The 57,671-nt window shown below is 44.1% G+C and carries 55 protein-coding genes and 2 riboswitches (1 of these 57 only partly in view); of the genes, 47 read left to right on the top strand and 8 right to left on the bottom strand.

What is annotated here, in order from left to right; all coding sequences use genetic code 11:
* Nucleotides 1–55 precede the first annotated feature (55 nt).
* From A9176_RS08230 to A9176_RS08220, 3 genes are all read right to left on the bottom strand, one after another.
* The gene (locus tag A9176_RS08230; RefSeq protein WP_077283147.1) at nucleotides 56–691 is read right to left on the bottom strand and encodes a copper homeostasis protein CutC; all 636 of its coding nucleotides are present in this window, start codon (nucleotides 689–691) and stop codon (nucleotides 56–58) included.
* 108 nt (nucleotides 692–799) lie between these two features.
* Nucleotides 800–973 carry a 50S ribosomal protein L32 gene (rpmF, locus tag A9176_RS08225; protein ID WP_010000541.1) on the bottom strand — a complete coding sequence of 58 codons (174 nt, stop codon included), beginning with the start codon at nucleotides 971–973 and terminating at the stop codon, nucleotides 800–802.
* A 115-nt stretch (nucleotides 974–1,088) separates the two neighbouring features.
* On the bottom strand, nucleotides 1,089–1,625 hold the full coding sequence (locus A9176_RS08220) for a nucleoside 2-deoxyribosyltransferase (protein WP_010004677.1): 537 nt from the start codon (nucleotides 1,623–1,625) through the stop codon (nucleotides 1,089–1,091).
* 259 nt (nucleotides 1,626–1,884) lie between these two features.
* Here A9176_RS08220 and A9176_RS08215 point away from each other — a divergent pair, with 259 nt between their 5' ends.
* Complete coding sequence (locus A9176_RS08215; protein WP_077283145.1) at nucleotides 1,885–2,568, top strand: VTT domain-containing protein; 684 nt, start codon at nucleotides 1,885–1,887, stop codon at nucleotides 2,566–2,568.
* Nucleotides 2,569–2,650: 82 nt separating this feature from the next.
* Here A9176_RS08215 and A9176_RS08210 read toward each other — a convergent pair whose 3' ends face one another.
* Nucleotides 2,651–3,214, bottom strand: a complete 564-nt coding sequence (locus A9176_RS08210; protein WP_157093708.1) for a hypothetical protein — start codon at nucleotides 3,212–3,214, stop codon at nucleotides 2,651–2,653.
* A gap of 714 nt (nucleotides 3,215–3,928) precedes the next feature.
* Between A9176_RS08210 and A9176_RS08205 the strand changes: the two genes are divergently transcribed.
* The 34 genes from A9176_RS08205 (at nucleotide 3,929) to A9176_RS08040 (ending at nucleotide 39,856) form a co-directional block, all read left to right on the top strand.
* A complete protein-coding gene (locus tag A9176_RS08205; protein ID WP_077283141.1) occupies nucleotides 3,929–4,477 on the top strand; it encodes a transcriptional regulator in 549 nt (182 codons plus the stop codon).
* Entirely contained in the window at nucleotides 4,474–5,850 is a 1,377-nt protein-coding gene (locus A9176_RS08200; protein ID WP_077283139.1) for a nicotinate phosphoribosyltransferase, read from the top strand. The genes A9176_RS08205 and A9176_RS08200 overlap by 4 nt, the downstream gene beginning before the upstream one ends.
* Nucleotides 5,851–5,853: 3 nt before the next feature.
* On the top strand, nucleotides 5,854–6,195 hold the full coding sequence (locus tag A9176_RS08195) for a hypothetical protein (protein ID WP_242943222.1): 342 nt from the start codon (nucleotides 5,854–5,856) through the stop codon (nucleotides 6,193–6,195).
* Nucleotides 6,196–6,252: 57 nt separating this feature from the next.
* Nucleotides 6,253–6,428, top strand: a riboswitch (Lysine riboswitch).
* Between the two features lie 101 nt (nucleotides 6,429–6,529).
* Nucleotides 6,530–7,828 carry a diaminopimelate decarboxylase gene (gene lysA / locus A9176_RS08190; RefSeq protein WP_077283137.1) on the top strand — a complete coding sequence of 433 codons (1,299 nt, stop codon included), beginning with the start codon at nucleotides 6,530–6,532 and terminating at the stop codon, nucleotides 7,826–7,828.
* A gap of 18 nt (nucleotides 7,829–7,846) precedes the next feature.
* Nucleotides 7,847–8,554, top strand: coding sequence for a 2,3,4,5-tetrahydropyridine-2,6-dicarboxylate N-acetyltransferase (gene dapD, locus A9176_RS08185; RefSeq protein WP_029509722.1), 708 nt, complete (start codon nucleotides 7,847–7,849; stop codon nucleotides 8,552–8,554).
* On the top strand, nucleotides 8,554–9,717 hold the full coding sequence (locus tag A9176_RS08180; RefSeq protein WP_077283135.1) for an N-acetyldiaminopimelate deacetylase: 1,164 nt from the start codon (nucleotides 8,554–8,556) through the stop codon (nucleotides 9,715–9,717). Before dapD ends, A9176_RS08180 begins: the two co-directional genes overlap by 1 nt.
* Before the next feature lie 40 nt (nucleotides 9,718–9,757).
* The gene (dapA, locus tag A9176_RS08175; protein WP_077283133.1) at nucleotides 9,758–10,636 is read left to right on the top strand and encodes a 4-hydroxy-tetrahydrodipicolinate synthase; all 879 of its coding nucleotides are present in this window, start codon (nucleotides 9,758–9,760) and stop codon (nucleotides 10,634–10,636) included.
* The gene (gene dapB / locus A9176_RS08170; RefSeq protein WP_077283131.1) at nucleotides 10,633–11,364 is read left to right on the top strand and encodes a 4-hydroxy-tetrahydrodipicolinate reductase; all 732 of its coding nucleotides are present in this window, start codon (nucleotides 10,633–10,635) and stop codon (nucleotides 11,362–11,364) included. Before dapA ends, dapB begins: the two co-directional genes overlap by 4 nt.
* Before the next feature lie 67 nt (nucleotides 11,365–11,431).
* Nucleotides 11,432–12,250: a recombination regulator RecX gene (recX, locus tag A9176_RS08165; protein ID WP_077283129.1), complete on the top strand. Its 819-nt coding sequence runs from the start codon at nucleotides 11,432–11,434 to the stop codon at nucleotides 12,248–12,250.
* A gap of 111 nt (nucleotides 12,251–12,361) precedes the next feature.
* The gene (gene ntdP / locus A9176_RS08160) at nucleotides 12,362–12,931 is read left to right on the top strand and encodes a nucleoside tri-diphosphate phosphatase (protein WP_010002498.1); all 570 of its coding nucleotides are present in this window, start codon (nucleotides 12,362–12,364) and stop codon (nucleotides 12,929–12,931) included.
* Nucleotides 12,932–13,042: 111 nt separating this feature from the next.
* Nucleotides 13,043–16,579 (top strand): PD-(D/E)XK nuclease family protein, encoded by a 3,537-nt coding sequence (locus A9176_RS08155; protein WP_077283127.1) that lies wholly within the window; start codon nucleotides 13,043–13,045, stop codon nucleotides 16,577–16,579.
* Complete coding sequence (gene addA / locus A9176_RS08150; protein ID WP_077283125.1) at nucleotides 16,557–20,276, top strand: helicase-exonuclease AddAB subunit AddA; 3,720 nt, start codon at nucleotides 16,557–16,559, stop codon at nucleotides 20,274–20,276. The genes A9176_RS08155 and addA overlap by 23 nt, the downstream gene beginning before the upstream one ends.
* A 4-nt stretch (nucleotides 20,277–20,280) precedes the next feature.
* Complete coding sequence (locus A9176_RS08145; RefSeq protein ID WP_077283285.1) at nucleotides 20,281–20,970, top strand: rhomboid family intramembrane serine protease; 690 nt, start codon at nucleotides 20,281–20,283, stop codon at nucleotides 20,968–20,970.
* On the top strand, nucleotides 20,967–21,173 hold the full coding sequence (locus A9176_RS08140; RefSeq protein WP_010004506.1) for a YqgQ family protein: 207 nt from the start codon (nucleotides 20,967–20,969) through the stop codon (nucleotides 21,171–21,173). Before A9176_RS08145 ends, A9176_RS08140 begins: the two co-directional genes overlap by 4 nt.
* 157 nt (nucleotides 21,174–21,330) lie before the next feature.
* Nucleotides 21,331–22,290 (top strand): ROK family glucokinase, encoded by a 960-nt coding sequence (locus A9176_RS08135; protein ID WP_029509730.1) that lies wholly within the window; start codon nucleotides 21,331–21,333, stop codon nucleotides 22,288–22,290.
* Between the two features lie 168 nt (nucleotides 22,291–22,458).
* Nucleotides 22,459–23,247 carry a type I methionyl aminopeptidase gene (map, locus tag A9176_RS08130; protein WP_077283123.1) on the top strand — a complete coding sequence of 263 codons (789 nt, stop codon included), beginning with the start codon at nucleotides 22,459–22,461 and terminating at the stop codon, nucleotides 23,245–23,247.
* A gap of 15 nt (nucleotides 23,248–23,262) precedes the next feature.
* Nucleotides 23,263–23,898, top strand: a complete 636-nt coding sequence (locus tag A9176_RS08125; protein ID WP_029509732.1) for a sugar transferase — start codon at nucleotides 23,263–23,265, stop codon at nucleotides 23,896–23,898.
* Between the two features lie 25 nt (nucleotides 23,899–23,923).
* Nucleotides 23,924–24,700, top strand: coding sequence for a DUF4422 domain-containing protein (locus A9176_RS08120; protein WP_029509733.1), 777 nt, complete (start codon nucleotides 23,924–23,926; stop codon nucleotides 24,698–24,700).
* 133 nt (nucleotides 24,701–24,833) lie between these two features.
* Nucleotides 24,834–26,024, top strand: coding sequence for a UDP-galactopyranose mutase (gene glf, locus A9176_RS08115; protein WP_077283121.1), 1,191 nt, complete (start codon nucleotides 24,834–24,836; stop codon nucleotides 26,022–26,024).
* Nucleotides 26,025–26,396: 372 nt separating this feature from the next.
* Complete coding sequence (locus A9176_RS08110) at nucleotides 26,397–27,326, top strand: glycosyltransferase family 2 protein (RefSeq protein WP_010004716.1); 930 nt, start codon at nucleotides 26,397–26,399, stop codon at nucleotides 27,324–27,326.
* Nucleotides 27,327–27,387: 61 nt separating this feature from the next.
* Nucleotides 27,388–27,482: riboswitch (purine riboswitch) on the top strand.
* 43 nt (nucleotides 27,483–27,525) lie between these two features.
* Nucleotides 27,526–28,974, top strand: a complete 1,449-nt coding sequence (locus tag A9176_RS08105) for an NCS2 family permease (RefSeq protein ID WP_077283120.1) — start codon at nucleotides 27,526–27,528, stop codon at nucleotides 28,972–28,974.
* A 59-nt stretch (nucleotides 28,975–29,033) separates the two neighbouring features.
* A complete protein-coding gene (locus A9176_RS08100) occupies nucleotides 29,034–29,258 on the top strand; it encodes a cold-shock protein (RefSeq protein ID WP_010000511.1) in 225 nt (74 codons plus the stop codon).
* Nucleotides 29,258–29,809, top strand: coding sequence for an NUDIX hydrolase (locus A9176_RS08095; RefSeq protein ID WP_029509736.1), 552 nt, complete (start codon nucleotides 29,258–29,260; stop codon nucleotides 29,807–29,809). The genes A9176_RS08100 and A9176_RS08095 overlap by 1 nt, the downstream gene beginning before the upstream one ends.
* A gap of 1 nt (nucleotide 29,810) precedes the next feature.
* Nucleotides 29,811–30,107: a hypothetical protein gene (locus A9176_RS08090; RefSeq protein WP_068852282.1), complete on the top strand. Its 297-nt coding sequence runs from the start codon at nucleotides 29,811–29,813 to the stop codon at nucleotides 30,105–30,107.
* A gap of 90 nt (nucleotides 30,108–30,197) precedes the next feature.
* Nucleotides 30,198–30,872, top strand: coding sequence for a 5'-methylthioadenosine/adenosylhomocysteine nucleosidase (locus tag A9176_RS08085; protein WP_077283119.1), 675 nt, complete (start codon nucleotides 30,198–30,200; stop codon nucleotides 30,870–30,872).
* A 70-nt stretch (nucleotides 30,873–30,942) separates the two neighbouring features.
* The gene (gene ytpR, locus A9176_RS08080; RefSeq protein ID WP_077283118.1) at nucleotides 30,943–31,599 is read left to right on the top strand and encodes a YtpR family tRNA-binding protein; all 657 of its coding nucleotides are present in this window, start codon (nucleotides 30,943–30,945) and stop codon (nucleotides 31,597–31,599) included.
* Nucleotide 31,600: 1 nt separating this feature from the next.
* The gene (locus tag A9176_RS08075; protein ID WP_010000506.1) at nucleotides 31,601–31,744 is read left to right on the top strand and encodes a hypothetical protein; all 144 of its coding nucleotides are present in this window, start codon (nucleotides 31,601–31,603) and stop codon (nucleotides 31,742–31,744) included.
* Nucleotides 31,744–33,078 carry a UDP-N-acetylmuramate--L-alanine ligase gene (gene murC, locus A9176_RS08070; RefSeq protein ID WP_029509740.1) on the top strand — a complete coding sequence of 445 codons (1,335 nt, stop codon included), beginning with the start codon at nucleotides 31,744–31,746 and terminating at the stop codon, nucleotides 33,076–33,078. The genes A9176_RS08075 and murC overlap by 1 nt, the downstream gene beginning before the upstream one ends.
* Nucleotides 33,079–33,221: 143 nt before the next feature.
* Complete coding sequence (locus tag A9176_RS08065) at nucleotides 33,222–33,938, top strand: Bax inhibitor-1/YccA family protein (RefSeq protein WP_029509741.1); 717 nt, start codon at nucleotides 33,222–33,224, stop codon at nucleotides 33,936–33,938.
* A gap of 80 nt (nucleotides 33,939–34,018) precedes the next feature.
* Complete coding sequence (gene polA, locus A9176_RS08060) at nucleotides 34,019–36,700, top strand: DNA polymerase I (protein WP_077283117.1); 2,682 nt, start codon at nucleotides 34,019–34,021, stop codon at nucleotides 36,698–36,700.
* Nucleotides 36,701–36,830: 130 nt separating this feature from the next.
* A complete protein-coding gene (locus tag A9176_RS08055; protein ID WP_010000499.1) occupies nucleotides 36,831–37,166 on the top strand; it encodes a MerR family transcriptional regulator in 336 nt (111 codons plus the stop codon).
* A gap of 49 nt (nucleotides 37,167–37,215) precedes the next feature.
* Complete coding sequence (glnA, locus tag A9176_RS08050) at nucleotides 37,216–38,562, top strand: type I glutamate--ammonia ligase (protein ID WP_048701302.1); 1,347 nt, start codon at nucleotides 37,216–37,218, stop codon at nucleotides 38,560–38,562.
* Nucleotides 38,563–38,678: 116 nt separating this feature from the next.
* On the top strand, nucleotides 38,679–39,668 hold the full coding sequence (locus tag A9176_RS08045) for a YitT family protein (protein ID WP_010006071.1): 990 nt from the start codon (nucleotides 38,679–38,681) through the stop codon (nucleotides 39,666–39,668).
* Nucleotides 39,669–39,670: 2 nt separating this feature from the next.
* Nucleotides 39,671–39,856 carry a 2-hydroxymuconate tautomerase gene (locus A9176_RS08040; protein WP_010000495.1) on the top strand — a complete coding sequence of 62 codons (186 nt, stop codon included), beginning with the start codon at nucleotides 39,671–39,673 and terminating at the stop codon, nucleotides 39,854–39,856.
* A gap of 40 nt (nucleotides 39,857–39,896) precedes the next feature.
* Here A9176_RS08040 and A9176_RS08035 read toward each other — a convergent pair whose 3' ends face one another.
* Entirely contained in the window at nucleotides 39,897–40,868 is a 972-nt protein-coding gene (locus A9176_RS08035; protein ID WP_077283283.1) for a LacI family DNA-binding transcriptional regulator, read from the bottom strand.
* A 185-nt stretch (nucleotides 40,869–41,053) separates the two neighbouring features.
* Here A9176_RS08035 and A9176_RS08030 point away from each other — a divergent pair, with 185 nt between their 5' ends.
* The 3 genes from A9176_RS08030 (at nucleotide 41,054) to A9176_RS08020 (ending at nucleotide 45,247) form a co-directional block, all read left to right on the top strand.
* Entirely contained in the window at nucleotides 41,054–43,018 is a 1,965-nt protein-coding gene (locus A9176_RS08030) for a sucrose-specific PTS transporter subunit IIBC (RefSeq protein WP_077283116.1), read from the top strand.
* Between the two features lie 9 nt (nucleotides 43,019–43,027).
* The gene (locus tag A9176_RS08025) at nucleotides 43,028–44,299 is read left to right on the top strand and encodes a glycoside hydrolase family 32 protein (RefSeq protein WP_029510405.1); all 1,272 of its coding nucleotides are present in this window, start codon (nucleotides 43,028–43,030) and stop codon (nucleotides 44,297–44,299) included.
* Nucleotides 44,300–44,380: 81 nt separating this feature from the next.
* The gene (locus tag A9176_RS08020; RefSeq protein WP_077283115.1) at nucleotides 44,381–45,247 is read left to right on the top strand and encodes an ROK family protein; all 867 of its coding nucleotides are present in this window, start codon (nucleotides 44,381–44,383) and stop codon (nucleotides 45,245–45,247) included.
* 20 nt (nucleotides 45,248–45,267) lie between these two features.
* Here the strand turns inward: A9176_RS08020 and A9176_RS08015 are convergent, their stop codons facing one another.
* Entirely contained in the window at nucleotides 45,268–45,657 is a 390-nt protein-coding gene (locus A9176_RS08015) for a ribonuclease HI family protein (RefSeq protein WP_077283114.1), read from the bottom strand.
* Nucleotides 45,658–45,780: 123 nt separating this feature from the next.
* Nucleotides 45,781–46,662 carry a class II fructose-1,6-bisphosphate aldolase gene (gene fba, locus A9176_RS08010; RefSeq protein WP_077283113.1) on the bottom strand — a complete coding sequence of 294 codons (882 nt, stop codon included), beginning with the start codon at nucleotides 46,660–46,662 and terminating at the stop codon, nucleotides 45,781–45,783.
* Between the two features lie 531 nt (nucleotides 46,663–47,193).
* Between fba and A9176_RS08005 the strand changes: the two genes are divergently transcribed.
* Genes A9176_RS08005 through A9176_RS07980 form a run of 6 tightly spaced genes read left to right on the top strand, consistent with a single transcriptional unit; the run spans nucleotide 47,194 to nucleotide 52,999 of the window.
* Nucleotides 47,194–47,595 (top strand): EbsA family protein, encoded by a 402-nt coding sequence (locus A9176_RS08005; protein ID WP_077283111.1) that lies wholly within the window; start codon nucleotides 47,194–47,196, stop codon nucleotides 47,593–47,595.
* Complete coding sequence (locus tag A9176_RS08000) at nucleotides 47,573–48,499, top strand: RluA family pseudouridine synthase (RefSeq protein ID WP_077283109.1); 927 nt, start codon at nucleotides 47,573–47,575, stop codon at nucleotides 48,497–48,499. The genes A9176_RS08005 and A9176_RS08000 overlap by 23 nt, the downstream gene beginning before the upstream one ends.
* 50 nt (nucleotides 48,500–48,549) lie before the next feature.
* Nucleotides 48,550–49,077, top strand: coding sequence for a bifunctional pyr operon transcriptional regulator/uracil phosphoribosyltransferase PyrR (gene pyrR, locus A9176_RS07995; RefSeq protein WP_010000485.1), 528 nt, complete (start codon nucleotides 48,550–48,552; stop codon nucleotides 49,075–49,077).
* A 56-nt stretch (nucleotides 49,078–49,133) separates the two neighbouring features.
* Nucleotides 49,134–50,219, top strand: coding sequence for a carbamoyl phosphate synthase small subunit (locus tag A9176_RS07990; protein ID WP_010000484.1), 1,086 nt, complete (start codon nucleotides 49,134–49,136; stop codon nucleotides 50,217–50,219).
* Nucleotides 50,194–52,728, top strand: coding sequence for an ATP-grasp domain-containing protein (locus A9176_RS07985; RefSeq protein WP_077283107.1), 2,535 nt, complete (start codon nucleotides 50,194–50,196; stop codon nucleotides 52,726–52,728). The genes A9176_RS07990 and A9176_RS07985 overlap by 26 nt, the downstream gene beginning before the upstream one ends.
* Nucleotides 52,706–52,999, top strand: a complete 294-nt coding sequence (locus tag A9176_RS07980; RefSeq protein WP_077283105.1) for a DUF7671 family protein — start codon at nucleotides 52,706–52,708, stop codon at nucleotides 52,997–52,999. Before A9176_RS07985 ends, A9176_RS07980 begins: the two co-directional genes overlap by 23 nt.
* A gap of 31 nt (nucleotides 53,000–53,030) precedes the next feature.
* Here A9176_RS07980 and A9176_RS07975 read toward each other — a convergent pair whose 3' ends face one another.
* Nucleotides 53,031–54,266 (bottom strand): multidrug efflux MFS transporter, encoded by a 1,236-nt coding sequence (locus tag A9176_RS07975; RefSeq protein ID WP_077283103.1) that lies wholly within the window; start codon nucleotides 54,264–54,266, stop codon nucleotides 53,031–53,033.
* A gap of 277 nt (nucleotides 54,267–54,543) precedes the next feature.
* On the opposite strand from A9176_RS07975, the gene A9176_RS07970 reads away from it, so the two are divergent.
* From A9176_RS07970 to dtd, 3 genes are all read left to right on the top strand, one after another.
* Nucleotides 54,544–56,781 (top strand): RelA/SpoT family protein, encoded by a 2,238-nt coding sequence (locus A9176_RS07970; protein WP_077283281.1) that lies wholly within the window; start codon nucleotides 54,544–54,546, stop codon nucleotides 56,779–56,781.
* Between the two features lie 90 nt (nucleotides 56,782–56,871).
* Entirely contained in the window at nucleotides 56,872–57,456 is a 585-nt protein-coding gene (locus tag A9176_RS07965; RefSeq protein WP_077283101.1) for a hypothetical protein, read from the top strand.
* Nucleotides 57,453–57,671: the beginning of a D-aminoacyl-tRNA deacylase gene (dtd, locus tag A9176_RS07960; protein ID WP_029510392.1), read on the top strand. It continues 228 nt past the right edge of the window; only the first 219 of its 447 coding nucleotides appear in the window; its start codon is at nucleotides 57,453–57,455; its stop codon lies beyond the right edge, outside the window. The genes A9176_RS07965 and dtd overlap by 4 nt, the downstream gene beginning before the upstream one ends.

The following is a 57,671-nucleotide window of genomic DNA, read 5'->3' as shown; positions in this document are numbered from 1 at the left end:
GATATAAAAAAGTCACTTCACACAAATGTTAAAGTGACCAGTCAAGCTTGTAAGTTTAAACAATTTGAGACCCATGAATTTCCGTGACACCTAACGAATCCGCTAAGCGTTGGGCATTGTCAGGGGTGATGCCACCGCCTGGCAAAATGGTGAGGCCGGCAGGGGCCGTATTAACGAGTGTTTGCAGGTGTGGCACACAATCAAAAATCGGTGTTGCAAGTGGACCACCGTGCATTAAAATACGCTTGACGCCCTGGTCAGCTAGCCAAAACATTGCGGCCGGTTGCGCATCAACGGCGATAGCATCAAAAGCCATATGCATGACGACTTCTAAATCTAAGTCAGTTGCCACTTGAATGAGTTGGGCCATGGCTGTTTGATCCAATTGTTGGTCGTGGACGACCCCAAAGGTGACATATTGACCACCAACATCAGCAATTTGTTGGAGACTATCCTGCATTTGTTGTAATTCCAGGTCATTGTAGGCAAAATCGCCTGGCCGTGGCCGAACCATAATAATGACTGGCACATCATCGATTGCCATTAGGGTATCAATAATTGTCCGGGTATCTGGGGTTAACCCACCAACTTCAAGATCGGCACTTAATTCAATACGGTTTGCGCCTTTACGGCGCATCAGTTTGGCGGCTTCGACAGAGTCAACCGCTGCTTCTCTAATTGTAATTGTCATGACACTATTTTACCACATAATCGCAATGTGTTTGTTGTTTGTGTGAAGTTGGACCAATAGCAGGGAAAACAAAAACCCATACCGTAAGGCATGGGTTAATTTGCAATATTACTTCTTTTCAGCAACTTGCTTGCCGTTGTAAACACCAGAAGGTGAAACACGGTGGGCAACACGGTATTCACCAGTTGCTTGATCCAACAAAATGTTAGGAACATTCAAACCGATGTGTCCGCGGCGGTTACGCTTGTGAGACTTAGAGTTCTTGTTTGATGGGGTAGCCATAATGGCACCTCCTTTCGTTTCAATTTATCAACTAGTCAAGTTTATCGAAATTTAACGCTTTTGTCAATAGGTTTTTCAAAAGTCGTGTCAAGTGTTTATACTTGACATCTTAAATTTAGATCAACTTACCCATGTAACGGTTTGGTGTGATGTCAAAGAAATCATAGTCAGCTAGTTCGGCAGTTGATGTAACATGCGCATCAGTACCGAAAGAAAGCATCAAGTTAATTGGGTGTTCGTCAAGGTTACCGTCAAAAACAGACACAACAGGTGTGTTAGAGGCAACAGAATAACCTAATTCCATCGCTGTACCACTGTCTGGATTTTCGGCTTCAAACACAGCAACCGTAATATCTGAGTTATCAATGGCCTTAATATCAGCCTTATAAGTCATGGCACCCCATTCAAAGCCTGGTTCGTTGTTTGATTCACCTAAAGCGACACCGCCATATTGGTGCAAAAGCGGCACGTGAATGTGAGCGATTGAAGGGTTCGCACTTAATTTAATAAAAGCGTCTTTTAGGAGCTCTTCTTGCTTGTCAGAGAACCAACCAGCAGCGAGGTAGACGTTCTTTGCACCTGGCAACTTTTTGCTGTTGTCGACATTGCGATTGATTTCTTCAAGATCTTGAATGAGCTTTGCTTCGTTCATGGTGTTTTCTCCTTGGGATTTTATCCAAATTAACTCGACATAGGCGTCAGTCAACTGTATCATTTTTAACACAATAACTGACCGTGTCTATCTATATATCTTACCGTATATTTGGTAAAATTGAAAATGTCATCACAAGTTGGCATCGGAGTTTAACACGATGGCATATTTTTTATGGTACACTTAATTTATTCAAAAAAATAACGTATAGGAGAAGTGTACAGCACAGCTTTATTGCTGAGCGGTACACAAAAAATACATGTTTCTGATTGATTTCATCCTTCATATTGACAGCCATATTGCCAGTTTGGTTACGCAATTTGGACCATGGACTTATCTTATTTTGTTTACTATTATTTTTGTTGAAACAGGCGCTATCATTATGCCGTTTTTGCCAGGTGATTCTTTACTATTTGCTGCCGGAGCCGTTGCTGCAACGCCAGCGGGAATTGCAGCTGGTCTTAATCACTGGGTGTTTATGGTATTGTTCTTCGTTGCCGCAGTTGCTGGCGACACCTTGAACTTTTGGATTAGTCGAACGGGTGGGGCTAAGTTACTTCAGCATCCGTTCATGCGCCGCTTTATCAAAGAAGAACATATTCGTGAAGCCGAAGGCTTCTTTGAAAAGCATGGGGCGATGGCCATTATTATTGGTCGTTATATGCCAATTGTCCGGACGTTTGTGCCATTGGTGGCCGGTATTAGTCAATTCCCATTCAGCCATTTCTTCAGAAATACATTGATTGCGGCCTTTTCATGGAGTTTCATTGCCACAGGTGCAGGGTACCTATTTGGTAATATTCCATTTGTGAAGGACAACTTCTCAATCATCATTATTGGTATTGCCTTTGTGACAATCTTGCCAACAATTATCAGTATTATCCGTTCAATGGTGATTAACCACCGCGCTAAGCAAATTGCAAAAGAAAATGACAACAAGTAAAGCTGCCGCCAGGTGGCTTTTTTTATTGCAGTGACACTGAGACGTGAGTTAGCTATGTACGCCCAAACGGGCATGCGTGTGTTTAGTTACTTGTTTGGGAATTAATGATTTTAGCGTCCATCGACGGGGCGGTTACTTTATCGCCTTGATCTGTTTGATAGGCTTCGATCCCTTCAATCACACCGGAAAAAGTCACTTGTTGACCTTCTGATAGGTTTGAACCGCTCAGCAAATCTTGATCCACGTCAACAATCAATAGGTTGTTGGGGTTGTCATTGACTGCAAGCCGAACTTTATCATCACCATCAGTTGGCACAATTTTGACCACTTTACCGCTAAATTGCATTTTTTCGCCAGCAAAATTAGCTGGGGCGTGGGCAACTTGCTCATACGTGATGTCTGTGTGATAGGCAATGGGTTCATTATTGCTAATGTTAGGTGACACCTCAGTTATCGTATGAATATTATCATCAGGTTCCACATCGACATCAATTTCAGAGTCTTGATTAGTGCTACTGTCATCATCAGATGTGATAGCTAAGTTGTCAGACTTTGCGACATTTGAGGATAAGCCCCGGGCCATCTCGGCCCCAACATCGGCCCCAACATCGGCCCCACATGAGGTCACTAAAAGTATCAGACTCATCACAAGTGTTGTGATCAATACGCGTCCGCTGACGCTACTGTCACGCTGTTTAACTTTGTCGATCACAAAAATGATCAATAGAACAAAAAATGCCACCAATGCGATCAAGGTTATGATCCAAAGTAAAGATAACATTCCTCTCATATTCTCACTCCCAAAGCCTTTTAATGTGGTTGCTCAGCACATGATGATAGGCTATTGTTAAACGTTAAGCAATTCATCGAAAATTATTCAGGTTATGTTGCGATAACATAACCTGAAGATGCGCTTATAACGCTACAACAAGCCATTATACTACCGTATTTGATCAGCCGTCAACTGGCTTTAGCTCGGGTGAATTAGGGATGATAATGCCTATTATGGTGCTGTTTTTCTAGCATAGGGTGAGGTGTTTTTTAGACAATTTTGTGACAAAAATACAATAAATGTGATAAATTTTAGATACAGCGCATGGTGCGTTGACCCAACATGAATTACGCCTGTTGATCGGTCGCAAGACTGTCTAAAACTACTTTCTTTCACACAAATTTCCACATTTTGTAATTCATGCTGGGTTTTTGGAGAATCATGGGTCACGATGACAATGCCTGTCAATCGTGACTTTTTTTATAGGCACATCGTGATCAGTGCTATAATTTAAGGAGTGACTATAAAGATTGGGGAAAGTTGTGACCCAACGGGCAAACGTTCGTGTCGCAACGCTGTATCATAAAAATGAATAATATTGAAAAATTACAACAATTAACACACATTACCACACAAGAAATTGCGGACGCCTTGGATGTTAACGCTGATTTGGTCAAAGAATGGCAAGATGATGCCAGTTTGCCAACGATTGCGGAACTGGAAGCTTTAGTCGGTATTTTTTCAAGTCAACTCGATGCCCAAGGCATTGAAGCCCAAACCAAATCACATCCGATTCACATTCGTTTGTCGATTGATTACTTGTTGAATCTTGGTTTGACAATGTCAGATTGGATCACGTTAAAGTGGGCTGTGGAAGGTCAGTGGCAAGGCGATCAACTTGTGGTTGGTTTCTTCCATAACGGCAAACTTACCCGTGTGGTGGTTTCTGATGACGAATTTGTCGCTGCCTTTGCAGGATATTTGATTTTGCAAACGGAAGGCGAATTTGAACCTTATATTGATGAATTTGATGATGATAAAGTCTATGATTGGCGCTTGTTACGGCTACATGGGGACGATTACCACGATGTTACCCGTGAGTTAATCGCAACAGACTTACCGGAGATAAAAGCATGACGGAAAATGTCATTTTGGCAACGGATGCCTATAAATTAACCCATCATTTACAGTATCCTGCCCAGTTAACAAAATTATATTCTTATGGCGAAGCGCGCGTTGGCGGCCAATATGAACAGGTGAGTTGGTTTGGCTTGCAAATGATTTTAGACGCCTATTTCCGCCAACCCATCACGGATGAGATGATCGATGAAGCGGCTCGTGTGAGTGAACTCACGTTTGGCACAGCAGCCTTTTTTAATCGCTCAGTTTGGGAAAAAGTCCGTGATCTGGGTTATTTCCCCGTTAAAATTAAAGCATTACCTGAAGGTATGACAGTGCCAGTGGGCAATGCGCTCTTTACGATTGAGTCAACGGCTGATTGGTTTGCCACTAGTTTGAACGCGTTAGAAGACGTTTTGATGCATGTGTGGTATCCAACAACCATTGCCACGAATTCAATGGTCATTCGGCAACGGTTAACGCCATTATTTGAACAATCGGGTACGCCAGCCAATGTGTCGCTGGCAGTTAATGATTTTGGGTTGCGTGGCGCGACGTCATTAGAATCTGCTAAACGAGGTGGTGCTGCCCATTTATTGCACTTCCGTGGCTCTGATAACATGGCAGCTTCGGCGTATTTTGACTTAGTTTATGGCGTGCCTGGACGGGCTTTGTCTGTCTGGGCAACGGAACATTCGGTGGCGACGTCATATGGTGCTGACGCCGGTGAATTCGCCTATGTCCATGCGCAATTGGATCGGGCACCGGATGATGCTATTTTATCCATTGTCATCGATTCATACGATGCGCTCAATTTTGTGAAAAATGTGATTGGGTCACCGGAAATTAAAGCACGGATTATGGCACGTGAAGGCCGAATTGTTCTCAGACCAGATTCTGGAGATCCACTAACCATTGATTTGCAAGTACTCGACCTGCTTGCTGAAATTTTTGGGACGACGACAAATGACAAGGGTTATCGCGTTTTGCAACATAATGTCGGCATTATTCAAGGCGATGGCATGAAAGCAGACACAATTATTGCCCTTTATGAAGCTTTGATGGCCGCTGGTTGGTCAGCGGATAACTTGGTGGTTGGCTCTGGTGGTGGTTTGTTACAAGAAGGCTTTACCCGAGACACCGCACGCTTTGCTATCAAAGCAGCCTATGCGGAGACCGCCACTGGTGAGCACATCAACATTCAAAAGAAGCCTAAAACGGATGCCACAAAAGCGTCAAAAGCTGGACTACTTAAAGTGATTCGCCGAGATGGCCAAATTGTCACAGTATCACAAAGCGAACCAGGAGAAGATCTCTTGACAACCGTTTATGAGAATGGCGTTTTTGCCCCCGTTGATGGGCAAGCGATAATACAACGTGCCCAAGTGTGAGGAATGATCTTGAATTACCAATTTAAAAAAGCCAGTGACATCACAACGGATGTCACAGTCGAACAACTAGACATCAAAGCTGCTGCGCAAGCTTATCGTGAACGCGATCAACGTGACCACAAGCCTAAAAGTGAAATGAGTCAAGCGCTCGTTGGCCGTGGCGTACAAGCGCTTGGCACAGAGGCAGCAATCGGTAAAGATGAACGTAAGGCTAAAGTACTCGCCTTGTTTAACGCCGGGATGACAAGTTATATTGATTTAGCTTTTGAAATGAATTTATCAGAAGCAACAATCCAAAAATATGGCAAAGAATTAGGATTAACTTTCATTGACACGCCATATTAAATTAAAAATTTGACATTTTTAAATGCGTAAGCTATTATAATAACAACATAAAATTTAATTTCACATAGAGGTTGCGATTGACAGGAGTCGCTTATCTGAATTGTTGTAGCAATTGGGAGGGTAAGTCAAAGGGGAAATCGCCGAAATGAACGAACACTACAAAGTTGGTTTGTTGGGCTAATGGTTAAGAACTATTAGACTGTCGTTAGAAATAACGGTGAGCTATGGAAACTGTCAAAAATGCAAGCTTTAGAAGCCTTTTGTCCGTGACCATGTCTCGAACAGAAGGCTTTTTATGTTATCAATTAGGGCATCGTTAAGGTGGAGAAGGTATATGAATTATTCAACAAACGCACAAGCACATTTGACCATTGACGGTGTTGATGCCGTCACATTGGCCGACACTTATGGCACACCGTTATATGTTTACGACGTCTCTAAAATCCGTCAAACGATGCGTGCGTTTAAAGCAATTTTTGAGCGCGAAGCTGTCCCTTATGTTGTGAGTTATGCCTCAAAGGCATTTTCAACGAAGGCCATTTATCAAGTTGCCCAGCAAGAGGGTATCCACGCAGATATTGTCTCGGGTGGTGAATTATACACGGCTCTGGCAGCAGGTTTTCCAGCAGCACATTTGAGCTTTAATGGCAATAATAAGAGTTGGGATGAGCTAAGCATGGCGGTGCGTGCTGGCGTGGGCACGATTATTGTTGACAATTTCTTAGAATTGCAATGGTTATCAGAAATTGCTGCTGCGCACCAAGTACAACAAGCTATTTTACTGCGTATTTCGCCAGGCATTTCAGCACATACCCATGAATTTATTAGTACTGGTCAGCAAGATTCTAAATTTGGCTTTGATTTATTAACTGGTCAAGCAAAACGTGCTTACGAGATTGCACGGTTGGATACAAACCTTGTTTTACGTGGCTTACATGCACACATCGGGTCACAGATTTTTGATGTCACGGGCTTTGAAAAGAACGCAGCTTTACTTGCCGATACAGCTCATAGTTGGGGTTGGACGCCAGCCGTTATTAACGTTGGTGGTGGTTTTGGGATTCGGTATACCGATGATGATACGCCATTGCCTGAAAGTGACTATGCTGCAGCAATCATTGCCACGCTGAAAGCAAAAGCTGAAGCATTTGCCTGGCCAATGCCGGAAATTTGGATTGAGCCAGGGCGTTCGATTGTTGGGCCAGCCGGGCAAACACTTTATACAATTGGGTCACGCAAGAATATTCCGGATTTACGCCAGTATCTTGCCGTTGACGGAGGCATGGGGGATAATATTCGACCAGCCCTTTACCAAGCGAACTACGATGCGGTGTTAGCCAATGATCCCAATGCGCCAACGACTGAAGTTGTGCGGGTTGCTGGTAAATATTGCGAATCAGGGGATGTTTTAGTTTGGGAGCAAGCGCTACCGCAAACCAAACCTGGCGACATCTTAGCCGTTCAAGCAACTGGCGCCTATGGTTATGCCATGGCTTCCAATTACAACCGCAATCCACGACCAGCAGTAGTTTTCGTGGAAAATGGCGCACATCAATTGGTTGTGGCACGGGAAACTTATGCTGATATTGTCGCGTTAGATCGTGACTACGACCTTGCCAACACACCAGAATAATCAAAAGAGGATAAAAACATGACAACGACAGAAAATGCAGCCCAAGAATTGATTGATTTCATCGCCAATGCCAAAAAAGTCACGCCGGTGAAGGTGACTTATAAAGGGGTCTTAGCCGGTGAAATTCCGGTAACGGTGCAACAATTTGGCGGGGTGTCATTTGGACAACTGATCGGCGATTGGGCTGATATTGCGCCACTGATTGCTAATTTACCAGCTGAAAATGTTTATATTGAAAATGATGCACGGCATTCAGCTGTCCCATTGCTCGACAAAAAGGCTGTGAATGCCCGTATTGAGCCAGGGGCAATTATTCGAGATCAGGTCACAATTGGGGATAATGCCGTCATTATGTTAGGCGCAGTCATCAACATTGGTGCAGAAATTGGGGCCGGCACGATGATTGACATGGGTGCCATCTTAGGCGGTCGTGCGATTGTGGGTAAGAACTCACACATTGGCGCTGGCGCCGTCCTAGCTGGGGTGATTGAACCCGCTTCAGCAGAACCTGTCCGTGTTGGCGACAACGTATTGGTCGGGGCAAACGCCGTTGTCATTGAAGGGGTTCAGATTGGTGACGGTGCCGTGGTTGCGGCTGGCGCCATTGTGACCAAAGATGTGCCAGCTAATACTGTAGTGGCTGGTGTACCGGCGAAAGTAATCAAAAAAATTGATGCCCAAACCCAACAGAAAACAGCTTTAATTGATGCTTTGAGAGGACTATAATGCAGGACACAGCAGACATTTCATCGGCCATACGGACCTATCGACGCGACTTACATGCAATTCCCGAATTGGCCTTGGCAGAATACAAAACGCATGATTATTTGTTAAAGCAACTCAAATCTTGGCAAAATGACACAATGACCATTCGAACGGTTGATGCCTTACCAACGGCTATTTTGGTGCGTATACAAGGAACGGCCCCACAGCGAACAATTGGTTATCGGGCAGATATTGATGCGTTGCCAGTGACAGAAGCAACAGAGCTACCATTTGCGTCAATGCATCCGGGTAAAATGCATGCGTGTGGGCACGATGTGCATATGAGTATTGCCTTAGCTATTGTGCAATATTTCAGTCAGCATCAGCCCAAAGATAATTTGATTGTCTTCTTTCAACCGGCTGAAGAAGCGATGAGTGGTGGAAAATTAGCTTATGATCTCGGGTTATTTACAGGCGAGTGGCGACCAGATGAATTTTATGGGATCCATGATCAGCCTGATTTACCAGCAGGGGTGTTGAGCACACGGCCAGGGACTTTGTTTGCCGGAACGGCTGAACTGAAGGTTACGATTCATGGTCAAGGTGGCCATGCGGCTTACCCCCATTTGGTCAAAGACCCGATTGTCGCTGCTGCAGAATTAATTTTGCAACTGCAAACGGTGGTGTCGCGTTCGGTTGATCCCATGCAAGGTGGGGTGGTGAGCATTGGGGTGATTAATGGTGGGATTGCTAATAATGTGATTCCCGATGCTGTGCATTTTGAAGGAACTGTCCGGAGTATGACGCAAGCGGGCCTTGACATCATGATTCGTCGTATTCGTCAAATTATTGATGGTGTTGCCTTGGCCAATGATTTAGAGATTGCGGTTGAACTAGAAAGTGGCAGTTATTTACCAGTTGAAAACGATCCAGTCTTGGCACAACAAATGATGACGTTTCTGCAGCAGGCAGATAATATTGACTTCCAAGTGGCGCAACCAGCCATGACTGGTGAAGATTTTGGTTATTTGTTGCAGCACATCCCCGGCGTGATGTTGTGGCTTGGTGTCAATGATACCCATCCCTTACATAGTCCAGAACTATCAATTGATGAAGCAGCGCTGGTCCCCGGATTTGAAGCCTTAAAAGACTTTTTAATTTGGCGGATGACAGTTGCAGCGTAAGCCTTAGTAACCAGTGCTTGGAATTTTTAGAGGAAAAGTTATGTACGAAAATATTCAGCTGATCACGGCAGTGGTCACACCATTTGATCATGCCGGCCAAATTGATTATGCCGCACTGACGAAAGTGATTGACCACTTGTTGGCGCATGGCACACAAGGTCTTGTTATTGCTGGGACAACTGGTGAGTCCCCAACTTTGACCCATGATGAAAAGTTGGCCGTTACAGAATTTATTGCCAGTTATGTTGGTGATCGTGTCTTATTGATTGCGAATGCGGGAACCAATAATACGGCAGAATCTGTTGAAATGGCGCGTGAATTAAGTGCCATTTCAGGTATCGATGCTATTTTGGCTGTGACCCCCTATTACAATAAGCCAAGCCAATCAGGGATGATTGCCCATTTTAGTGCCATTGCTGATGCCGCGACAAAACCCGTCATGCTGTATAATATTCCCGGTCGTTCTGCCGTTGGTTTGACGGTTGATAGTGTCGTGCAGTTGGCACAACACCCCAATATTAATGCTATTAAGGAAACCACGTCGGCGGAATTTATCGGGGCAGAAGTTGAATTGACTCAGCACGAGGATTTTGCCGTTTACACCGGTGAAGACGCGCAAACTTTAGCCGCATTTAGTCTGGGGGGTGCCGGGACAATTTCTGTTGCAGTACACCTATATGGGGATGAGATGACGGCCTTATTTACAGCTATGTTGGCCGGTGATTGGCGGCAAGCTGGTCAAATCCAGCGTCAATTAACGCCTAAAATGACGGCTTTATTTCATTGGCCATCCCCCGCACCGGTGAAGGCTAAGTTGGCTGAACAAGGCTTGTTGCACAACATCACTCGGCTGCCGATTCAACCTTTAACAGCTGAGGAAACCAAACAATTAACGACACGATTGGAGGCAAGGGCATGACGCGGGTTATTTTGGCCGGGGGCTTTGGTAAATTAGGCCAAGCCATTCAAACTGGTTTAATGGATTCAGCGTTTGAAATTGTGGGGATTTTAAGTGGGCACGCACATGACAGTGCCTACCCGGTTTGGACAACCTTATCAGAAATTGATCAACCAGCAGATATTTTTTTGGATGTGAGTACGCCAGCAACGGTGTATGACAATGCTGTGTGGGCGATTGCACATGATATGGCCGTTGTCATTGGTGCGACGGGACTAACGGATGACCAAGTAGCTGATTTACGCGAACGTGCAGCTGGTGGACGTGGGGTATTGATTGTCCCTAATTTTAGTTTGTCAGCGGTGTTACTCATGCAATTTTCCGAGTTAGCAGCGCGGTATTTTCCGGATGTCGAAATTGTTGAAGCGCATAATCCTAAGAAAATCGATGCCCCTTCGGGGACAGCTGTGACAACAGCTAAGCGCATTGCGGCTGCACGGCAACGTGACCCGGAGCCAACAACGACAGGGCCAGCACGTGGTGAAGTGATTGACGCTGTTCCCGTACATGCGCTGCGCTTACCAGGCTATATTGCACAACAAACCGTGTATTTTGGTGGTCTGGATGAACAATTGACCTTGAGCCAAAGTACGACGAGTCGTGCGGCGTTTGTGCCAGGGGTACTGCGTGCTTTACAAGGCGTAACCCAGATGAGCGGCTTGGCAATTGGCCTTGATCATGTGCTTTAATTGTGGTGGCTGGTTATTTTTTAACATATTTTGAGCAATTATCGAATGGATTGCGTACAATAGTAATATGAAAAAAATTACGAAAATCGCAACCCAAAAGCAAGCAGGACGCTACAGTATTGACTTAGACAACGTTTTTGCTTTCGGCGTTGCAGAAAGTGTCTTGATTAAATACGGTTTAGCCAAGGGCCGAGAATTAGATGATGCCTTAATTGCACAAATCAGATATGATGATGCCATTGCCAAGGCACTGAATACAGCGTTAAATTATTTGGGCCATGCGTTACGGACTGAAAAACAAATCCGTCAAAAATTGTCGGATCAACAAGTGACTGAGACGATTCAAGATGCCGTATTGGCACGATTAAAAGAGTTAGGTTATGTTGATGATTTCAACTATGCCAAACATTACGTGGCAACTAAAAAGCGCTTGTCACCCAAAGGGCCGGTGGCGATTAGTTTGGCATTACAGCAAGCGGGGGTACCAGCATCAGCGATTACCCAAGCACTGGCAACTTATACAACAGCTGAACAGCTAGCCGTTGGGGAACAACTCGCGCTAAAATTAGCCCAACGCTATCAACGTGAAGCCACACGTGCTAAACAACAAAGGATTGTCCAAGCGCTCATACAAAAAGGCTTTTCGTTTGATATTGCCCAGACCGTTGTGGCGCAGATTGATTTTGCTAATGATGAAGACACAGAACGTGCCAACGTGATTCGGCAAGCTGAAAGGCTGTGGTATCGCTATCGCAATGTCACTGAGTCGGAACGACAATATAAAGTTAAAAATAAACTTTACACCAAAGGCTTTTCGGCAGAATGGATTGACGTGGCTCTTCAAACCGTTACCCAAAGTGATGCGCTGACAGAATTTTCTGAGTAAAGATAAAGGCTGTCTTTGGCACTCTTTTGGTAAAGTGCTTGTAGTCTATCATTTACGTATAATATTTGATACAATGAAATAGCATTCGGTGTTAGAAGAGTAGGTACGATCATGAGTTTTGATAAGTCAAGTCGCGGGCCACGCGAAGGTGATTTCATCACGATCAAAAGTTATAAGCATGACGGCTCGTTGCATCGAACTTGGCGCGATACCATGGTTTTAAAAACCAGTGAAAATGCAATCATTGGATTAAACGATCATACTTTAGTGACAGAAGACGACGGACGACGGTGGGTGACACGTGAACCGGCAATTGTCTATTTTCATAAAAAGTATTGGTTTAATATTATTGCCATGATTCGTGATAATGGGGTATCGTATTACTGTAATTTAGCGTCACCCTTTGTCTTAGATAAAGAGGCGCTAAAGTATATTGATTACGATTTAGATGTCAAAGTTTTCCCTGATGGGGAAAAACATTTGTTGGACGCTGATGAATATGCAGCGCACAGCAAAAAATGGCATTATCCACCAGAAATCGATAAGATTCTGAAGGCACATGTTAAGATTTTAGTTGACTGGATCAACGAAGGCACGGGCCCTTTTTCACAAGGATATGTCGATGTTTGGTATACAAGATACCAACATTTGATGCAACAGCGACTTAAAGATCGTCGTTGATAAAGCAAGTAGCACGTCAGAAATGACGTGCTTTTTGTATGCTAAAATAGACAGTATGATGAGAAATTAACGTCACACAGATGTGTGTTAAAGTGATGAAAAGAGGCGTAAATGGCGGTAACAATTTATATGGCGCATGCCCAGGCTGATTTACGGGGTGCGTTATTGGCAGATGCTCAGAAAAAATTAGCGCAAGATGCAGCAACCACAGTATATTATATCGTGCCCAACCACGTTAAATTTGATAGTGAAGTGACGGTTTTACAACGGCTGGCGCAACAAAATGGCTATGATCCTCAGTCAGATTTGTATGCACAAAGCCGTTTACAAGTCTATTCCTTAACCCGTTTAGCTTGGGCATTACTCAAAGACATGCCCAATCAGCAGCCAGATATTGTGCAAAATACTGGGTTATTTATTATGGTGTCCGATATTTTACGTGAGTACGCGCCACAATTACCAATTTTTGCTCGAATGCAGGCAAAACCAGGTTTTATCGCCGCTTTAGTGACCCAACTGGTTGAGTTGCGCGCGAGTCGCATTACGCCTCAAGATTTGTTACAAATTTTGAATGACACAACGGATGATGCGACGTTTTTACGACAGACATTGGCTGCCAAACTCAGAGACTTAGCGATTGTAGCCGATGCGTTGGCTGTAAAAATGGGCACTGACCGCATGACACCGTTGGAAGTGTTACCATTTTTAGCGACGCAATTGGCCCAACATCCCCTTGAAAATGTGGCCTTTTATTTTGAAGGGTTCAACGGGTTTACGAGTGCCGAATGGCAAGTGGTGCAACAATTAGTGCAACGCTATCCTGTGACAATGGCCTTGTTAGGTGATGGGGACCAATTAGGTCGGCAACAACCAGGGGATGTTTTCTTCAAACCGATGACAACAGCCCAAGAAATCATGCGCTTGGCAAAGCAAGCCCAGCAGCCGGTGGGACTTGAACAGCCACAGACCAGACGCACCCTCAGTCAAACAAGTGCGCAATTATTGACAGCTTGGACTCATCTTGGCGAATACCGATCATATCAAGCCGATCAACCAGCGCTGGACTTGTCGGTGTTTGCTGCGGAAAATCCCATCGTTGAGATTCAGGAAGTGGGGCGACGTATTCGACGCCTGTTATTAGCCGATCCTGATTTGCACTTGCGCGATATTTTGATTTTGGCGCGTGACCTCACGCCATACACCGATCATATCCCTGAAGTCATGGCGCAATTAGAATTGCCTTACTTTTTGGATACCGACCAAAAAATGGTTAATCATCCTTTAGTGGAATTGTTGTTGAATTTGCTCATGCCAACGCATGAACGTTTGCAATACCAAAATGTCATGGCAATTTTAAAAACGAGTCTTCTGCGACCGTTTCAAGATCAAGTATTAGTGCCGGAAGCTGAATTTTTTGATGTGGTGAGTTATTTTGATAATTATCTATATGCCAATAAGCCATTTGAAGCACGGTGGCGGAATTTAGACCAACCCTTTGAATTGTTTACAATGACAGATGAGGTTGCTGATGATGATGTCACCTTAGAAACGGCAGATCAACAGATTAATCGGCGTATTGAAACCTTACGTCGGTTTATTTTGGCGGCCTTTGATGCGTTACAAGAAAGTTTTGATCACGCTAAAACGATGCGGGAAGCGGCAACCGGCTTGGTCATGTGGTTGCAAAAGTATCATGTAACAGATGCCATTTTGGCACAGCGTGATCAGTATCTTGCGGCCGGTGAGCTTGCCCGCTCTCGGCAAGGCAGTGAAGTTTGGCAACTGTTCACGGCCACGCTAGATGAATTGGTCGCCATTGATGGGGATGCAGCGTTTGACCTCGCGCAATTTAAAGCGATTTTAACGGCTGGGTTTGCGGGCGCCAAATTCTCTGGGATCCCCAATCATTTAGATCAACTGACCATTTCTGAAGCTGGGATTGTGCAAAGTAACCGCTATCGGCATCTATTTTTTATTGGGGGGACACGGACAAACCTACCGGCACAAGCTAAGACGACGGCTTTGATCAATGATGCTGAGCGTTTGATTGTCCAACCAGCCTTACAAGCCGGTGAGCAACCGAAATACCTACAAAACACTGCGCAACAACAAATGGCCGAAGAAAATTTGCTATTTTATGGTGCTTTGTCATCGGCTAATACCAGCGTTACTTTGTCTTATCCAGTCCTTGATAGTGCGGGGAAAATTGCGGATATGTCGCCATTTTATCAACGACTCGTCTCGACGTTCCAAACACCAGTTGACAAAATCACACGAGTACCAGCAGATAGTGCGGCATTGTTGAAAAATTACACAAGTACGCCACGAGCAACCTTGTCTGAATTAGTGAAATTAATTCCTACTTATCAACAGTCGTCGGCGTTTAAGGCCTTACAAAATGCCATTAGTATGACGCAACAAGAGCGATTAGAACGGGTGTTATCCGCACCAAATTATCGCAACCAAACAGAAATTTTACGTCCTGAATTTGTTCAGTCCTTATTTGGTCAGCAGTTAAATGTGTCCATTTCGCAATTGGAAAGTTATTATAATAATCCGTTGGCTTATTTTTTGCAGTATGGGTTACGGCTTAAAGAGCGCACGACCAACGAACTGAATGTGGCCCAAACGGGAACGTTATACCATGCCGTGTTAGAACAAGTGATCCGCGAGTTGATCCAGCGGCAGGTGAGTTTACGCGATGTGACAACAGACGACTTATTAGACCTTGTCTCACAGGCCATGACCGCTGAATTGTCGCTACCAGTGTATCAATTACTGGCGACTAATGGGAAAATGCGGGCAGTGCGTGACCATTTAGCCAAAATTAGTCGACAACTCATGCTAAACTTGCAACAAGCTGCCCGTGCTAATGGGTCTTATCCACAAGCAGTGGAACAGCTCTTTGGCTTTCCGGTTAAGGGTTCATTGCCAGCGCTAGAATTTTCTGGCCGACGGGGGCCAATTAAAGTCCGCGGTAAAATTGATCGGTTAGATCGTCAAGATCCCAATGGCGTGTTTGGGACGATTATTGACTACAAATCTAACGGAAAACAATTTGATTGGGCGCAAGCATTTGACGGGGTACAAATGCAATTGCTGACTTATTGGCAGGCCGCGCAAAAAAATACGGAAGCGCTTGGTGTTGAAGCCATTGGCGGTGCCTTTTTTGCTAAAATCGCGCCGGAACGCCGCCGCATTGCCGACTTTAAGGGCGATGTTGATGCTTTGTTGGCAGGTCAGGTGCCACCGGAAATTTTCAAATATCGTGGGTTATTTGTGGCGGAGCCAGATTATCTCGATAGTTTGGAACTGCTGGATGACGGTGAAGCCGCGCTATTTTATCAGCTGAAAAAGAAGAAAGATGGGCAATTGTATGCGACGAGCGATTTTGTCGAAGCAGACGATTTTGGCTTATTGTTGCAACACAATGCTGAAAATATCACACAAGCTGGCGACCACATTTTAGGTGGTGAATTTCCTTTGTTGCCAACAATGGGGAGCTTGCAGTACACACCGTATACCGATATTTTACGTTTTGATCGCTCATTGGGTGATCGTTATCGGCCTGAATCTCCCAAGGGAAAAACAGCCATTTTAAAGATTTTGCAAGAGGAGACGGCAGATGAGCACGACATTCACAGTTAACCAACAACGTGCAGTTGATGATACAGGGCACAATATTTTAGTTGCCGCATCAGCGGGCTCTGGGAAAACGACGGTTTTAATTGAACGTTTGATTCAGAAAATTTTAAACGGGGCCAGTGTGACCAACTTTTTAATTGTGACCTTTACCAATGCGGCAGCGCAAGAAATGCGGGAACGTTTAGAGGTAGCGATTGAAAAACGGCTGCCAGCAGTTGATGCAGCAACCAAACGCTTTTTACAAGAACAGTTGTTACTTTTACCAGCGGCCAATATTTCAACCATTGACGCTTATGCGTTACGTTTGATTGAAAATTATTATCATGTCATCGGGTTGGATCCACAATTCCGATTGCTTTCGGATACAGCCGAACGTGATATGTTACGCCAAGATGTTCTCGCTCAAGTTTTGGCGGCGTTCTATGAAGAAGACCACGAACATCACGCCGATTTTTTGGCCTTAGTTCATAATTTTGGGCAACCAGGACAAGATGATGCGTTACAAGACATTATCTTAAAACTCACGGATTTTGCAGAAGCACGGCCTGATGGTGCCGCGTGGTTAGCTCAACTCGCTGACAATCAGTTAGATTTGACAACGGCGATTACGCAATCTGACCTGTACCAACAACATATCCTACCAACGCTGACAACCACTATCACACCGCTATTGGCAGCGGTTAAAGATGCCCAAGTTCTGGTGTCCGGGGCGCCAGAACTGAAGAAAACAACGCTTGCGTTGGCCACAATACAAGACTATTTGCAACAAGTGCAGACAATGGCCACTAGTGCGCAATGGGATGATCTCCGCCAGATGCTGTTACAGCCACCTAAGGTGAGTTTGGAAACGAAGGCCAGCAAAGGCGTGGCGGATGAGCCAGAACTTTTGGCTATTTTGGCCCAAGCTGTCGCGGTTAAAAACCAAGTGATTGGCGCCAAATCACAGTTAAAGCAACTCACGGAGACGTTTTTCCGGTTCACTCAAAGCCAGTGGCAAACGATCACTGACGCCTCACAACAACTCGTTGCGACGCTAGTTTTGGTGACCCAGACGTTTCGGACGGCGTTTACTGATGCGAAGCGTGCCGCTCAATTAGTGGACTTTCCTGATTTAGGTGCCTTAGCATTAGAGATATTAGCCGATACGGCAACCCGTGAAACGATTCAGAGTCAGTTTGATGAAATTTTGGTCGATGAGTATCAAGATATTAACCAATTACAAGAAACCTTACTGACACAAGTTGCCAATGGTCATAATATGTACATGGTTGGTGATGTCAAACAAAGTATTTATGGTTTTCGCCAGGCGGAACCGTCGCTATTTACGCATAAATATAAACAGTTTGCGCAAGCCGACAACGATAATCAGCGAATTGAATTAGCCGATAATTTCCGGTCACACAATAATGTCACGGCCATGACCAACTTAATTTTCACACAGCTCATGGATGAAAAATTAGGGGACATTGCGTATTTGGGCGAAGCTAAGTTGGTACCAAAAGCTGACTATCCAGCCAGTGTACCGCCGGTCTTTTCAGTGGACATTATTACTAAGCAGGCACAGGCAGCTGAGCCAACAGAAGCTGACGAGACGGTGGAAAATTTTGAAAAACGACAGGCCCAGTATGCCCGAGTAGCTGAAAAGATACTGGCATTGCGGGAAACGACGATTTATGACCGTAAGGCAACGCCGGCGGGGATGCGGCCAGTACAATACGGGGATATTGCGATTCTGACCCGCTCAAAGGCTGGCTATATTGACTTAGTAGCGAGTCTGCGCGCCGCTGGTATTCCGGTGCAAGTGGATGCGGTAGGGAATTATTTTCAAACCATGGAAGTTTATCTGATGCTGGATGTTTTGCGGGTCATTGATAATCCCCACCAAGATATTCCGTTAGTGGCTGTATTACGGTCGCCAATGTTTGGGTTAACGGAAAATGACCTGGCCGAGATTCGATTAGCGGATCAACAGCATGATTTTTGGACGGCTTTAACAACCTATGCGACAACGCATCCGGCTGCGCAAAAAATTATCGACCAAATTGGAAAATGGCATCAACTCGCGATTCAAAATGATTTAGTGACGTTGATTTGGACGATTTTTGATGATACGGCGTGGCTCGATTACGTGGCGGGGATGCCGGGTGGCGGTCAGCGGCAAGCGAATTTGCATGCGCTCTATGCCTATGCCCGAACTTATCAAAACAATACAAATGCTGGCTTATTTCGGTTTGTCCGGTATATCGAACAATTACAGCAAAATGATGGTCAGTTGGGCGAAGCACCCCAAGAAGCAGACGAGCAAGCAGTGCGTGTTATGACCATTCATGCCTCAAAAGGGCTAGAATTCCCCATTGTATTTATCCCAGAATTCGATAAAGCCTTTAACACCAAGGATTTAAAGGGGAAAGTCTTGCTGCAAAAAAATGCCGGTATCGGGATTAATTATCTACAGCCAGATGCCTTGGTAAGCATGCCAACTTTGCAACAATTGGTCGTCCAACAAGCACTCAAACGCCAGAGTTGGTCAGAAGAAATGCGCCTGCTGTATGTGGCTTTGACCCGTGCTGAACAACAATTACACCTTATCGGGAGTGCGTCTGTTAGTGAAACGGGTCAAAGCGCAGCGTTACAAACGTTATGGCAACGGGCTAAAAATACTACGGGCCAATTTTTGGGAGAAGATTTACGTCTGACGGCGAAATCTTACCTCGATTGGTTAATTTTGGCTCTTGCCCGCACACAAGAACCAACGTTGGAAGCTTGGTTGGGTGAAGGGGACAAACCACGTCTTCTAGGACCAGAAACCACGCAAACGGGTCAATTGACAGTGAATTTAATACCGGAAGCAACCATTCATTTACCAACGGATAACACGACGCCAACTGAGGTGGCAACGCCGAATAGTCAAGATTACGATGCCAAAGATTTCCAGGCGGCGCAAGCCATGTTGGGCTATCAGTATCCGAATATGGCGGCGACCCAGACGGCGGCGTATCAATCTGTCAGTGAGATGAAACGATTATTTGAAGATCCTGACCGTAAGCAAATGGTCTCCTTGACAGTGGCGGAAAATGGACAGCTGTCCCCAGCCAATGATTTAGTGCCAGAAAATTTAACGTTACCAACGTTTATGACGGATGGGTCACAACAACCTTCAAGTGCTGCCATTGGGACGGCAACGCACTTAATGTTGCAATTGTTAGATTTTATCGTACCGCAAACACGTGAGTCATTGGCGGTGCTGCGGGACCAACTGGTGGCTAATGGACGGATGACGCAACCAGTCGCTGACTTAATTAATTTAGATCAAATTTTACAATTCCTAGCGACACCGTTTGCACAACGGGTCATGCAACATGCAGCAACCTTAACGCGTGAAGCGACGTTTGCCATGATCATGCCAGCTAACCAGATTTATCAAGGGTTGGCAGATCCGGCACCGGTGTTGGTTCACGGAATTATTGATGGCTACTTTATTGATCATACGACCCAATCAATCACGCTTTTTGATTATAAAACGGATTATATCCGACCAGATCGTATGACAGAAGATCTGGCCAAGTTAGCCCAACGTTATCGCGGTCAGCTCCGTTTATATCAGCAAGCCTTACAACAAGAATATCCAACTTATACTTTCCATGCCCCACAGCTCGTGGCCTTGAGCGTTGGTCGCGTGGTGAGTTTGGGTGTACAATAAACACATGATAGATGCGATTCAGATACAATTTAAAAAAGCCCCAGTAACAGTTAGTCTCGTGGCGATCAGCCTTGCGATATTTGTGGTGGAGGTCATCATGGGCCATGGGCAAACAACTAACGGGCAATTATTAGTTGCGCTGGGCGCCAAGTGGGGACCAGCGATTGCCATTGATCACCAGTATTGGCGATTACTCACGCCAATTTTTTTACATGCTGGTTGGTTACACATTATCACCAACATGTTAACGCTTTGGTTTATTGGCCCCTTAGCAGAAGCGGCCTTTGGTCACCGCAAATTTTTAGGCTTGTACTTATTTGGTGGCGTGGTGGGTAATATCATGTCCTATCTTTTCGCACCCTTGACGGTGTCTGTCGGTGCTTCCACTGCCTTGTTTGGGTTGTTTGGTGGTTTGCTGATGTTTGCCAGTCAATTTCGGCATGATCCAGAAATTCGTGCACAAGGGACAACCTTGTTACTCTTTGTCGGTTTGAATTTGGTGACGGGTTTTGGCGCCAATGGTGTTGATATGTGGGGCCATATTGGTGGCCTGATTGGTGGGATGATGTTTGCTGTCATGGCCGGATTTTACGGACGTTCAGGGAAGTTTCCGCTGTATATGCGTTGGACACTTGTTGGGGTGAGTGGGTTGTTAGTGCTCCTAACATGGTTATCAAAAGGTGGTATGGGATGAAAAACTTTTATGATATTTTGACGTATCTCAAGCGTTTTGGGGTTTACATTCATGTTGGCAAGCGTTTGTGGGATATTGAAGTGGCCGCATTGGAAGTGGATAATTTGTATAAAGCTGATGTGATTGACCGGCAGGAATATGCACGAATGAAGATTATTTTAGTGCATGAGCATGAACAAGAAGTCGCCAATCCGAGTGACTAAAGTGCATGAAAATTGTTTTGAAAACTATGAAAACGCTTGCATATCGTCGGTGTTTTCTGTTAGAATAAATGGGTAATAAATTTCTTAGGAGGAAATGTATGTGGCTCGGTAGGGCATGTGAGTGACCTACCATATTGGCGACATACACCAAAAAACAATGGCTAAAGATAAGCTCATCGGTGTTGACCTTGGTGGGACAACAATTAAATTTGCAATCTTGACTGATGCAGGTGAAATTCAACAGAAGTGGTCAATTAAGACAAACATTTTTGATGAAGGGTCACACATTGTACCAGACATTATTGCGTCAATTAATCACCATCTTGACTTGTACCAATTGGATCGCGAACGTGTGATTGGTATTGGGATGGGAACACCTGGTACGGTTAACCGTGAAACAGGAACAGTCACTGGTGCCTTCAACTTGAACTGGAAGACAGAACAACCCGTTAAGGCTGATATCGAAGCTGGTACTGGTTTGCCTTTGACGCTTGACAACGATGCCAACGCTGCTGCACTTGGTGAAGCCTGGAAGGGTGCCGGTAACAATGATAAGGATGTGTCATTCGTGACACTTGGTACTGGTGTTGGTGGTGGTTTGGTTGCCAATGGGCAATTGATTCACGGTACAGCCGGTGCTGGTGGTGAAGTTGGTCACGTGGTTGTTGAACCAAATGGTTACTTGTGCACATGCGGTAACCGCGGTTGCTTGGAACAATATGCCTCAGCAACAGGTGTTGTACACTTGGCACAAGATTTTTCAGAAGCTTACGTTGGTTCATCAAAGTTGAAGCAATTGATTTCTGACGGTGACGAAGTGACATCAAAGATTGTCTTTGACTTGGCAAAAGATGGTGACTTCTTGGCAAATGAAGTGGTGGATAAGGTGGCTTACTACCTTGGTTATGCCACAGCGGCAATGTCAAACATTTTGAACCCATCAGCCGTTGTTATCGGTGGTGGTGTGGCTGCAGCTGGTGAATTCTTGCGCGCACGTGTCGAAAAGAACTGGCAAACATTTGCTTTCCCAACTGTTCGGACATCAACGCGTGTTAAGTTGGCCGAATTGGGTAATGATGCCGGTGTTATTGGTGCCGCTTCATTAGCACGTGCCTAAAAAATAACTCAAATGAGATGCCAAAGACAACCGTTAGGTTGTCTTTTTTTGCGACGGATTTTAATAATACATGCTTAAAAGCTTAAAAAAAGGTATAATGAATAGTAATTCTTATTGAAAGAATGATCTTAACTTGACTTTTTTGATTTAGAAAGAAGATATTGAAACATGATTACTTTAAAATCACCAAGAGAAATTGAAGCCATGCGCCAGTCTGGTGCCATTATTGCTGGCATGCATCATATGTTACATGATTTGATTCAACCAGGCATTGATACTTGGGAAATTGAGACAAAGGCGCGTGAGTATATTGAAAGTCACGGTGGCGTGCCTTTGCAAATTGGTTACGAAGGCTTTAAGTATGCCACGACTATCAGTATTAATAATGAAGTGGCCCACGGGTTGCCACGCAAAGGCCTCAAATTAAAAAACGGCGATCTCGTTAAAGTTGATACAGTCGTCGGCCTTAATGGCGCGGTTTCAGATTCTGCTTGGTCCTATGCAGTTGGCGAAGTGTCACCCGAAGTGGCACAATTGATGGACGTGACAAAAAAAGCGATGTATCTTGGTATTGACCAAGCTGTTATCGGTAATCGTATTGGTGATATTGGGCATGCCATTCAACAATATACAGAAGTTGAACATGGCTATGGCGATGTGCGCCAATATATTGGTCATGGTGTTGGCCCAACGATGCATGAAGACCCACAAGTGCCACATTATGGTAAGCCAGGTCATGGCGTTCGTTTGCGCGAAGGCATGGTCATTACTATCGAACCAATGATTAACCTTGGTGGTTGGGAAGTTGAAACGGACGATACGGAAGCAGACGGCTGGACAGTTTCAACCCTTGATGGTTCATGGTCAGCACAATATGAACACACCTTAGCAATCACGAAAGACGGTCCTAAAATCTTGACAAGTCAAGATCCAGAATTTGATGCAAAATATTTGTAAAAGTGAGTTGGAAAATTGAAAATAAAGCCAAAACGTCGATCATACTTGATTGCAAAACGATGCATCGATATTGTTTTTGCGTTATTGGGATTGATCGTACTGTCGCCGATATTTTTGATCGTTTATATCTTATTAAAAGTTGATAGCCCACAGTCGCCGGCATTTTTTAAGCAACAACGGGTTGGTCGCAACGGGAAAACATTTGATATTTATAAATTTCGTTCAATGGTACCCAACGCAGAAGACATCTTGAAGTCGAACCAGGCATTGTATGACAAATACGTCGCCAATGGCTATAAATTACCGACGAAGGAAGATCCACGTATTACCAAGCTTGGGGCTTTTTTACGCCGATCAACAATTGATGAATTACCGCAGTTTTGGAATATGCTCATTGGGGATATGAGCCTGGTCGGTCCTCGGCCGATTGTTGCTGAAGAGTTGAAAGAATATGGCGATCAAGTCGCTTTGTTTTTGTCAGTAAGACCTGGTGCCTTAGGCCTTTGGCAGGCCAGTGGTCGCTCATTGATTGAGTATCCAGAACGAACACAAATCGAATTAGAATACGTTGCGAATGCTGGTTTTTGGTATGACATTAGCATTGTGTTCCGAAATATCATTGCGATATTTAAATCTAAAGGTGCCTATTAAAGGCTGCCTGTATTTGGTAGTATGAATGACAAATAAAACGCAAATTTTAATGGCAGCGCACAAAGTTGTACCGGTGCCAGATGAAACAATTTATACGCCAATTCAAGTTGGTGCCGCGCTATCAGCAGAGCGATTTCCCGGCTTTATTTCAGATGATACTGGTCGCAATATTTCTGAAAAAAATCCGTATTTCAATGAATTGACCGCCATTTACTGGGCACGTCACAATAGCGATGCTGAGGTGATTGGATTGGTCCATTACCGCCGGTTCTTTTCATTTTCTCGGCAAAAAGATTTAGCCAAAATTTTGACGTCAGCGCAGTTAGCAGACTTGTTGGCCAAAAATGATGTGATTTTGCCAAAAAAGCGGCGCTACTGGATTGAATCCAGTGATTCCCATTATCGGCATGCGCATCATGAAGCGCCACTCGATATTTTGCGTGAGGTCATTGCGACAAAGCAGCCAGACTATTTGGCAGCCTTTGATCGTAATATGTCACGGACATGGGCGCATATGTTTAATATGTTTATTATGCGGCGTGATCGATTTGATGCGTATGTTGATTGGTTATTTGATATTTTATTTGCCGTGGAAGCCCGTGTGCAAGCAGATGTTGAAACGTGGGATAGTTATGAACAACGGGTGTACGGTTTCTTGAGTGAACGCTTACTGGACGTCTGGTTGGAAAAAAACCAGATTCAGTATCAAGAAGTCCCGGTTGTTTTTATGGGAAAGCAAAATTGGCTGCTCAAAGGTGGCCGATTTGTCGCACGGAAAATTGGGTTTGGTCGATCACATTAAGGTGATTGGCCTTTTTTTGTGCCATAAATTAGGGTGGTGATGCGGCATGTTATGAACATACTGTGGCAAATCGCTATCATGGTATGATTTTTGATATGCAAAACGGGGTTGTCTCAGGTATAATAGAACTACTATGACAAATAAATTTAATACGAAGAATTATGACTACTTAGTTGTTGGTGCTGGACCGTTCGGCATGATTTTTGCCTACGAAGCTGCCAAGCGTGGCAAGCGGTCTCTGATTGTTGAAAAGCGCCCTTATATTGGCGGTAACATGCATACCCATACTGAACATGGGATTACGGTGCATGATTTTGGCGCACACATTTTCCATACAGATAATAAAGAAGTGTGGGACTATATTCGTCAATTCGCCGAATTTAATGGCTATCAAAACCAAGTGGTGGCGAACTACAAAGGCACATTGTACAATTTGCCCTTCAACATGAATACGTTCTATCAAATGTGGGGAACCAAGACACCTGCCGAAGCACAAGCCAAAATTGCTGAACAAAAGGCTGCGGCTTTGGCTGACTTAGGCGATCGCCAACCACGTAACTTGGAAGAACAAGCGATTTCATTAATCGGAACTGACATTTACGAAAAGCTCATTAAGGGTTACACGGAAAAGCAATGGGGGCGTAAGGCCACTGAATTGCCAGCCTTTATTATTAAGCGCTTGCCAGTACGCTTTATTTACGATAACAACTACTTTAACCACCGCTATCAAGGGATTCCGGTGGGTGGTTATACGCAAATTTTTGAGCGTATGGTGGCCCAATCGAACGGCTTGATTGATGTCTTAACAGACACTGACTTCTTTGATCATAAGGACACGTTATTAGCCGAATTCCCACGGGTACTCTACACGGGCATGATTGATCAATTCTTTGACTATAAGTTTGGGGAATTAGAATATCGTTCACTCCGTTTTGAGCATGAAGTAGTGGATTCAGAAAACTATCAAGGTAATGCTGTCATTAACTATACAGATGCCGAAACACCTTACACGCGTGTCATGGAATGGAAGCACTTTGATGGTTTGGCTGACGAAGGTAAAACAATCATTACGCGCGAGTATCCACAAGAGTGGAACCGTGAAAAAGAAGCGTATTACCCAGTCAACGATGACAAAAACACGCAAATCTACAAGCAATATGCGAAAGAAGCACGGACAAAGCACGCAGAAATTATTTTTGGTGGTCGCTTAGGGAAGTATCGTTACTTTGACATGGATCAAGTGATTAATGATGCTTTGAACACGGTTCGTGAAGAATTTGGGGTCGCTCCAGATTTCAACTTCGCGCATGACAACGTTAAATAAACAGGCCCTTTTGGGCGTACATATAACACTTTAGCGTGATTCGTCTGACTAATTAGCACTGAATCGGTGATTTAGCAACTGGACAGCGACACGATGGCGTAACGCAACATTTAAATTAACATCGAAAGGCATAATCGGTAGATGTCTGATCGTACAATGACTGGCACAGTGAGATTGCTTAGGCAAGAAGTGTACCAACAGTGTGCGACAGCGATGTTATTTTTTTGTGCCATTTTGTGAACAGCGCAACTGTCTAGTCGCAGGTTGCCAGCATCAAGGTGAATTTGGCGATCGGCTAATGTGTGATGTCTGTGGGACACAACACAGTCTCTGTGACCGCAGTAATCAATATCATAATTGAAGAGGGAAAACATGACTGAACCAACTGTAACAGCGATGATTGTCACGTATAATCGGCTACCGTTATTAAAAGAAGCGATTCAAAAAGTGTTAGCACAAGACACGTCTGCTTTAAAACATCTCATTGTGGTTAATAGCGCGAGTACCGATGGGACACATGAGTATTTAGATCAGTTAACTGATCCACGCTTAATTGTGACCCACATGTCGGAAAATCTGGGCGGTGCTGGCGGTTTTAATTGGGGTATGCGAGAATTTATGATGCTTACGCAGGATGATTATGTCTGGGTGATGGATGATGATTCGATGCCAACCGAGGATGCTTTATCCAAATTGTTGGCGCTATTTGCAGCGCAGCCTAAGGCAGGTTGGGCGGCTAGTAAAGTGATTTGGACTGATGGCGATTGGTCTAAGATGAACGTCCCAGCACCACTGGCAGGAAACGCCGCAACGTTATTACAGGATCAGGCGCGCTGGCTGCCAATCAAGCAGGCCACGTTTGTCTCAACCATCTTTTCACGGGCAGTAATTGCACAAATTGGGTTACCGCAAAAAGAATATTTCATCTGGGGGGATGATATTGAATTTACCCAACGTGCCACGCAAGTCAGTGCGGGATTTTTTGTGCGAGACTCGATTGTGGTACATGCGAGTCAAGCCAACCCCAAGCCTGGAGATATTGTGGGTGAAGTAGATATCACACGCTTACCCCGCTATTATTATGAGTATCGCAATCGCATTCTGACATCGCGGCGGCGCCATTCGCTCATTAAATTAGGCAAAACGCTCGCACACACTGGGCTTGATTTTACTAAAACGCTATTGTTACCAAGTGTGCAGTTTCGTGGTCAAAAATTAAAGATTATTGTGGTAGGCACTTATCAAGGGCTTAAATTCCGGCCGGCGATTGAATATGTGCCACAAGTCTGTGAGAGTGCTTAGTGACGATCTTTATGAGAGACATATTTATGGGTTGTCAACGCGAGTCCATCAGTGTTAAACTGTATTATATTAAAAAATACGTGATATAGTGTCGGATAATGGCCGACTGTTTCTACCCAGCACCGATGTTGGACTATCACAAATGCGGGATCTGTCCATCATTTGTGGTGGGCAGATTTTTCGCGTTTAGGAGAGTATTATGTCGAAGTTTTTTAAACTGGCTGAAAACAAAACGACTGTACGTCGTGAAGTTTTAGCAGGGATAACGACCTTTGTGTCGATGGCTTACATTTTCTTTTTGAACCCTCAAATTTTGGGGCAAGCTGGTATTCCTGAACAAGCCGTCTTTTTGGCAGCCATTATTGTTGCCATGTTTGGGACGTTGTTTATGGGAATATTTGCCAACGTACCGTTTGCATTGGCGCCGGGAATTGGGATGCAAGCGTACTTCACTTATACCATCGTGTTTGGCTTTGGCTTTTCATGGCAGCAAGCCTTGGCGATTGTCTTTTTGGTTGGTGTTGTCGATATCGCCATTACGTTAACACACGGCCGTCGCGCAATTGTTAAGGGCATTCCAACCGAATTAAAGGCCGCCATTGGTGGTGGTATCGGGATGTTTGTGACGTATATTGGCTTAAAGAATGCCGGGTTCATTAACTTTTTGGTGGATGGCAACAACGTTAAGACAGTCAATGACGAAGCTTACACAGGTAAGACGAGTGGGGCGATTCATTCACTCTTAGCCAATGGTGGTGTTACACCAGAATTGACAAAGTTTAACGAACCATCAGTTTTGTTGGCTTTAATTGGTTTCGTGTTGCTCCTTGTTTTGGTTATGCGTAAAGTACCAGGTGCCTTTTTGATTACGTTGGTTGCCACAACTTTGATTGGTATTCCAATGGGCGTGACGAACACACAAATTCAACCAGGGACATCAATTGGTTCTGCCTTCCACCAACTTGGTGATGTCTTTGGACAAGCCTTTGGTGCCAAAGGAATGGGCAGTCTGTTTTCAAATTGGGAAAACACCTCAATGGCTATTGTGACAATCTTTGCCATGGGGCTAACTGGTTTGTTTGATGCAATCGGGACGTTGATTGGTATTGGTAATCAAACGGGTATTTTTTCAAAAGCAGACACGAAAGCGTTTGAACAAGAAGATGGTTTCAACTCAAAGATGGACCGCGCTTTGGTGGTTGATACCTTTACCACTGCTTTAGCGGGTGTTGTTGGGACGTCAAATACCACAACATTCATTGAATCAGCGACTGGTATTGCAGCTGGTGCCCGCACCGGCTTAGCCAATGTTGTCACAGCGATTGGCTTTGGTTTGATGGTGATTTTTGCACCGTTTGTTGGGGTTGTGCCATCAGCGGCCACATCACCATTGTTGATTCTAGTTGGGATTATGATGATGGGTGAATTCAAGAAGATTTCTTGGGAAAACTTGGAAGTTGCCATTCCAGCGTTCTTCACTTCTGTCTTTATGGCCTTTTCATACTCAATTTCATATGGGATTGCCGCTGGCTTCATTTTCTTCATTGTGGTGAAGTTAGCCCTTGGTAAATTCAAGGAAGTGTCACCAGTTTTGTTAATCGTGTCAACGTTCTTCTTGATTAACTTTATTATGTTGGCATTCATGTAATTCAATATTGATTTCAATAAAAACCGCCGTTATGGCGGTTTTTTTGATACAATGTTAATATGAAAACAGGAACAGTAAAAATTTGGCAAAAAGAACGTGGCTATGGCTACATTACTCCGGACGAAGGCGGCGCTGACGTCTACGTTCACTTTAACGGCATTGATATGGACGGTTTCAAATCGCTCAATCAAGGGGAACGTGTCAGCTACGTCCTCGTTCAAGGCTATAAAGATTATCAAGCAGCAGAAGTAAGACCCATCATGAAGAAGGCATCAGAAGTATAATGGCGGAACGCGAGCAAGTACAAGATACCCAAATCGTCTATGAAGGGCCTATTTTTAGTGTCGAAAAACAGGCAGTCTCGTTGTTTAATGGTAAGACATCACAACGTGATATTGTCCGACATGTGCCCGCAATTGCCGTGTTAGCGTTTGTTGATGACGACCATATTTTGTTGGAAAAGCAATATCGGGCGACAATTGGGGATTTTATCTTAGAAATTCCTGCGGGTAAGTTAGATGAACGTGATGTTGATCAACCAGAACACGCCGTTGTTCGTGAGTTAAATGAAGAATTACGCGTGTCAGCTGGTGATATCCAACGGGTGACCGGTTTTTATGAAACGGTTGGTTTTTCAGATGCTTATATGTATCTCTACGTGGCCCGCGATTTGCAGCCACTGCCCGTTGCTGAGCAATTACCACGGGATTTAGGTGAATCTTTAGACATTGAGACGATCAGCTATGACGAGATGAAGCGTTTGTTTGAAGCCGGCGCGTTGAATGATCAAAAGACGTTGACGGCCTTCTTATACTGGTCATATATACGAGGTTAAGATGGCAGAAGAACTATCACGGCGTGCCGCAAAGAAAGCACAAAAACAACGCGAGAAGGAACGTATTCGGGTCGAGAAAGCGTATGCTAAAGCGCATCCCACCCCAATCACAGTCGTGACACCAGAAACACGTGAAGAAATGCGCCTGACCCGTAAAGGGCGCTACGAACTGGGGTCAGATGGTAAACTCACCGCTAATGGTAAATCTAAACGATTACGGCATCGCTATAACGTGGCGATTGTTGGCTTAATTGTGCTGATTATCGCGACTTATGCGTATTTCTTTTTAGTCAAATAATTGGGGCTTAAATCACACCGAAACTGGTGGTAAATTAGGAAGGAAGAGATGACCGAATCGCTTGGCTGATTCAGCGTCATAAATGACAACATGAAAATTGGAATTATTACGCCAATGGCGGAAGAAAAAATCACACTGATTGCTGCCTTAGAAGATGTGACAACTAAGCAACACGGTGGGACTGAAATCACAAGTGGTCACTATAAAGGTCATGAGGTGATTTTAACCGAATCAGGTATTGGGAAGGTAGCTGCGGCTTCTGCGACTGCGTTGATGATTGATAATTTTGAACCTGACTTAGTAGTCAATACTGGTTCTGCTGGAGCGCTTGATCCTGATTTGAAAATTGGGGATGAAGTGATTGGCACACAAGTCGCTTATTCAGATGTTGACGTGACGGTGTTTGGTTATGTTTACGGACAAGTTCCAAACAAGCCACTTTACTATGAAGCCGACCCAACAGTGGTTAAAGACTTTGAACAATTAGCCCCAGTAAAAGAAGGCTTGATTGTATCGGGCGATCAATTCGTGCAAGATACGGCAAAAAAGCGTATTTTAACACATTTCCCAGAGGCTTTAGTGGCCGAAATGGAAGCTGCTGCGGTTGCGCAGGTTGCCTACCAATTTGGCACACCTTTCATTGTCTTGCGTGGGGTGTCTGATTTAGCAAATGGTGATTCTGGCGTGGTATTTGATGATTATGTCGTTGAAGCAGGGCGGGCTTCAGCAAAATTGTTGCTATCTTATTTGGATAGCAAAGCATAATTGAGACCGTGAGAGCGGTCTTTTGTGCTTTAATCACGCAATATATAAATTTAAAATAAGGATTTTAAAGATGATAACAAGTTATAACTTACAAGGGATGGGTGATGTTTTAGTCATTATTTTGGCCCCAAATGCTGCTGAACAAACAGTAACAACAAATGGTCAAGTGACGCGTATTCAAGATGCTGCAACACAAGCCACAACTGGTTTTAACATTGCTGGCGTTGGCGCACAATTGGGCTTAACTGACGTTCAAGGACAAGTCGTATTGGATGCGGATCAAGTTGATCAGGTTAATAGTTTGCTAGCAGAAGCTGGCTTTGAAGATCGCTTGACGGTGTCACCCTCAAAGCTAGTCATTGGTCGCGTTGAAAAAATGACGGCGCATCCTGATTCTGATCATTTGCATGTGACCACAACCACTGTTGGCGAGGGTAAAACGCTACAAATTGTATCAGGTTCACCAAATATGCGTGAAGGGATCAAAGTCGTGGTCGCACAACCAGGAACAATGATGCCATCTGGTGCCTTGATTTGGGATGGCGCTTTACGGGGCGTGCAATCAAGTGGCATGATCGTTTCAGGACGTGAATTGCAATTGCCGGCAGCACCAGATAAGCCAGGGGTACTGGTATTACCTGAAGACTTTGGTGAAGTTGGCGCGGTTTTTGACTTTGATAAAGCACAGAACTTGTATACGGATCACTTAGTGGATACGAATTATTAAGATGGCAACACAAGAAAAAATTCAAAATGCGCGGCGGACGTATCGGACGTTAAACGATGAAAACGCGCAATATAAAAAATTAATATTTGAGTTACGAAAAGGTGAATTACAATACTTTACCTTCGTTTCAGTTGAGGAGCAATAATGGCGAAAACATATTATTTTATCGGTATCAAAGGTACAGGTATGGGGCCATTGGCACAAATTTTACATGATCAAGGCCATGTGGTATTAGGCTCAGATATTGAAACTTATACTTATACACAAGCACCGTTGGAAGCAGCGGGGATTGAAATTTTACCATTTGATGCGGCCAATGTGGATGCTCATACGGATGCGATTTTTATTCGAGGCAATGCGTTTACAGACGATCATGTTGAAGTTGCTCGCGCACTGGCGCTCGGGGTGACCATGATGACCTATCCTGATGCAGTGCAAGATCAAATTGCGCAAACAACCTCGATTGCTGTCGCTGGTGCGCATGGGAAAACATCAACCACTGGATTACTTGCACACGTCTTAAAAAACATTGCGCCAACCTCTTATTTGATTGGTGATGGTACGGGGCGTGGGGTACCAAATTCACAATTTTTTGTGGTGGAAGCCGATGAATATCGTCGTCATTTCAAAGATTATGCCCCAGATTACGCCATTTTGACCAACATTGATTTTGATCATCCAGATTATTATCATGATATTAACGATGTGACAGCAGCTTTTTCAGACTTTGCTGGCAACGTTAAAAAGGCCATTTTTGCTTGGGGCGATGACCCACATCTACGTAGTTTGCAACCAGCCGCTGACGTGTACTATTATGGGACAAATGCGGATCGGGATGATTTTGTCGCCACGAATATTCGGAAATCAACCCAAGGGTCACATTTTGAGGTGTTGTTCCGTGGGGAACCTTTAGGCGAGTTTGCAGTGCCGTTGTTTGGTCAGCACAGTATTTTAAATGCTTTGGCTGTCATTGCGGTGGCTTACATGGAAAAGGTTGATCTCAACTTGATTCGTGAGTTCTTAATGACCTACCAAGGGGTTAAGCGGCGTTTTAGTGAAAAGCAAATTGCCGATATTACAGTAATTGATGATTATGCGCATCATCCTACGGAAATTGATGCGACTTTGGATGCGGCAAGGCAGAAGTATCCCAATAAACAAATTATTGCGATTTTCCAACCGCACACTTACTCACGCGTGATTGCCTATAAAGACGAATTTGCGAAAAGTTTAGAAGCCGCAGACAAAGTCTTTTTAGCTGATATCTTTGGTTCAGCGCGTGAAAAGGCTGGCGCCGTGACTTCAGCAGAAATCGGTGCGGAAATTAGTAAGTTTGGTGGCATTATCACAGAAGATAATATGAGCTTACTGATGCCATTTGAAAACGCGGTGATGGTCTTTATGGGTGCCGGTGATATTGAAAAATATGAGTTCGCCTATGAAAAGTTACTGGGACAATTGCGGACAGATTTGCAGTAAATGCTGTAGACATTAGCGTATTGATATTATTTTAAATGCGAGTTTGCTATAATGATAGTAACCAGGCATTTCTATAGCAATATAATATATAGAAACGGTAATATTTTACGCTGGTAAAATTATGAAAATACGGGGAGACTCAAATGGATAATTTTGACATGAATGCCCGTCGCGATGTGACAGGCATGGACGCAGGAATGCGTGCGTTCTTTAAACAAACTTATAGCTTTATGGGCATTGCAGTCTTAGTGACAGCGTTCACTGGCTTCATTGTACAAAAGTTTTTCTTAGCACAAGTTTATGCCTTGATTGCCGGTAATTTGATCGGAACATTGGCCTTGTTTGGGATTCAAATCTTGATCATGACCATGATTGGTCGCGCTACATTTAAAAACCCAGCACGTGCGTTTGGTCTCTTAATGGCCTTTGCCGTGATTGAAGGGTTGACATTGGGCTTGTTGTTGGCGGTTTATACCGGTGCTTCAGTCATGATGGCTTTCGCCTCAGCTGCTTCAGTCTTTGGTGGTATGGCACTTTATGGTGTGTTCACGAAGCGTGATTTAACAGGTATGGGATCAATTTTGTTTGGCATGTTGATTGGTTTGATCATTGCATCATTGATTAACCTATTTTTCTATAATGGTATTGTCTCATTATTGATTTCAGGGGTAACCGTGATTATCTTTGCTTTGTATACAGCCTATGATAACCAAAACTTGAAGGTGATGTACGGTCAATATGCTGGCCAAGTTGATACAACGGGCTTGGCAGTCAATGGGGCCTTGCGTCTCTATCTTGACTTTATTAACTTGTTCTTTGCCTTTATTCAAATCTTTGGTATTGGTAACTCAAGAGATTAAGTTTAATTGTCGAAAGACAAGACAAAAGCAGCCGAAAGGCTGTTTTTTTGTTACACTAGAACTACGTAAAGGAAGATAAAATGACAAAGACACTACTTTTAATTGATGGTAATTCGCTCGCATTTCGTGCGTTTTATGCCATGTATAATCAATTGGATCGGATGATTGCGCATAATGGGCTCCACACCAACGCCTTGGTCGCTTTTAATAACTTTCTAGACCAAATCGTGGATCCCATGCAACCTGACCTAGCTGTGGTAGCCTGGGATGCAGCATCGGGCAAAGAAACATTCCGTGGTGACTTATTTGCAGGTTATAAAGACGGCCGATCAAAAGCACCAGAAGAGTTCAAAGAACAGTTTCCCTATCTGCGTGAAATGGTCGCCTTACATGGCTTACGCAATTATGAACATCCTGGATTGGAAGCCGATGATATCATCGGGACATTTTCACGTTTAGGCGAAGCTGCCGGCTATCAGGTGACGATTGTGACGGGCGACCAAGATTTGATCCAGCTCGCAACGGATAACATCACGGTGAACGTGACGAAAAAAGGTGTGACGGAAATTGAGCGTTTTACACCAGCCTATATTCAAGAAATGTATGGCTTGACACCGCTACAAATTATTGAGAAAAAGGCCCTAACTGGTGATACGTCTGATAATTATCCTGGCGTTACTAAGGTTGGGGAAAAGACAGCGTTGAAATTGTTGGCCCAGTATCACGATTTGGATAATCTTTATGCTCAAATCGATGAGATGAAGCCGTCAAAAATGAAAGAGAATTTGATTAACGATCGCGAAGCTGCTTACACAGCACGGCAATTAGCAACGATTCGGACAGACGCTGATCTTGAATTACCACTGACGGAAATTGAATATCGCGGTATTGATTATGATGGGTTGGTACCGTTCTATGAAGATATCGATTTTACACAACAATTGGCTAAAATTAAAGCCTTAAAAAAATCCGGTCAGTTGACTAGTCAAGCGATAGTGTCGGAACCAGTGGTGAATGTTGTGCCATTGCAGGCAGATAATTTACGAGCGGTGGCGATGATGGGCGACAAAATTGCCTTGCATATCGAAATGGTCGGCCAAAACTATCATGAAGATGACATGATTGGTTTTGTTATTGGTAATCCAACAGTGGGTTACTATGGTAGTCGTGATTTGTCCTTACTGCAAACACCGGAACTGCGCGCGGTAATTGAAAACCCAGCTATCATCAAAAACGTTTTTAACGTCAAAGCACAATTGGTGTTGTTTAAGCGCCTGGGCTTAGCGTTGCAGGGTGTTGATTTTGATTTTTTGTTGGCAGCTTACTTGCTCGATACGACAGCAAATGATAATGAACTCTCAACGTTGGCCCAACGTTTTGATGTATATGTGCAGCCAGATGAAGAAGTTTATGGCAAGGGAGCCAAGTTTGCGGTGCCAGAAGACGTCGATCAGGTCTTGACGCATCTTGGTCAAAAGGCGGATGCGTTAATGCAGTTGGAAACGTCCACTTTGGCGGCTTTAACTGATCATGAGCAAATGCATTTGTACACTGATATTGAGTTGCCTTTAGCCCACGTGTTAGCCGATATGGAATACCGTGGTATTGCCATTAACCAAGCGCGTTTAGTAGAAATTGGGACAGATTTAACTGGTCGTATTCAGGCGATTGAAGATGCCATTTATCTAGAAGCTGGGGAAAAATTCAACATTAATTCACCGAAGCAACTCGGGGTGTTGTTGTTTGAAAAAATGGGCTTGCCAGTCATCAAAAAAACGAAAACTGGTTATTCAACGGCAGTTGATGTCCTGGAAAAGTTAGCACATCAAGCCCCAATTGTCGATTATATTTTACAATACCGGCAATTGGCCAAGCTAAAATCCACCTATGTGGATGGCCTATTAGCGGTTGTCAATCAAAAAGATAGCAAAATTCACACGCGTTTCTTACAGACCTTAACGCAAACGGGCCGCTTGTCATCAGTTGATCCTAATTTGCAAAATATTCCGATGCGTTCCGATGAAGGGCGTCAAATTCGGACGGCTTTTGTGCCGAGTCAACCAGATTGGCAAATTTTTGGCGCGGATTATTCGCAAATTGAATTACGCGTGCTGGCGCATATGACAGGTGACAAAAATATGCAACAGGCGTTCTTAAATGGCGAAGATATTCATGCCGAAACGGCACGTGCCGTCTTTGGTTTAGATAGTCAAGCACCAGTTAATGCGTTACAACGGCGAACGGCAAAAGCGGTTAACTTTGGGATTGTCTACGGGATTTCTGATTTTGGTTTGGCCAATAATCTGGGGATTTCCCGTGCGCAAGCCAAGCAGTTTATTGAAACGTATTTTAAAGAATTCCCTAAAGTACATGAGTGGATGGAAAATATTAAGGCGGTTGCACATGCACAAGGGTATGTGGAAACCATTGCCAAGCGGCGCCGTTACTTACCTGATATTCATGCCAAAAACTTTAACCTGCGGAGTTTTGCGGAACGGACAGCGATGAATTCACCAATTCAAGGATCCGCTGCAGATATTATCAAGATTGCGATGATTAAGGTGGCCGACGCCTTAGCAGAAAATAACATGCAAGCACGGATGTTACTGCAGGTCCACGATGAATTGATTTTTGAAGCACCAACGTCTGAAATACCCGCATTGACAGCGTTAGTGACCCAAGTGATGGATTCAGCTGTGACTTTGGATGTCCCTATGCAGGTTGAAAGCCATTATGGTAAAACATGGTATGATGCCAAGTAAGCGTGCTTTTAGCACGCTTTTTTGCGCGTTAAAATAGGGACCTTATTTTCTCATGTTATAAAAGCTGACATGTATTATCAAAATCGCCAGATTTAGCTTAGAATATAGATATGTTAACGGAGGTTGTTAAATGAGCGAACGTGAATTGAGAAGAAATTTAGCAATTCTGCCGATTGGCACCGTCCGTGAATTGACCCTATTAACTGATCGTCAGATTCGATATTATGAACAAAATCAGTTAATTACGCCAAATCGCGGGAAGGGCGGTCAGCGTCGATTTTCATTGAATGACGTGGATCGCTTACTAGAAATCAAAGATTTTCTAGATGCGGGTGATTCAATCAAAGATATTCAAGAAATCTTCGCAAAAAAGCGCCGCAAAGCAGAAGGGCAACCTGATTCGGAAACAGCATTACGTCGATCATTGCAAAAAGAATTTGCGCAAATTGGTCGGTTTGGTCGTTAGTTTTGAAATGCTGGGCATTTCAATATTGGTGTAGGAAGAAAGGAAAATCATGGCACGCAAGTCATATACAAAAGAAGAAATTAAGCAAATTGTTGCAGATGAAAATGTGGAGTTCATCCGTGTCACATTTACCGATGTTTTTGGTGCAATCAAGAACGTTGAAGTGCCAACATCACAATTGGACAAAGTGTTAAACAACAATTTGATGTTTGACGGGTCATCAATTGAAGGATTCGTGCGTATTAACGAATCAGATATGTATCTTTACCCTGACTTGTCAACCTTTATGATTTTCCCATGGGCAACAGATGAGCATGGTGGTAAGGTTGCACGTTTGATTGCTGATATCTATACGGCTGATCGCGAACCATTTGCTGGTGACCCACGTTATGCTTTGCGCAAGGTTTTGGCAGAAGCTAAAGCTGCTGGTTTCACATCATTTAACGTTGGCACAGAACCAGAATTTTTCTTGTTCAAGTTGGACGCCAACGGTAACCCAACCACTGAATTGAACGATAAGGGTGGCTACTTTGACTTGGCCCCACTTGACATGGGTGAAAATGTCCGCCGTGAAATCGTGTTGACTTTGGAAAAGATGGGCTTTGAAATTGAAGCGGCTCACCACGAAGTTGCGGAAGGGCAACATGAAGTTGACTTCAAGTACGCTTCTGCTTTGGAAGCAGCCGACAACATTCAGACATTTAAGTTGGTTGTGAAGACTATTGCGCGTAAGAATGGTTACTTTGCGACATTTATGCCAAAGCCAGTTGCTGGGATTAACGGGTCAGGCATGCACACCAACATGTCATTGTTCCGCGATTCAGAAAATGCTTTTGAAGACACATCAGATGAAATGGGCTTGTCAAAGACAGCTTATAACTTCTTGGGCGGTTTGTTGGCGCACGCGACAGCTTTCACAGCCTTGGCAAACCCAACAGTCAACTCATACAAGCGTTTGACACCTGGTTTTGAAGCACCGGTTTATGTGGCATGGTCTGCCTCAAACCGTTCACCAATGGTACGTGTACCGGCTTCTCGTGGTAAGTCAACACGTTTGGAATTGCGTTCAGTGGATCCAACGGCTAACCCTTATACAACATTGGCTGCGGTCTTAGCTGCTGGCTTGGATGGGATCAAGAACGAACTTGAACCATTGGCATCTGTTGATAAGAACATCTACTTGATGGATGAAACAGAACGCACAAAGGCTGGTATCACAGACTTGCCAGACACATTGTTGGCTGCTGTGCGTGAATTGGCGAAGGATGATACGGTGATTGCGGCTATTGGTACGCATATTGCGGATAAGTTTATTGAAGCTAAGAAGATTGAATATACATCATATCGTCAGTTCGTCTCACAATGGGAAACTGACGCCTATCTTGAAAACTATTAATGGCTGCTGCTTTGGCCATTAGGGCACATTAATTCATCAGAAAAGCCACGACAAGTCGTAGCTTTTTTGTTATGATAAAGGGAGTGTTTTAATAGACTGAGGAGCGTGTCAACGACATGAAAAACATAACAATTGACTGGCGAAAAGCTTGGCTAATTGCGATTGTATTTATCGCAAGTGCCTGCGTCCAAGTCTTGGCTTTGAATGCCTTCTTAATCCCTAATAATGTGTTCTCAAGTGGGTTTAACGGTATTGCACAGCTTTTAGCGATTTTCTTTGCGCAAGTCTTTCATATGAATGTCCAAACTGGTGTGTTCATTATGATTTTCAACATCCCAATTGGGATTATTGGCTGGAAGTTAATCGGTGGTAAATTTACAATTTTGAGTTTTTTGAATTCAATTTTTGTGTCATTTTTGCAAATTCTTGCCCCAACACAAGCTTTGACAACTGAACCCTTACTTGCCTCACTGTTTGGTGGTTTATTGTTAGGTGTATCAATTGGGCTGGCCATGCGTTATGGCTTTTCGACCGGTGGGATGGACATTGTTGCCATGGTCGTTCAGAAGCGTACGGGAAAGTCAATCGGCGCCTTGATGAACGGGATTAACTTTGTTGTGGTGATTGTTGCTGGTACCTATATTGGTTGGCAAAATGCCTTGTTCACGTTAATCGGGATTTATGCCACTGGTCGTGCTGTTGATGCCATTTATACCGGTTATCAAAAGTTAACGGCCATGATTGTCACCTCAAAAGGCGACGAAGTGGTGACCGCTTTGCATAAGGATCTGATTCGTGGGATTACTATTTTGCCATCAAAAGGGGCTTATACAAAGCGTGATTCTATGACGTTGATGATGGTATTATCACGTTATGAATTGGTTGAAATGCAAGAGATTGTCCATCGGACAGATCCCAAAGCCTTTATCAATCTGATGAGTACGGTCAGTGTGTCAGGGGAATTCTTTGACTCTGACCGCCAGTTGCAAATGAAAAAAGCCGTTGCCGTACCAAAATTTGAAACGGTTGAAGCACAAATTGAAGCTGATCTGCAATTAGAAGCGCAATTAGATCAAATTGAAGTCGAACAAAGAAAGGATATCTAACTATGCCTATTGTACAAGTTGAATTATTAGAAGGTCGCACACAAGCACAACTCGCCAAAATGGTGAAAGACATCACGGATGTGATTGTTGAAGATGCTGGTGCAGCACGCGAAGCGGTACACGTTATTGTACGTGAAATGCCTAAAGACCGTTACGCAGTTGGCGGCGTGTTAAAGAGTGATCAATAAGTGAATAAAAAGCGTGTGTCATACGTGACACACGCTTTTTTTATTGTTTTGGTTGCGTTGAATCCCGAATAACCAATTGGCCATCAATCACGACACGTTGGATAGCTTGTGGCTGTTCATCACGGACTTTAGTAAACAGCTGATAGAGCTGTTTACCTGCTTCAAAAAAATTAAATTCAAAGCTAGTTAGATTTGGGGTCACGGTTTCGCTAAAAAACGATTGACCAAAGCCAATATATTGTGGTGTTTGCTGCAATGCGTAGCCAGCCTGCATGGCACCAACCACAATACGGTCAGTGGCGCCAATCACAAGATCGTACTGATCGGCGGCCATAGCCATTTTGGCATCGCGCTTGGCGGTATCGAGTTTAAAGTCGGTAATCACTTCGGTATAGGGAATATTTGTCAGCGCGGCTTTAATCCCCATGAAACGTTCATAGCCAACAGCATGATCCGCTTTGGCATCGACATTTAACAATAAAACATTTTCAGGATTTAAGGTCTTAATATAGGCACCAACAGCCTCGCCGCCCTGACGATCAGCCATAATGACACGGTGAAAATTCGGTTCGTCTTGGCCTTGAATGACAATTGGCAGTGGGGAAGCCATTAAAGTCTCACGAATGGCGTCAGTTAAATTAGCCGTTAACAAAATGATGCCGCCAACATTTTGGGCGTGTAATTTTTCAATTGCGGCTAATTCGCGCTCAGGATCTTGATAGGCATTGACAATTAAAAAAGTATCATCATGGTTGTTTTCGTCCAAACCACGAAGCATATCGGATTGGGCAATGGAATCCAAGCGGGGCACAATGACGCCAATCGTATGATTTTTTTGTTGCTTAAGACTTTGGGCAAAAGTGTTGGGGGTATAACGATATTCTTTTACAATCCGATCAATTTTTTGTCGGGTGTGGGCACTCACAGAGCCACCATTGAGGTAACGGGAGACCGTACTTTTGGCAACATTTGCCATTTTGGCAATGTCATTAATTGTGACTTTCTTATTCATAACCTTAATCATATCAGAAATACCAACGGTTGTTGCGATATTCAGCAAAAAAAAGTGGGGGTTGCAAAATAATTTGTAAGCGGTTACAATGACAGTGTAATAAAGAACCGGTTCCGTAATACGTATTTGTAAGATTGGCAGTGCTGTTTTAACAGCTCGTTTTAAACTGAGTAGAGGAAAATCCAATGAAGTATGATGAAGTAGCAAAGCGCGTGGCAAACGCGGTCGAACAAGACAACATTATTGCTGCAGCGCACTGTGCCACACGGTTACGACTTGTCGTCAAGGACGTCAAGAAAATTGATCAAGACGCTTTAGACAATGATCCGGATTTGAAAGGGACCTTTAACGCAAATGGTCAGTATCAAATCATTGTTGGACCTGGCGATGTGAATGGTGTTTATGATGAATTTGTGAAGCTAACCGGCGTTAAACAAGCCTCAACAGATGACTTGAAGCAGATTGCCGCACAGTCTGGTAAGAAAAATCCAATTATGGATTTGATTAAAGTTTTGTCTGATATCTTTGTGCCACTGATTCCAGCCTTGGTTGCTGGTGGTCTACTAATGGCCTTGAATAATATCTTGACCGGTGCTGGCATGTTTGGACCAAAGTCATTGGTTCAGATGTTCCCACAAATTACTGGCTTAGCTGAAATGGTTAACCTAATGGCGTCGGCACCATTTGCCTTCTTACCCATTTTGATTGGGATTACAGCGACACGGCGGTTTGGTGGGAGTGAAATCCTGGGTGCTGCGGCTGGTATGATGTTGGTGATGCCAAGCCTGGTCAACGGTTATAACGTGGCTGAAGCGGTGGCAACTGGTAAGATGCCAACTTGGGATTTGTTTGGTTTGCATGTTGCCCAAGCTGGTTATCAAGGTCAAGTGTTACCAATTATCGGGGTTGCCTTTATTCTTGCCACTTTGGAAAAGTTCTTCCATAAGCATTTGAAAGGGGCGATTGACTTTACCTTTACGCCAATGCTTGCGATGTTGATTACAGGATTTGTGACCTTCATTGTGGTCGGACCAATCTTGCGCGTCATCTCAAACGGTATCACCGATGGGTTGACTTGGATGGTGACAACCTTTGGCTTTATTGGTTATGGTATCTTTGGATCATTCTATTCAGCCATTGTGATTACTGGCTTGCATCAAAGTTTCCCAGCGATTGAAACACAATTGTTAGCCAATATCGCCAAAACTGGTGGTGACTTTATCTTCCCAATTGCTGCTTCAGCTAACGTGGCGCAAGGGGCCGCAACCTTTGCGATCTATTTCTTGGCCAAGGGAAATCCAAAGATGCGTGCCTTGGCATCATCAGCCGGCGCCTCAGCGATGCTTGGTATCACTGAACCTGCCTTGTTTGGGGTCAACCTTAAGTACAAATTCCCATTCTTTATCGCCTTAGGGGCTTCTGGTGTTGCTAGCTTGATGATGGGCTTGTTCCATGTGATGTCCTCATCACTTGGCCCAGCTGGTTTGATTGGTTTCATTGCAATCCCAGCAAATAAGTGGGTTGGCTTCTTTATCTCAGTGATTATTGCCTTTGTGCTCGCGTTTGTGGTAACGTTTGTTTACGGCCGCTCACACATGCCTGCTTCAGATACACCAAAGGCACCAGTTGTGCCTGATGAAACAGTCGTTGCTGTTGGCTTGTCTGTAAATGCGCCAGTTGCTGGTGCATTAGTGGATATTGCCACGGTAAATGATCCAGTTTTCTCAAGTGGTATGATGGGACAAGGTGTTGCGATTGAACCAAGTGATAATCAAATCGTAGCGCCAGCCGATGGCCTGATCACCGTTGCTTATGCGACAAAACACGCTTATGGATTAAAAACAGATGACGGTGTTGAAGTATTAATTCACGTCGGAATTGATACGGTTAACTTGGAAGGTAAGGGCTTTACGTCAGAAGTTGTTCAAGGCCAGTATGTCACGAAGGGGACAGTGCTTGGTACATTTGATAAGCAAGTCATTGCTGATGCCGGCTATCCGGTCACAACGATGGTTGTGGTGACCAACAGTCAATCATATGAGAAAGTAGTCCATGACAAGCCGTTTGGGTCAAAGGTTGTCCCAACTGATGTTGTTCTGACTGCTGTACCCGAAGCAGCGGCTGAAAATCTGATTGTTGCACCAGTTTAAGGAGTTTAAATGTTAGTTACAAATGATACGATTGCTTTTGAGAAATATCACTTATATCCAACCAAAGGGTTACTTAATGATCCCAACGGCCTCGTATTTTTTAAAGGCCAGTACCACGTTTTTTACCAGTGGAATCCAAAGGCTTGCGACCATAAGTATAAAGAGTGGGGCCATTTTATTTCAGATGATTTGAAGACATGGCGTCGGGTTGAATCCGCTTTAAAGCCGTCACTGGAAAATTTGGATTCGGCCGGTATCTACTCGGGCGCCGCTTTTGTCAAAGATGATCGACTCTACGTCTTCTATACTGGTAACGTGCGCGATGCGGCTGGTCACAGTGTGAAATCATCGCAAATGTGGGCGGTGAGTGATGATGGGATTCATTTTGAAAAACTCGGTGAATTATTTCCTCATCCGGCAGGGTTTACCAAAGATGTGCGAGATCCAATGGTTTGGCAGGGTGATAATGGACATTATTTCTTGATTTTAGGGGCGCAACACGATAATCAAGTTGGCGATATTATCATTTATGAATCGGTTGATTTTAAGAACTGGACATTTAAAGGCTCATTGCTAGGTGATCAATTACGCGATGTTCGTGGTTATATGCTGGAATGTCCAGGATTGATCACTGTCGATGGCAAGCAAATTTTGATGTTTTCTCCACAAGGGTTAGCACCAGATCATGTGCATCATCGATATGAGAACATTCATAACACGGGGTATGTGATTGGCACTTTTGATGAAACAACGGCACGTTTTCAGGTCGAAACAGACTTTGAAGAAGTTGATCAAGGGTTTGAATTCTATGCCCCACAAACGATGAACGCACCTGACGGGCGACGCATCATGTGGGGATGGGCTGGCATGATGACACCCGAACGGGAAGCAGCTGTGCCAACAATTGCCACAGCCGATTGGGTACATGTGTTAACGGTACCACGGGCATTACACGTCACAGCCGACAATCACTTAGTGCAACAGCCAATCCAAGAAATATTGGCGCCGACAGTACTTGACATTCAGTCGCTTGATCATCTGACGGTTGGTCAATATCGTGTACAGACTGATGCGGATTGGTCGGTGGCCCTGGGTGATCATGCCACATTAAAGCGAGTGGGCCAAACGTTGTATTTTGAACGGCAACAGTGGGAAGATCATCGTTTAGATACGCGTCAAATGACGGGCAACCTTGATGAACTCTTGCTGATTGTAGACAATGATGTGATTGAAGTTTATACTGAAGATGGTTTGCAGGTTATGACGGGACGTTATTTCTAGGCAGCTATTGTGATATTGAAGACGCTAGTACGTAAAGGTGTTGCTCAAAATAGGGTTAACATCGCATAAAGAGGTAAAAGAATGGGACTATTAGGTGCAATTGAAGCAGGTGGTACAAAGTTTGTGGTGGCTGTTGCCGATGAAGACTTTAACATTATCGATCGAACAGCCTTCCCAACATTGGATGGCGAAAAGACGTTAGATCAGGTGATTGCGTTCTTTGACCAATATGATAACATCGACGCCATTGGGATTGCCGCCTTTGGGCCAATTGATATTGTGCCTGAATCAAAGACTTACGGCTATGTGCTGGACACGCCAAAACACGGCTGGTCAGGGTATAATTTTTTAGGCCGGATGAAGGCTTGGCGTGATATTCCTTATTACTGGACCACGGATGTCAATGGGGCTGGTTGGGCGGAGTTTACGACAGGCGCTGCCAAAGACGTTGACAATATGGTGTATTTGACAGTCGGCACGGGTGTTGGGGCCGGTATTGTCTCTGGTGGACAGCTTGTTAGTGGTTATGGTCACCCAGAAGCCGGTCATATCTTCTTGCAAAAGCATCCAGAAGACACGTATGCGGGTCATTGCCCATTCCACGGTGCGAACTGTTTGGAAGGTTTGGCAGCTGGACCAGCCATCGAAGAACGCTGGGGCATGAGTGCTAAGGAAATCCCTGATGATCATTTGGCATGGCGCATGGAAGCCTTCTACTTGGCACAAGCGATTTTGGACTATACGATGATCTTGCGTCCAGAAAAGGTGGTACTTGGTGGCGGCGTGCCACATCGTGAGATTCTTTTCCCCTTAATTCGGGAAAGCTTTGCGGAACAAATGAGCGATTATTTGGCAGTGCCACCATTGGATGACTATATCGTGCCAGTGGCTAATGGCGATAATGCCGGCATCCTCGGTTGCTTCTATTTGGCGAAAACATTACTATAAAAAATAAAACCGACAAGCCATTAATTGGTTTGTCGGTTTTTGAGTGCCTGTAAGGCTAAGTTGTGGGCGCCAAGATTGTCTTTTTCTGGCAACCATTGACTAAGGACGAGGGTACGAGACGCTAGCAATGCCAAAATGTTATCGACTTCGGGTTGATAATGTTTGGCATATTGTTTGTGTAACGCCTCAACTAATAATTTAGAATCACTGTAAATGGTTAAAATATCCGTGTTAGGAGGTAATTGCTTTAACGCCCAAATCAAGGCTTGAAACTCCGCCGCGTGGTTATCCAAAGATTCAAATAGGGGTGACTTAAATTGTTGCTGCTGTTTTTGTTGAATCAGTACGGCACCGGCAGCGCTGAGGCCAGTGTGGGGCTCACGTGCGGCATCGACGTAAAGGGTAAGCAATGGTTTTTCCTCGACAAATAGTTTTTTTAAGACAAATCTGATTGGGATACTGTCATATTGTTTCCTATTATAGCGGGTTTTTAACCAAAAATGTACTATTTTTAAGTCTGTGGTTGAGGCACGTTAGTTTTTAAAAGGGGCGCCGAAAACAGCTAAGCGATCAGCTAAACTTGCTTCAATGGCAGTGACACCTGGTGCCAATAATTTTCTTGGATCATAGTTTTTACCAATTAAATCTTGGTCGGTTAAAATAAATTCGCGTAATGCTTGATGAAAGGCTAATTGTGCTTCAGTATTCACATTAACTTTGGCAACACCTAGGCGAATGGCTGTTTTGATTTGATCATCTGGGATACCCGATCCACCATGTAAAACAAACGGCACTTGATGGTTGGTGATGGCGTCTAGTGTGGTTGTTAATTTTTGGAGATGGGGCAGATTTAGTCCTTGCCAATTAGCGGGGTAACGGCCGTGAATATTGCCAATACCTGCAGCGATAAAGTCAATTTGAGTCTCAATCATGGCAATGGCATCAGCAATTGGGGCAATTTCACCAGTGCCAATGATGCCATCCTCTTCGCCTCCGATACTGCCAACTTCAGCTTCCACTGAAATATCTTGCGCATGGGCTAACGCGACGATTTCACGCGTTTTGGCTAAGTTTTCCGCTAATGGTAAATGCGAGCCATCAAACATAACCGACGTAAAACCAGCTTGAATAGAGGCTTTGGCCGCCTCGTAGTCACCATGGTCAAGGTGAATGGCAATGGGTACCGTAATATTTAGGGCGTCATCAAGGTTGCGAATCAATTGTGCAACGGTTTTAAACCCACCCATATAGTTAACAGCGCCCATTGAGATAGCAATGATCGTCGGGGCTTGTTTTGCTTGTGCGACTCGGAGGATTGCTTGTGTCCATTCAAGATTATTGGTATTAAAAGCACCCACGGCGTAGCCGTGATCACGGGCTGTTTGTACAATAGCTTTACCAGAAACAATTGTCATAATTTATTCTCAACTTTCTTTGGTTTAGATTGTGTTGTCGCGAAAAAGTGGGTCATCATGCTGTTGAAATTCGGCTATTTCAAAGGCTAGTTAATAAGGCGTTTAGACTAGACCAATTGATCGTTTTTGTTAAAGGGATTAAGCCTGCTAGTCGATAAACGTCATGTATTAGCGATGTTCAAGCCATCAATATTTGGTGAACAGCGGACGATCCTCTGTTTTGGAAACGCTTACATTTTCGCTATAGAAAACATTATACCGTGTCAAAAAAATAAAGCAACATAGACCAATTTTAAAATTGGTCTTATATTTGATTGTATAATTTTGGTAAAAGTGCCACGCTTTGTAGGTTAGATCCACAGAGCGGTACCAACGTCTGACAACTATTTGTGGTACAATAGTTCTAGCTAATTTCCGATAAAAATTTAAGAAATATGACAAAACAACTTGAAAAATAGTGGCAAATGCCATCTGAAAATTGTCAGATAGCGCAGTAATAGCGTATATTTTCATTGAATGAGAGGTAAACACATGATTCCAAAGCGTGGGTTCTTTCAACCCTTAGAAATAACGGGCCAAATTAGTTGGTTATGGTGGGGAATTGCGCTGTTGGCTGGTCTCATTACTTGGAGTGAGTTGGAGTTCAAACTCGCCCTACCAGTGATTGGTTACCTAATCATCGTCCTCCTGTTAGGTCTGATACTTGTTTTACGCCGACGCCTATATATCGTCGGACCACGACTATTTTTAGGGCATGTCTTGACGTCAGAATATGAAGAAATTTCATTTGTGAAAGTTGAAAATTGGCAATTAAATGGGCACGTATTACAATTCACACGTGCCGGCCGTGATCGGAAATATTGGTTGAGTAAAAATATCACACAACAAATTAAGGATTATATGAATACCCATGACGGACAAAATCACAATTAATATCACAGATCAAACGGGCCGAATTGATGCCATTTTGGCAAATCAAGATCTACCGTATTCCCGTACAGTTTTAGCAAATTGGGTACAATCAGGCGAAGTGCTTGTTAACGGACAACGGGTGAAGCGCTCGTACAAAGTCACTGCCGGCGATGTCATTAGCATTCAGCCACCAGTCGTACAGCCAACCGAAATTGTCGCCGAAGCGATGCCATTAGATATTGTGTATGAAGATGCAGATTTATTAGTGGTCAATAAGCCACAAGGGATGGTTGTGCACCCAGCAGCAGGGCATACGTCTGGCACATTGGTGAATGGTTTGTTACACCATGCACCATTATCGATGATTAATGGCGAATTCCGACCAGGGATTGTCCATCGTATTGATCGTGACACCAGTGGGTTGTTAATGGTTGCCAAAAACGATCAAGCCCATCAAGCACTCTCTGCACAATTGAAAGCGCATAAAAACGACCGTATTTACTATGCACTCGTTCGCGGTGAATTTGAAGAAAATACTGGGACAATTAACGCACCAATCGCCCGTCATGCTATTGACCGTAAAAAGCAAGCGGTCCAAGAAGGCGGACGTGAAGCGGTGACGCATTTTGAAGTGATCGCCCGTTACGTTGGTTATACATTACTCAAGGTACGCTTAGAAACTGGTCGTACGCATCAAATCCGTGTCCATTTAACTTACATTGGCCATCCTATTGTTGGGGATCCGGTTTATGGTGGCGCACAAAAGCTACCTGGTGTGACTTTAGCAGGTCAATTATTACATGCCAAAACACTATCGCTAACCCAACCAACAACCGGGGAAACCCTTACGTTTGATAGTGAAATACCCGCATATTTTGCGCAGGCTTTAGCAACTTTGACCCCAATTAATCCGCAACATGATTAATAACAGATTAAGAAAGGAGCTGTGTGGTTGTGTAACCGCATAACGAGAATATGGCAAATAAAGAAGTATTAGATAACGCATCATTACAACGTGCGTTGACGCGTATTACTTACGAGATTATTGAACGTAACAAGGGCGGGCAAGATCTTGTCTTGGTCGGCATTAAAACACGTGGTGAGTTCTTAGCCCATCGGATCGCGAATCGTCTAGAACAATTAGAAGGGGTTAAGATCCCAGTGATGGCCATTGACATCACTAATTTTCGTGATGATGTCTTGAATCGTGATGATAGTTTAGGTCTCAATGCTGAAGAAAAAACCAATATTTCGGATAAAAATATTGTGTTAATTGACGATGTGTTGTTTACAGGTCGCACAATCCGCGCCGCGTTGGATGCCTTGATTCATATTGGCCGACCAAATACCATTGCTTTGGCGGTACTGGTTGATCGTGGGCATCGGGAACTCCCAATTCGCGCAGACTTTGTTGGGAAGAATATTCCAACGGCGCAAAATGAAAAGATCAAGGTCTTGGTCCAAGAAATTGACGGCCGTGACGCCGTTGAAATTGTCCATTAATAGGAGATATAAAGTAGGTTATTTGGCAATTTTGTGACCTATTGTGAGTAATAGATATGAAACGGCACTTAATTCTTGAGGATGGCACGGTATTTCAAGGCTTAGGCTTTGGTGCACCGGCAACGACATTTGGCGAAATTATTTTTCATACAGCCATGACTGGTTACCAAGAAATCATCACCGACCCGATTTATGATGGGCAGATGATTGTTTTTGCGATGCCAGTTGTCGGCGCCGCTGGGATTCATGCAGAGGCGTATGAATCGGTGAAACCAACGATTCGAGGCATGATTGTGCATGATCTGGCGGAAGTCTCTGTTAATCGGCAACGTCGGATGAATTTAGACCGCTTTTTAAAGCAAAATAATATTCCTGGTTTGTACCAAGTAGACACACGGCAGCTTATCCGGCATTTGCGCGAGACGGGACCACAAAAAGCCACTATCGTGGATTATGCTGATGAACACGCAGTGGATCAATTGGTGGCCACGGTGTTAACCAATAAACAGGTGCAAAACACCGCAACGCCAAAGCCCTATGCCAATCCAGGGCGAGGTCGTCATATTGTCGTGATTGATTTTGGTTTAAAACACGGCATTTTACGGATGCTTGGTGATTTTGATGCCAATGTCTCTGTTTTACCTTATACAACAACTGTTGAAGAAGTGTTGACGCTTGATCCGGATGGTATTGTACTGTCAACTGGACCAGGGGATCCGCGCACATTGCCAGAAAGTGTGTTAACGCTGATTCGTGTTTTGCAAACCAAGGTTCCAATGTTGGGGATTGGCTTAGGGCATGAATTATTTGCGATGGCCAATGATGCGGAACTTAAGCCACTTCAGTCCGAACATCACGGGATGAATCATCCTATTCAAGAAATTATTTCACAACAAATTTTTTATGCGATGCAGGGTCAAGGTTATGCGGTCGATGAAGCAACTATCAATCGAAAGAAAATGATTGTGACGTATCGTGACTTGGTTGATGGCGCTGTCCAAGGGTTGCGTCACCGTGAATTTCCCGCTTTTAGTGTCCAATTTTTCCCTGATGCTGCCCCAGGGCCATTAGAAGCCACCGCTGTATTTGCAGATTTCTTTGAAACGGTAGAAGATTATGTCGAACATTTCAACCAATACTAATATAAAAAAACTGCTCTTTATCGGTGCGGGGGCCAATGACTTTGGCCGCGAGGCAGAACATGATGCAGCAATTTATCAAGTCATGCCAGAACTTTGCGGGCATGGCATTGATGTTTTTGTCATTGATGAAAATCCGTATGCGCTGGCTTTAGAGAGTTTAGCAGCGACTACCTATTGGCAACCGCTGACAGTCGCCAACATTAAAGCTATTATCAAGGAAAATCATATTGATACGGTGATGCCACTGTTTGGTGGCGAAGCCTCGCTGCGGATCTGGGCCGAAGTTGTCCAAAGTTGGTCACACGGTGATGGGGCACTACCGCATACGCTTGGTCTCAGCATTGAGATGTTACTGAAAGTGAATAATTTACCGGCATTAACGCAGCTGATGGCCGAAAATGGCTTACCGGTAATTACGAACTACGTGCTCAAAGCACAGGACGAAGCGAATGAGTTATTACGTGAATTGCATTTACCGTTAATGGTGCGTGCCTTACATCCTAACCAAACCAACACACGTCACATTATTGAACGATTAGATGACTTTGAAGACGCGATTAACCTCGCGAAGTCGCAGTCCGTGACGCAAGAAGTTATTCTTTCACGGGCTATCAATGGCCTCAAAGAAGTCAGTTTAGAGATTTTACGTGATGCACGCGGGAATAAAATGCAAATTGGCGCGAGTGAAGATATGGATCCAATTGGTATTCATACGGCTGACTCCCTCAGTGTCTCACCAATTTTGACGATTCAAGATCAGTTGATTAGTCGTATGCGAGACTACGCTTTTCGAGTTGCTGATATCTTGCAATTGCAAGGGATTATGCATGTCCAATTTGCAGTCGATGACGATACCGATAAAATTTATGTCATTAAAGTATCCCCTTATATTGACCAAATGGCGACGCGCATGGCTTTGGCTACGGGGTACCCAACGATGCTTGTGGCCATTAATCTAGCAATGGGCATTCCGTTGGAAGAAATTGTGTTACCACACAATTTTGGACCACAAACAGCGATGATGGAACCCATGATGGATCACGTGGTGGTTAAATTACCAATCTTTCCATTTGGTGAACTGGCTGAAGCTGGGGTACATGTGAAACGCCAGCTTAATAGTGTGCAGAAGTCCGTGGGGACAACCCTTGGCTTTGGCCGGACGTTTATTGAGTCTTTAGAAAAGGCGATTCGGTCGGCGCACTTTAACAATGCGAGTTTCTCGCCAACGAACATGGCCCACATTAACGATGATGAATTGATTCAACAATTGATTCATCCACAAGATAACCGTGTACTCTTGTTGGTTGAAGCGATTAAACGCGGGTATGAAATTGATGAACTCGCGGAATTAACAGATATTGATGAATTCTTCTTCCATCAGTTGCAACATTTACACCAGTTGGAAACGGCTATTGAAGCCGATGTGGATAGTATTGCTGCACTAAGACGTGGGAAAAGATACGGCTTGTCAGATGGGTTGATTGCCCGTTTTTGGCATACGGATTTTAATATTATTCGGACCTTAGCCCAGGAACATCACATTGATGTGACCTATAAGGCGGTTGAACCATCTGCTGGTGAATTCCCAGAAAATGCGCGGCAGTATTATGCAACCTTTGAGTCAGAAAATGAGTCTAAGCAGGTCGCAGAAGACGCGATTTTGGTGATTGGCTCGGGCGCTTTTCGGATGGGGGATGCGGCATCTGGTGGTTATGCGACGACAATTACGCTGTCAGAATTGCGCCGGTTGCAGTATCCAACCATTATTATGAACAATAATCCCAGTGACGCGACGTTGTTACCACATTTAGCGGATAAGCAGTATTTGGAACCATTGGAAATTTCTGATGTGATGCAGGTTGTTGAATTAGAACAGCCAAAGGCAATTGTTATTCCTGGTAACCGGCGCAAGTTGATTCGTGCTTTACGTGAATTGGGACAGCGGGTAATTATTTTGCCAAAGGAAAAGCATACGCCTAGCGGACCAGATGAAAACGAGTCAGAGTTTGCGCTAAACGTCTTTTTTGATGGCGACAAAGTCTATCCAATCAATATTACCCAACACATGGCTGGCGAGATGCGGGTGATTGCCCCTGCTGGTGAGGTACCAAGCCGGTTGCTGGCAACAACAAAAACACTAGAAAATCCTGGTGTTTACCAAGTGATTTGGTATGAAAAAACGGTTCAGTGGCGTCGGGAAGTTGATTTGGCACCGATTAATGATGGTACTTGGTTACGCCCAATGCCATTTGGGCAAATTGCTTTCTTGACAAAAGTTACGCATATCGAATGGTTACGTTTAACGATTCGGGCAGCTTTGCATGAAATGACCGTACAGGATTTGCAACTATTAGCTGATATTGCGCATCATGCCAAATCACAACCGTTGGCATTGGTGGCAGCTGACGTGAATTATCGTTTGCATTTGCAACCGAGTGAAGTCATTGATGGTACAAGATTTGAAATGGGAGTAGGTGTGAGCGACTATGGGCGATCGGAAGAAGTATGAGACGCACCTCTTTAAGGGAATTCTCGTGACGCAAAATGCATCGGGGCGTTTTGAACCAAAAGCCGATGCGATGCCACATTTGTGGCGTACGGGAAAACATACCAAGGGGCAATTTAAACAAATTGGGCAAATTTTCTTAACGGAAAACGGCCAATCGGTGGCGGTGTTACAGCAAGATAAATTAGCTTTTAATCAACGCCATGATTTCACCCCGCTACAACGGTGGACCGCAGAATACGTGCCACTTGAATTATTGACCAAGTGGTTATAAAAAAACCTGAACAACATGATGTTCAGGTTTTTTATATGCGGGCGGGTTTAATATGCTTACTTGTAAAGTGAAAGAGTGTAGCATTGATGATAATAATGAGGCCGCTGAAAATGAAAATAGCCCGATAATCATATAGACTAGCGACAATGGCCCCCATCATGGGACCAATCACAGAACCTAATGACTGAAAACTTTGGTTATAACTGAAAATACGACTGGTCATTTCAGTGGGTGAGTTTTTAGAGAGTAAGGTTTGAACGGCTGGTAACATGGTTGCATCACTAATACCGACCAAGAATCTAAAGAACATTAACATACTGATACTGGTCACAAAAGCGGTAGGAATAAAGGCAATGACCCCAATCATAAACCCAATTTTAATCATGCGATGGGTTCCGACGCGATCACCAATTCGGCCAAAATGCGGCGCCGCAATCACGGTTGCGATACCTGGCATGGCAGCCACAATACCGGCGATAAACGTGGTGTCGGCACCATGATGTAAGATTTCTCGAACAAATAAACTCACAATCGGGTTAATCGCTGTGTTGACGGTTTGAACTAACATGGTGGTCACAAACAAGCCGACAATAAGTGGTTTATTAGGGATATTTTGCCAAAGCGTTTTGGTGGAGACACGTGATACGCGTAGGGCAGCGGGCCGGGGCGATTCCTTAACCAGGAACAACGTTAATATAAACACGAGAAACAGGATGATGCCGGTAATATGAAATGAGGTGCGGTAACTGAAAAAAGTTGCCAAAATCCCACCAAACAGTGGGCCAACCAAATTACCAGCGGTCATGCCCGTCACTAAAATACCAAGGGCTTTCCCAGCATGTTTTTTCGGTGTTTGAGTTGCCACTAGGGCATTCGCATTTGAAATGAAGCCACCCATAGCACCTTGCAGGGCGCGTAGGATAAATAATTGCCACACATTGGTCACATTCCCCATTAAAAATAAGACAATTGACATACCAAAGGCGGCGCGTAACAACATGAGCTTGCGCCCTTTGCTATCGGCTAGTTTACCCCAAAATGGTGACACAATTGCCGTGACTAAAAACGACACGGCAAAGACAGCACCAGAATAAAAGCTTAATTGGTCTTTATCAAATGTCCCTAGTGTGTCAATGTAAAGGGACAAAAACGGCATGACCTCACTCAATGCAACCCCAGTCATAAAGACGCCAAACCAGAGGACAAAGACATTTCTTTGCCACAATGGCTCGCCATCCGACTGAGATTCTTGCGTGTTTTCAGGCATATAGATCTTCCTCCGAGAAAAAATTGATAGTCTTAGTGTATGCTTCTTTGTCAAAATATGCACGTTATAAGACTTAGCTTGTGAATGTATTAAATTTTTATTATAATGAAACTACGTTTGAAAACGTATCAAGGCATGTTGCGGTTTTTAAAATAGTGATGTGTCTTCCGGAATTAAATGAAGGGAATGTGCTTTCTTGCATACACTTGTTTGAAGTACATCGACCAGATTTGGTGATCGATCAAACGACTGTGTGCCAGATAGCGCGCAAAACAATATGGCAAGAACTAAGAGTTATTCAGGGCAAGAAGTCCTTGATATGGTTGGGCAATATATGGCACCAGCAGATGCCGAAAAAGTCAAATTGGCTTATGACTGGGCGTCAGAGCTCCACCACAATCAGTTCAGAAAATCTGGTGAACCTTACATTATTCACCCCATTCAGGTGGCAGGGATTTTAGCCGAGCTTAAGATGGATACGGCAACGGTTATTTCCGGCTACTTGCATGATGTGGTGGAAGATACACCAGCCAGCATCCAAGACATTGAAGAGAAGTTTGGCGCAACGATTGCGCAAATTATTGACGGTGTCACAAAGATTAGTAAAATCGAATACAAAAACTCACGAGAACAGCTTGCGGAAAATCACCGAAAGCTGCTTTTAGCCATGTCCAAGGATATTCGTGTCATTATTGTCAAACTCGCCGATCGTTTGCACAATATGCGCACGTTAGGCGCGTTGCGAGAAGAAAAGCAGCGTCGTATTGCGAGTGAGACGTTGGATATTTATGCACCATTGGCCGATCGCTTAGGAATCAGTACGATTAAGTGGGAGCTTGAAGACCTCGCTTTGAGTTATTTAGATCCAGAAAAGTATTACATGATCGCGTCACAAATGAATATGAAACGTGACGAACGGATTCAGTATGTTCAAGAAGCGGTGACGGAAATTACGCAGGCTATTCAAGATCTTGAATTGGGAAATGTGAGTGTTTACGGGCGGCCAAAGCATATTTATTCGATTTATCGCAAGATGACGGACAAGCATAAGGCGTTTGAAGAAATTTATGATTTGTCAGCGGTTCGGGTCCTCACTGATACGATTCCAGATACGTATGCGGTCCTTGGTGCGATTCATTCCAAGTGGATGCCATTACCTGGTCGCTTCAAAGATTATATTGCGTTACCCAAAGCCAATGGGTATCAAAGTTTGCATACCACAGTGATTGGCCCAAGTGGCCGTCCTTTGGAAGTGCAGATTCGGACCCATACCATGCATGAAGTTGCGGAGTTTGGTGTGGCAGCCCACTGGGCCTATAAGAAAAATAAGGGCTCAAATAAAGAAGCCAAAGTCAATGACCAAAACCAGCAGGCATTGAACGTGATTCAAGGGATTCTAGAATTACAAGAGGATGCCAAAAACGCTGAAGACTTCATGGCTGGCGTACAAGGGGATCTCTTTAGTGATCGTGTTTATGCATTCACGCCACGTGGGGATGTCTTTGAATTGGCAAAAGGCGCTGGACCACTTGATATGGCTTTCTCAATCCATACGAATGTGGGCATTAAAACAACAGGGGCCAAAGTCAATGGTCGCATTGTGCCACTAGATTATAAAATCAAAACTGGTGATATTATTGAAATTATCACCAGTTCAACAGCTAAGCCAAGCCGCGACTGGTTAGACATTGTCTCCACGCGTCGGGCACGCAATAAAATTAAGCAATATTTCAAGCAACTTGATCGCGAGGATAACATCGAAGCGGGTCGTGACTTGTTAGCGCGTATCTTACAAGACACTGGCTTTGATCCGGCAGCTATTTTAACGGTTGATCGGTTGGTTAAAACAGCTGAAGCCCTGCATTATCATACGTATGAAGATATGTTGGCGGCGCTTGGTTATGGCGATGTTGCCGTACCAGGGGTAGCCAATAAGTTAACGGAAGCCATTCGTGAAGCCCAGCAAGAAGCGGAAACGGCGGAATTGCAACGGGAATTGCTTGAAGAAGGTCACGAAATTAAACGGGTTGAAACAGCACTCACCCAACGGCAAAAGGCAACTGCTGATGATATTGTGATTGCTGGTGTTGATAATTTACTGGTACGTTTGGGGCGTTGTTGTACGCCAGTCCCAGGAGATGACGTCACTGGCTACATTACCAAAGGTCGCGGCATTTCGGTTCACCGCGTCGGTTGCCCAAATATCCGCGCGGCCGAGACACAAGGGCAACGTTTGGTGGATGTACAGTGGGAAGATGAAAAGGGGCTCAAGCCTAACTATGACGCTGATTTGACGGTTCATGGTGAAAACCGTAATGGGTTACTCAATGATGTCTTACGGGCTGTCAATGGTCGGACAAAGTTTGTCAACTCAGTGAACGGACATGTGACTAAAAACGGCATGGCGCAAGTGTCATTATCAATTGGCGTGAAAAATAGTGAACAGCTCGGCAATATTATGGATGCTCTCAATAATCTGCCAGCTGTCTATGATGTGGAACGGACATTCCATTAAAAAACGGGCAATGTAATTTTTTATCAAACGATTAGGCGTGTTTTCATGTTATATTTTTAATATTACTTTTTAATTTGAAATGAGCGCAAAATGAAGACCCCAATTTTAATGGCCATTGCCCCCATTACTCAGTCACAGCAACCAGGGATGTTGTTAGTCGATAAACAGGCAAAAAAAGTGTACTTTACAGCACAACAATTACCGGAACCAAAGTCCCAAAAATGGTTACTCTGGCTACTGATTATTAGTAGTGTCTTAGTGACCCCATATTGGTTGTTTGATAAATTACTGCATTTACCCCATTTTCCAATTCATCAGCCCATCGTGTGGTGGCTTGTCTTAGTTATTACATTGGGCATTCCAATTATTGCTTGGTATGTGGGTCGGCAAAAAGTCCACTATGACTTTCAGCAAGTAAAACCCTTAGCCGTGGACCAAAGTACCTTAGACAAAGCGTTAAAATACTGGTGGTTTGAACGGTTATGGGTCGCGACAGTCTTGTTGTTGTTACCACCAACATCAGTCCTGTTTTTAGTACTTTATATGATTAAACGTGATCCATTAGATGCTTTATTGATTACGGTGCATGCGACACTGTTTATGCGGCGTTTGATCCCGCACGCCTTTTCCCGTATCATGGTATCTAAACGTGATATTGAGGAGTGGGAAAAATGAAAGTTGTGTTACAACGTGTCAAATCGGCACAAGTCACGATTGATGACCAAATTGTTGGGCAAATTAAAGCTGGCTTTGTGTTATTAGTGGGTGTTGCTGATGACGACACAACGGCTGATATTGATTATCTGGTTCGAAAGATTAGTCAGTTACGTGTCTTTGAAGATGCGGATGGGCGGATGAACTTGAGCATCCAAGCGATTGCTGGCGAAATT

This window comes from Leuconostoc garlicum (genome assembly GCF_001998805.1).
Classification (GTDB): Bacteria; Bacillota; Bacilli; order Lactobacillales; family Lactobacillaceae; genus Leuconostoc; species Leuconostoc lactis.
This window is presented reverse-complemented; position numbering and strand designations above follow the sequence as displayed.

Coding starts and splice junctions, on each gene's coding strand:
- A9176_RS08230 (WP_077283147.1), bottom strand. CDS start 691: ATGACAATTACAATTAGAGAAGCAGCGGTTGACTCTGTCGAAGCCGCC.
- rpmF (WP_010000541.1), bottom strand. CDS start 973: ATGGCTACCCCATCAAACAAGAACTCTAAGTCTCACAAGCGTAACCGC.
- A9176_RS08220 (WP_010004677.1), bottom strand. CDS start 1,625: ATGAACGAAGCAAAGCTCATTCAAGATCTTGAAGAAATCAATCGCAAT.
- A9176_RS08215 (WP_077283145.1), top strand. CDS start 1,885: ATGTTTCTGATTGATTTCATCCTTCATATTGACAGCCATATTGCCAGT.
- A9176_RS08210 (WP_157093708.1), bottom strand. CDS start 3,214: ATGAGTCTGATACTTTTAGTGACCTCATGTGGGGCCGATGTTGGGGCC.
- A9176_RS08205 (WP_077283141.1), top strand. CDS start 3,929: ATGAATAATATTGAAAAATTACAACAATTAACACACATTACCACACAA.
- A9176_RS08200 (WP_077283139.1), top strand. CDS start 4,474: ATGACGGAAAATGTCATTTTGGCAACGGATGCCTATAAATTAACCCAT.
- A9176_RS08195 (WP_242943222.1), top strand. CDS start 5,854: ATGATCTTGAATTACCAATTTAAAAAAGCCAGTGACATCACAACGGAT.
- lysA (WP_077283137.1), top strand. CDS start 6,530: ATGAATTATTCAACAAACGCACAAGCACATTTGACCATTGACGGTGTT.
- dapD (WP_029509722.1), top strand. CDS start 7,847: ATGACAACGACAGAAAATGCAGCCCAAGAATTGATTGATTTCATCGCC.
- A9176_RS08180 (WP_077283135.1), top strand. CDS start 8,554: ATGCAGGACACAGCAGACATTTCATCGGCCATACGGACCTATCGACGC.
- dapA (WP_077283133.1), top strand. CDS start 9,758: ATGTACGAAAATATTCAGCTGATCACGGCAGTGGTCACACCATTTGAT.
- dapB (WP_077283131.1), top strand. CDS start 10,633: ATGACGCGGGTTATTTTGGCCGGGGGCTTTGGTAAATTAGGCCAAGCC.
- recX (WP_077283129.1), top strand. CDS start 11,432: ATGAAAAAAATTACGAAAATCGCAACCCAAAAGCAAGCAGGACGCTAC.
- ntdP (WP_010002498.1), top strand. CDS start 12,362: ATGAGTTTTGATAAGTCAAGTCGCGGGCCACGCGAAGGTGATTTCATC.
- A9176_RS08155 (WP_077283127.1), top strand. CDS start 13,043: ATGGCGGTAACAATTTATATGGCGCATGCCCAGGCTGATTTACGGGGT.
- addA (WP_077283125.1), top strand. CDS start 16,557: ATGAGCACGACATTCACAGTTAACCAACAACGTGCAGTTGATGATACA.
- A9176_RS08145 (WP_077283285.1), top strand. CDS start 20,281: ATGATAGATGCGATTCAGATACAATTTAAAAAAGCCCCAGTAACAGTT.
- A9176_RS08140 (WP_010004506.1), top strand. CDS start 20,967: ATGAAAAACTTTTATGATATTTTGACGTATCTCAAGCGTTTTGGGGTT.
- A9176_RS08135 (WP_029509730.1), top strand. CDS start 21,331: ATGGCTAAAGATAAGCTCATCGGTGTTGACCTTGGTGGGACAACAATT.
- map (WP_077283123.1), top strand. CDS start 22,459: ATGATTACTTTAAAATCACCAAGAGAAATTGAAGCCATGCGCCAGTCT.
- A9176_RS08120 (WP_029509733.1), top strand. CDS start 23,924: ATGACAAATAAAACGCAAATTTTAATGGCAGCGCACAAAGTTGTACCG.
- glf (WP_077283121.1), top strand. CDS start 24,834: ATGACAAATAAATTTAATACGAAGAATTATGACTACTTAGTTGTTGGT.
- A9176_RS08110 (WP_010004716.1), top strand. CDS start 26,397: ATGACTGAACCAACTGTAACAGCGATGATTGTCACGTATAATCGGCTA.
- A9176_RS08105 (WP_077283120.1), top strand. CDS start 27,526: ATGTCGAAGTTTTTTAAACTGGCTGAAAACAAAACGACTGTACGTCGT.
- A9176_RS08100 (WP_010000511.1), top strand. CDS start 29,034: ATGAAAACAGGAACAGTAAAAATTTGGCAAAAAGAACGTGGCTATGGC.
- A9176_RS08095 (WP_029509736.1), top strand. CDS start 29,258: ATGGCGGAACGCGAGCAAGTACAAGATACCCAAATCGTCTATGAAGGG.
- A9176_RS08090 (WP_068852282.1), top strand. CDS start 29,811: ATGGCAGAAGAACTATCACGGCGTGCCGCAAAGAAAGCACAAAAACAA.
- A9176_RS08085 (WP_077283119.1), top strand. CDS start 30,198: ATGAAAATTGGAATTATTACGCCAATGGCGGAAGAAAAAATCACACTG.
- ytpR (WP_077283118.1), top strand. CDS start 30,943: ATGATAACAAGTTATAACTTACAAGGGATGGGTGATGTTTTAGTCATT.
- A9176_RS08075 (WP_010000506.1), top strand. CDS start 31,601: ATGGCAACACAAGAAAAAATTCAAAATGCGCGGCGGACGTATCGGACG.
- murC (WP_029509740.1), top strand. CDS start 31,744: ATGGCGAAAACATATTATTTTATCGGTATCAAAGGTACAGGTATGGGG.
- A9176_RS08065 (WP_029509741.1), top strand. CDS start 33,222: ATGGATAATTTTGACATGAATGCCCGTCGCGATGTGACAGGCATGGAC.
- polA (WP_077283117.1), top strand. CDS start 34,019: ATGACAAAGACACTACTTTTAATTGATGGTAATTCGCTCGCATTTCGT.
- A9176_RS08055 (WP_010000499.1), top strand. CDS start 36,831: ATGAGCGAACGTGAATTGAGAAGAAATTTAGCAATTCTGCCGATTGGC.
- glnA (WP_048701302.1), top strand. CDS start 37,216: ATGGCACGCAAGTCATATACAAAAGAAGAAATTAAGCAAATTGTTGCA.
- A9176_RS08045 (WP_010006071.1), top strand. CDS start 38,679: ATGAAAAACATAACAATTGACTGGCGAAAAGCTTGGCTAATTGCGATT.
- A9176_RS08040 (WP_010000495.1), top strand. CDS start 39,671: ATGCCTATTGTACAAGTTGAATTATTAGAAGGTCGCACACAAGCACAA.
- A9176_RS08035 (WP_077283283.1), bottom strand. CDS start 40,868: ATGAATAAGAAAGTCACAATTAATGACATTGCCAAAATGGCAAATGTT.
- A9176_RS08030 (WP_077283116.1), top strand. CDS start 41,054: ATGAAGTATGATGAAGTAGCAAAGCGCGTGGCAAACGCGGTCGAACAA.
- A9176_RS08025 (WP_029510405.1), top strand. CDS start 43,028: ATGTTAGTTACAAATGATACGATTGCTTTTGAGAAATATCACTTATAT.
- A9176_RS08020 (WP_077283115.1), top strand. CDS start 44,381: ATGGGACTATTAGGTGCAATTGAAGCAGGTGGTACAAAGTTTGTGGTG.
- fba (WP_077283113.1), bottom strand. CDS start 46,662: ATGACAATTGTTTCTGGTAAAGCTATTGTACAAACAGCCCGTGATCAC.
- A9176_RS08005 (WP_077283111.1), top strand. CDS start 47,194: ATGATTCCAAAGCGTGGGTTCTTTCAACCCTTAGAAATAACGGGCCAA.
- A9176_RS08000 (WP_077283109.1), top strand. CDS start 47,573: ATGACGGACAAAATCACAATTAATATCACAGATCAAACGGGCCGAATT.
- pyrR (WP_010000485.1), top strand. CDS start 48,550: ATGGCAAATAAAGAAGTATTAGATAACGCATCATTACAACGTGCGTTG.
- A9176_RS07990 (WP_010000484.1), top strand. CDS start 49,134: ATGAAACGGCACTTAATTCTTGAGGATGGCACGGTATTTCAAGGCTTA.
- A9176_RS07985 (WP_077283107.1), top strand. CDS start 50,194: ATGTCGAACATTTCAACCAATACTAATATAAAAAAACTGCTCTTTATC.
- A9176_RS07980 (WP_077283105.1), top strand. CDS start 52,706: ATGGGCGATCGGAAGAAGTATGAGACGCACCTCTTTAAGGGAATTCTC.
- A9176_RS07975 (WP_077283103.1), bottom strand. CDS start 54,266: ATGCCTGAAAACACGCAAGAATCTCAGTCGGATGGCGAGCCATTGTGG.
- A9176_RS07970 (WP_077283281.1), top strand. CDS start 54,544: ATGGCAAGAACTAAGAGTTATTCAGGGCAAGAAGTCCTTGATATGGTT.
- A9176_RS07965 (WP_077283101.1), top strand. CDS start 56,872: ATGAAGACCCCAATTTTAATGGCCATTGCCCCCATTACTCAGTCACAG.